Below are 56255 nucleotides of genomic sequence, written 5' to 3' on the forward strand. Positions count from 1 at the left end.
GCGGGTCGAACGGGCACCCGCCGCGCTCGACCAGGTCGGCGGGCAGGATCCGGCGCAGCGCCGTGGGGCCCGCGCCGGGGGAGTCGTCGGTCAGGCGGCGGTCGCTCATCGGCACGTCCTGTTCTCTCGGGTGCGGGCCGTTCCAGCCTACAAAGGTGCACGATGCGCATCAATGCACGTTGTGCATGTCCATTCGGTCGCCGGATCAAGGTGTGTCCGCGGGCCCACGGGGCAAAGGCACGCATCCGACAGCTCACCCGCACGGGAGGAACGTGATGACGCGACAGCCTGTACGAGCACCGGTTGTGGCACCGGTTGCGGGGACGGCGTGAGCGGTAAGGGCTCGCAGGAGGCGACCTACGCGGCGCTGGCCGCCAACCTGGGGATCGCCGTCACCAAGTTCGTGGCGTTCTTCTTCACCGGCTCGTCCTCGATGCTCGCCGAGGGCATCCACTCCTTCGCCGACTCGGGCAACCAGGGGTTGCTGCTGCTCGGCCAGTCCCGCGCCAAGCGCGGGCCCACCCCGTCCCATCCCTTCGGCTACGGGCGCGAGCGGTACTTCTACGCCTTCCTGGTCTCGGTCGTGCTGTTCTTCGGCGGCGGCCTGTTCGCCCTGTACGAGGGGTACGAGAAGATCAGCCACCCGAAGCCCCTGGAGAGCTGGCCGTGGGCGATCGGGGTGCTCGTGGGCGCGATCGTCATGGAGGGCCTGTCCCTGCGCACGGCGGTGCGCAACGCCGACCGGGCCCGCCGCGGCCGGTCGTGGCCGCGCTACATCCGCGAGGCCAAGGCCCCCGAGCTGCCCGTGGTCCTGCTGGAGGACACCGCCGCCCTGATCGGGCTGGCCTTCGCCCTCATCGGGGTCACGCTCACGCTGGTCGTCGGCGACCCGGTCTACGACGGCATCGGCTCGATCGCCATCGGCGTGCTCCTGATCATCGTGGCCGTCACCCTGGCCACCGAGACCAAGAGCATGATCATCGGCGAGTCGGCGTCGCCGGAGGTCCAGCGGGCCATCGAGGAGGCCCTGCGCGAGGACGACGCCGTCGCCTCCTTCACCCGCCTGCGCACCCTGCACCTGGGCCCGGAGGAACTGCTCGTCGCCGCCCGCGTCACCGTCGCCGAGCAGGGGGACGCCGTGGCCGAGGCGCTGGCCAAGGCCGAGCAGCGCATCCGCGAACGCGTCCCGATGTCCACGGTCGTCTACCTGCAGCCCGAGCCCTGACCCTGCTGCCACTGCCGCACCCACGAGCGGCCGTAGTCGTTGCCGTGCGGCGTGCGCAGCACGGTGTGGACGTGGAACGGCTTGGGCGTGTCGTAGTCGAGGAAGACGCCGCTGTGGTGGTCGAGCTCGGCGACGATCACCGGTGACTGCAGCCGGTAGTAGAAGACGTCGCCCGGCCGGTGGCCGCCGATCCAGCAGAACCAGGTCTCGTCGAGGTGCGCCGCGATCTCCCGCAGCCGGGCGGCGCGCGGCCCCGCCGGGAGCAGGCCGACGAACGACTCGGCGACGGCCAGCGCGTGCTCCCGGGCCGCCGCGGGCATGGCGGCGACCCGCACGCCCTCGAACGGGATCACGCGGTTGTCCTGGAACGCCCCGGCCAGGTGGCGTTCGTCCCCCGGGTGCACCCGTCCCTCGGGCATCGCCGGGTCGGTCATGCGCTCGTAGACGACGGCCTGCCGGCGCTGCTCCTCCGGCAGGGCGGCCATCAGCCGCAGGCCGCGGGCGACCCGGTCGGCGAACAGGTCGCGCAGGCCGGCGTGCGGACCGGCGTCGATCTCGTCGGGCTCGGCGCCGAGGAACACCGGCGACAGCGCCATGCGGCCCTCGACGACCAGGCAGTTGAGCGCGCAGTGGTGGCCGTAGAGCTGCCAGCCCCAGGGGGCCCGCGGGCCGGGCGTGCCGTAGAGGGCGAAGTTGTAGCTGAACTCGTTGAGTATCGTCTCCAGGCCGACCACCTCGCCCAGGAAGCCGTTGATTCGCATCACCGCGCGGACGAGCCGGCCGCCCTCGGGCGAGAGCGAGGCGCCCACCAGCGCCAGCGCCCTCTCCCTGACGGCCGGCGGTCGCAGGTCCAGCCGCAGGCCGGTGTCGAACTGCAGGAACTCCGGGTTGGCCCAGGTCTGCCACGCCACGGCGTCGGCCTCGTGCGAGAGGCGTTCGCGGTCCTCGCCGTCGAGGCAGGCCAGCAGGTCGCGGGCGGCCGACACCATCGCGGCGACCGGCGCCTCCTCGCCGGGGGCGGCCGGTGTCAGCGGGTACAGGCCGTCCCGCAGGACGCCGTCCTCGGTGACGCCGCGGAAGTCGTTCCCGTACAGCGGGGTCCAGCCCTCGATCAGGCCGCCGGTGAACGTCCCCGGTCTCCTGGCCAGCTCGCGGTAGGCGTAGGGGTCGAGGCCGCGGACGCCGGCCAGCCGCGGATGGTCGTGCGGGAACAGGTACTGGCGGAACTCGCCGGGCATGGGGGCTCTCCGGTCGGTCTCAGACGGTGGTGTTGTGCCGGGCGACGGCGGCCCGTACGGCGCTCTCGTCGCCGGCCGCGATCGCCTCGACCAGGTCGGCGTGGATCTGGTGACGCAGCTCGCGGTAGCCGGCGCCGGCCGCGTCGCCGGGACGCGGGGACGCGGCGCCCAGATGGCCGAGCGTGCCGATGTAGACGGCGCGGGCCATGGCGTTCGGGCTGATGGCGGCGATGCGCTCGTGCAGGGCCCAGTTGGCGCGCATGAAGGCGTCCCAGCCGGGCGCGGCGCGCAGCCGCCGCAGCAGGCGGCGCAGGTCGGCGACGTCCCGGCGGGTGCGGTGGCGGGCGGCGCCGACGTCGATCAGCTCCTCCAGGTGGTCGCGCAGCTCGACGGCGTCGGCGACGGTGCCCGGCTCCTCGGTGACGCCGAGCAGGGTGTGCCGCAGCCGCACCACCGGGCCGGGGTCGGCGACGAACAGCCCGCCGCCGCGGCCCGGCCGGATCTCCAGCACGCCCCGGTCGCGCAGCAGCCGGACGGCCTCGCTGACCGTGGCGTAACCGAGGCCCGTCTCCGCGCGCAGCGACTCCAGCGTGCCGACCGGCTCCCCGGGACCCAGCCCGCGCGACCTGATCCGCTCGTCGAGCGCGGCGGCCAGCCGCTCGGCCCGCGTGCCCGCGCCCGGCCCGAGCGCGGCGGCCGGTTGTCCGGGCGAGGAGGAGTAGGGCATAGTCCGGATCCAACCATAAAACCTGCGAACCTTTGGCAGGTTTTCGCCGCCGTGAGGAGATGAGCGATGAGGATCGTCGGGATCCGCCGGAACGCCGGCGGGGGCGTCGAGGCCGGCGCGTTGTCGGCCGACGGGGCCGAGGTCACCGTGCTCGCCCCGCTGGAGCGGTTCTGGGCCGGCGCGGCCGGCTTCCTGGCCCGCGAGCCGGCCGGCGAACGGCTCCCGGTCCCGTCGGTCACCCTGGTGCCGCCGGTGCTGCCGGACGCGCGGGTGATCTGCGTCGGGCTGAACTACCTCAGGCACGTCGCCGAGGGCTCCTACGCGGGGGAGGGCGTGCCGCCGCACCCGACGCTGTTCGCCCGCTGGACGCGGTCGCTGACCGTGGGCGGCGTCCCGGTGCCGGTGCCCTCGGGCGAGGACGGCCTGGACTGGGAGGGCGAGGTGGTCGCGTACGTCGGCGCGCCGCTGGTGGACGCGGACCCGGAGGAGGCACTGGCCGCGGTCGCCGGCTACTCGGTCTTCAACGACCTCACCGCGCGCAGGGCGCAGAAGCTCACCAGCCAGTGGATCCTCGGCAAGAACGCCGACCGGTCCGGCCCGCTCGGCCCGCTGGTGCCCGCCTCCGAGGTCGGTGACCTGCGCGACGGGCTGCGGGTGCGGACGCGGGTGAACGGCGAGGTCGTCCAGGACGGGCGTACCGACGAGATGGTCTACGGCGTCGGCGACACGCTCGCCCTGATCTCGCGCACGTTCACGCTGCGGCCCGGCGACCTGCTGGCCACCGGCACGCCCGCCGGGGTCGGCTACGCGCGCACCCCGCCGTGGCTGCTGCGGCCCGGCGACGTCGTCGAGGTCGAGGCCGAACGCCTGGGCAGCGTGCGCAACCCGATCGTCGGCAACGACGCGCGGGCACTGACGGGCGCCCGGGGGGTGACCGCGCCGGAGGGGTGAAGCGCGCGACACTGGGGTGGTGGAGACACGACCTGTCCGCGGCGGGGCGGGGCGGCCGGGGCACCGGTTGCGCTTCGGCCCGGCCGCCGAGGGCATCGAGCGGCTGGCGGCCTCGCTCGTCGGCGAGGCGTTCGCGCCCCACCGCCACGACACGTACGCCATCGGCGTCACGCTCGCCGGCGTGCAGACCTTCCGCTACCGCGGCGAGCTGCGGCGATGCCTGCCGGGGGAGTGGCACGTCCTGCACCCCGACGAGCTGCACGACGGGGCCGCGGGCACCGACGCGGGCTTCGGCTACCGGATCTTCTACGTCGACCCGTACCTGGTCCAGGAGGCGCTGGGCGGTCGGCCGCTGCCGTTCGTCGCCGACCCGGTCGTGCGGCCGGAGGGGATGTCGCCGGCGCTGCTCGCCTGGCTGCGGCACCTCGACGAGCCCCTGGAGGAGCTGGCCAGGCTGGAGGTCGCGCTGCTGGTCGCGGCGGCCCTGGAGCGTCACGCCGACGTCCCCGTCCGGCGGCGGCGCGACCCCCTCGCGGTCGAGGCGCTGGCACGGGTGCGCGAGCTCATCGCCGCCGACCCCGCGACCCGGCACCCGGTGGCCGAGTTCGAACGCGTCTCGGGGCTCGACCGCTGGACGATCGCCCGCCAGTTCCGCGCCGCCTTCGGCACCAGCCCGACCCGGTACCGGACGATGCGGCAGCTGGACGTGGCCCGGCGGGCGATGCGCGGCGGCCTGCCGCTGAGGGAGGCCGCGCTGCGGGCGGGCTTCGCCGACCAGAGCCACCTGACCCGCATGTTCAAGCGCGCCTACGGGCTCACCCCCGGCGAATGGACCACGGCCCTCACCTGACGCCCGGCGCGTCCACCCCTGTGCTCACCTGACGCCCATCGGTCCTGGCCTCGATCGCGCGGATCACGGCCACCATGTCGAGCGTGCCGTGCCCGAGCGCCAGGGTCTCGGCGAACAGCGCGTGGCAGACGTCGATCAGCGGCGAGGCCACGCCCGACGCCCGCGCCGCCCCGGCGATGAGCCGGTTGTTCTTCAGCACGTCGGCGATGGCCGCCTGGGCGGCGAAGTCGCCGTCCAGCAGCTTGCGGACCTTACCCCGCGACACGTCGCTGGCCATCGGGCCCGAGTCGAGCACCTGGGCGAACCTGTCCAGGTCCAGGCCGTGCCGGGCGGCGAAGTGCGCGGCCTCGGCCAGGCCGCTGACCATGGTGATCAGGAAGATGTTCACCGCCAGCTTCATCAGCAGCCCGCCGGGCACCGGGCCGCACGCGATCGTCCCGGCGCACATCGGCGCGAGCAGGGGGACCACCTCCGCGACCGCCGCGGGCTCGCCGGCCAGCATCGCCACCAGCCGCCCGGCCTCGGCCGGGCCGCGCGAGCCCGACACGGGCGCCTCGACGTAGTCGCCGCCCGCCGCCCGCACCGCCGCGCCCAGGTCCGCCGACCACGCCGGGGACGTCGTGCCCATGTGCACCACGATCCGCCCGGCCACCATGGAGGCGAACCGCGGCGTGCCGCGCCCGAGCACCGCGTCCACGGCGGCCTCGTCGGCCAGCATGAGCAGCACGACCCTGGCCCGCGCGAACACCTCGTCCGGGCTCGCCGCCACGTGCGCGCCGGCCGCCCGCAGCGGCTCGCACCCGGTCGCCGTACGGTTCCAGACCACGACCGGCGTGCCCGCCCGCACCAGGTTGAGCGCCATGGGCCGGCCCATGATCCCCAGTCCGATGAATCCTGTTCCGGCCATCCGCCCTCCCGCTCCGCGTGTCCCGCCGTCACCGTTGTAGCGGCGGGAGCCGGCTCCGGTCTTGAACGGTTGTGCGGCCCGCGCCGGCGTCAGGGCGTGGTGACGTCGAGGTCGACGCTGGAGACGCCGACCACGCCGTCGATCTCCAGCAGCTCGGTGATCAGCACCTCGACCGGCCCCGAGCCCTGGACGACGAGCCAGATCGAGATCGACTCCTGGTCCTTGCGCGGCTGGTCGCGTTCGAGGGTGAGCTCGGCGATGACGAAGCCCCTGTCGCTGCACAGCGCCAGCACCCGGCGGAGCGCGCCGTGGCGGTCGAGGTAGGTCAGGTGCAGGCGGGACTGGGCGTACTTCGAGCGGGGCAGCCGGGCGCTGAGCGGGGTGAAGCCGAACAGGACCAGGAAGTGGCCGGCGGTGACGGCGACCGCCAGCAGCCACAGTCCGGCTCCGGCGGCCATGCCGACCGCGCAGGTCAGCCAGACCACCGCGGCGGTGGTGAGCCCGCGCACCGCGTCCCGGCGGACGAAGATCAGGCCGCCGCCGATGAACCCGATGCCCGACACGATCTGCGCGGCCACCCGGGACGGGTCGAGCGTGACGTGCTCGCCCAGGACGTCGGCGAAGCCGTACTTGGACACCAGCATGATCAGGGCCGAGGCGAAGCCGACCAGCGTGTGGGTGCGCAGGCCGGCGCTCTTCTGGCGGATCTCGCGTTCGAGGCCGATGGCGGCCGACAGCAGCAGGGCCAGGCCAAGTTCTCCCAGCTGGGTCCATCCTTGCCCGGCCAGTGCCGTCGCGGCGAACGCTGTCCCCATTCGCCCAGATATCCCCCGCGTGCCGGGGTTTCACACCTCCCCAGAAAAAAGTTAGTTGTCTGACTTAGTTTCTGTGCTACGGTTCTTATCAGTCAGACGACTGACTAATTACTGAGGAGAACCACCATGTTCGTTGTCACGGGTGCCACCGGGAACGTCGGCCGCACGCTGGTCGGTCTGCTGGCCGAGGAGGGCCTGCCGGTCACCGCCGTCGCCCGCCGCGTCACGGAGGCCGACGTGCCGCCGGGCGTCCGGGCCGTCGCCGCCGACCTGGGCGACGTCGCGAGCCTGCGTCCGGCCCTGGCGGGTGCGGACGCGCTGTTCCTGCTGGTGGCGGGGGAGGACCCGGAGGGCGTGATCGCGGCGGCCCGGGAGGCGGGCGTGCGCAGGATCGTCCTGCTGTCCAGCCAGGGCGCCGGGACCCGGCCGGGGGCGTACCCGCACGCCGTCCGGTTCGAGGAGGCCGTCCGCGGGTCGGGGCTGGCCTGGACGGTCCTGCGGTCGGGCGGCATGGCCTCCAACGCCTACGCCTGGGCCGGGCCCGTACGCCTGAGCCGCACCGCCGAGGCTCCCTTCGGCGACGTCGGCCTGCCCTTCGTCGACCCCGCCGACGTCGCCGCCGTGGCGGCCGCCGTCCTGCGCGAGGACGGGCACGACGGGGCGACGTACGTGCTGACCGGCCCCGAGGCCACCACCCCGCGGGACCGGGCGGCGGCGATCGCGGCGGCGCTGGGGGAGCCGGTGCGCTTCGCCGAGCAGACCCGCGAGGCCGCCCACGCCCAGATGGCGCAGGTCATGCCGCTGCCCGTGGTGGAGGGCACGCTGGCCATCCTGGGCGAGCCCACCCCCGACGAGCGGAGCGTCAGCCCGGACGTCGAGCGCGTCCTCGGCCGCCCCGCCCGCCCGTTCGCCGCCTGGGCCGAGCGCAACGCCGCCGCCTTCCGCTGACCACCGGCGGCGAGTGCGACGCCGCCGCCTTCCGCCGACCGTCGGCGGCGAGTGCGGCAGCGTGGCGGGACGGCGGGCGCCGGTCTTGTCGGTGGCGGGCTCTACGGTGGGCCGCATGACCGACAGCGACACCCCCTGGGAGCCGCCCATCGCGGGCAGCGAGGCCGAACACCTGCTCGGGGCGCTCGACCGCCTCCGCGCGACCTTCCGCTGGAAGGCCGACGGCCTCGACGCCGAGGGGCTGCGGGCCCGCGTCGGCGCCTCCGCGCTCACCCTCGGCGGCCTGCTCAAACACCTGGCCCTGGTCGAAGACCACCTGTCCACCGTCAGGCTGACCGGCGCCCCGCTCGGCGAGCCGTGGGAGTCGGCCGACCGGGACGGCCCCGACTGGCCGTTCACCTCCGCCGTGCACGACAGCCCCGCCGACCTCTACGCCCTGTGGGACGACGCGGTCGAGCGCTCACGCGCCCGGATCGGCGCGGCGCTGGCCGACGGCGGCCCGGCGCGGCTCGTCCACCTGTCCTGGCCCGACGGCCGCCACGCCAGCCTGCGCCGCCTGCTGTGCGACCTCATCGAGGAGTACGGCCGCCACACCGGCCACGCCGACCTCCTGCGCGAGGCCGTCGACGGCCTGGTGGGCGAGGACCCGTCGGCCGGCTGGCAGCCTGAGAACCACCGGGAACGCCGAAGGAGCCAGTGACGGCGGGCGTCACCGGCTCCGGGGCCGCGCCCGTCAGGTGATCGGGCAGGTGTCGCGGTACTCCTCGATCGCGGTCCCGCGCGGGGCGGGGCACAGGAACTGGTCGTAGCGGGTGTCGTCGTCGACGAACCGCTTCAGCCAGGCCACCATCGACTTGGCCATCGTGGTGTTGGTGACCTGCGGGAAGAAGTGCGAGGCGCCGTTCAGCTCCAGGTACGCCTTCTCCACCGGCGACGGGATCGACTGGTAGAACGGCTCGGAGTGGGTCGCCACCGGCGCGACCGTGTCGGCCTCACCCCCGATGATCATCGTCGGCACCCGGAGGCCCGGCCAGCTCTTGGTGAGGTTCCACGGCGCGAGCGGCACCGCCGCCTGCAACGACGGGCGCGCGTCGGCGGCCTCCAGCGTGCCGCCGCCGCCCATGGAGTGACCGGCCACCGCGAGCCGGGACGCGTCGATCCTGCTGCGCACGGCCGTCGGGCTGCCCGAGGTCAGGTAGTCCAGCGCGGCCAGGAGCTGACGGCCGCGGCTGGCCGGCTGGTCGTAGATCGTGGTGGTCTCGATGCCGATCACCACGAACCCGTGCGAGGCGATCCGCGGCCCCAGCCAGGCGAGGCTGGACCAGGTCGCCGTGTAGCCGGGCGAGATGGCGATCGCGCCGAAGGTGCCCTGGCTGGTGTCGGTCGGGTAGTAGACCGTCCCGCCGCCGAAGCCGGAGACGCTCAGCCGCGAGACGCTGAGCTCCGCGGTCGCGAACGGGCCGCGCGCGGCTTCCAGGATCGCGGAGGTCGGGTCGGGGCCGCGCTCGTACGGGCCGGCCGCGTGGGCGGCCGGCGCCGCCGCGACGCCGCCGGCGAGCAGCGTGACGGCCAGGGCGAGCTTGGTGAACGTTCGCGCGCCGAAGTGGGGGGTGGAGAGCTGCACGTCGTCGAACTCCCTGCTCATCGGGGAATGACTGCTGTCTGTCGCCATTGTCGGGACACGCAGTCAGCCGTGCATCGGTGAAATCACCGGTCTCGTGCCACGCGCCGCCCGCGTGGAACTGCTCGGCGGCGTCGCTCAGGACATGAACCTGACCAGCTCCACCCGTGAGCGGATGCCGAGCTTGCTGAAGATGTTCCTGAGATGGTGCTCGACCGTGCGCCTGCTGAGGAAGAGCTGCTCGGCGACCTCCTTGTTGGTGGCGCCCGCGGCCACCATGCGGGCGATCTGCGCCTGCTGCGCGGTGAGCTGCGACACCGTCGCGTCCGCGGCCGGCCGGACCGGCTCGCCGGAGGCCCGCAGCTCGGCCCTGGCCTGCTCGGTCCACAGCCGGGCGCCGTGCCGTTCGAACGTCTCCAGCGCCGTGTGCAGGTGGTTCCTGGCCGCGCCGGGCCGCCGGTCGCGCCGCAGCGCGCTGCCCAGCAGCAGGTGCGTACGGGCCGCCTCGAACGCGCAGACGCCCTGGCCGTGCAGGCGCAGGGCGTCCAGGAACAGCTCCTCGGCCTCGCCGGGACGCACCGACAGCAGCGCCCGGCAGCGCGAGACCAGCGCCCGCAGGCCGGGGCTGCGCGTGCTGCCGACCCAGCGTTCGAGCACCCGCAGGGCGGCCGCGGCCCGCTCGCGGTCGCCGGTGCGGGCGGCCGCCTCGATGTAGTGCGGGGTGGACATGACCTTGATGACGACGTGGCGGTTGCGCCGCTCGGCCCGCAGCCGGCCGGCGGCGTCGGCGACGCGGCCCGCCGCCAGGTCGAGGCAGGCCAGCGCCCAGTTGCCGACCGCGCCGGCCAGGCCCAGCTCGTGGGCGTCGGCCAGCTCGATGGCGGCGTCCGCCCGGATCCGGCACGTCTCCTGGTCGCCCTCCACGGCGGCGCTGATCGCCAGCCAGGCCAGGTGCTGGGCGGCGGTGTTGTGCTGGCCGGTCTCGCGGGCCAGCCGCAGGCCCTTCGCGGCGGTGGTGGCGACGGAGGCGTACCGGCCCGTCCAGACGTCGGGGTAGATCGTGAACTCCAGGAGCTGCGGCACCGCCGACGCGGCCCCGCGCAGCCGGGCCTCCTCCACGGCCCGCGCCGACAGCCGGTGGGCCACCGCGTCCTCGCCCAGCAGCATGCCCGCCACGCACGCCCACGTGAGCACGGCCGGGTCGCGTACCGAGCCGGCCAGCTCCAGCACCCGCCGCAACGGCCCGGCCGCCTCCTGGTGCAGGCCGCTGAAGGTGTGGGCCATGCCCGCCAGGTACTCGAACATGAGCTGCGCCGGCGCCGGCTCGTCCGGACGCCGCAGCGCCGCCGCCTGCCGGGCGATCGCGATGAACGCCCGGTTGTCGCCCGCCCGGTAGCTGGCGTCCGCCGCGCGGACCAGCGCGCGCACGCCGAGCACGCGGTGGCTGTCCAGCAGCCGGCGGGCCGCGGCCAGCAGCTCCTCGCGGGCGCTGCCGGTCTCGCCGCCCAGCAGCTCCAGGCTGCCGCGCAGGAGCTGGACGTGGCCGCGCAGCTCCTCGGGCGCGCCGGGCGACCGCAGCCGGGCCAGCAGGGCACGCGCGGCCCTGGGACGTCCGGACACCCAGGCGTGCCTGGCGGCGGCGGCCAGCCGTTCGGCCTTGACCTCGGGACGAGCGGTCAGCTCGGCGGCGCGCTCCAACGCCAGGTAGGGCTCGGGGAACCCGGCACGGCGCTCCGAGGCGGGGCACGGCTCGGACCTTCCGGCGGCCCACCGCACGGCCAGCGCCGCCCGCGCCAGCTCGTCCCCGGCCTCCTCCCCGCCACCGCCCGCCCAGGCCCGATGCCACGCCCCCCGCAACCTCTCCCAGCCGCCTGCGTGGCCCCCGTCCGGGGTGAGCAGGTCGGCGAGGAGGCGGTGGGCGCGGCGGCGCTCGGCCAGGGACGCCGCGTGGTAGGCGACCGCCCGCATCGCGGGTTCCCGGAAGGCGAACGCGTCCCCGTCGGCCCGCAGGACGCCCGCCCGTTCGGCCGCTTCGAGCACGGACAACGCGCACGCCGGGTGCGCCGCCCTGGCCAGGGTCGCCACGTCCAGGGCAGGATCGGCGGCGATCAGCAGCGACAGCCAGCGCGTACGCGCGGGCAGCCGGGCCAGCACGCCCGTGTGCTCCCGCCACAACCGCCCACCAGGAGGCAGGACGGCGGGCGGCGCCGCGAGCCCGGCCCGCTGGTCGGGGGTGAGCGCGCCGATCAGCTCGCGCAGCGCCAGCGGGTTCCCGCGGGCGATCCGGTCGAGCGCGGCCGACAGGTCCTCGGCGAGCCCGCCGGGCGCCAGGTCCGCGGCCAGCTCCCGCACCGCCGGCCCGTCGAGCCCGCGCAGCTCCCGCGCGGGCACGCCCGCAAGCCGCCACGTCGCGCCGCCGTCGAACCCCTCCGGCTCCCGCTCGCCGTACGAGGTGGGGGCCGGGGGGCCGGTGGTGAAGAGCAGGGCGATCGGTTCGGCGGACAGGCGGCGGGCCACGAACGACAGCGCGTCCAGGCTCGCGGCGTCCAGCCAGTCGGCGTCGTCCACGCAGGCCAGTACGGGACGCTCGGCGGCGACCGCCGACAGCAGCCCGAGCACGGCGGCGGGCAGCACGAGCCCCGCCCCGCAGGTCCCGGACTCCAGGGCCGCGGCCAGCGCGCCGGCCTGGGCGGGCGGCAGCGCCGCGACGGCCCCGGCCACCGGTCTCAGCAGGCCGTGCAGCCCGGCGTACGGCACCCGCGACTCCGGCTCCACCCCCGACACCCGCAGCACCCGGAACCCGGAGGCCCGCGCGGCGGCCAGGTCGAGCAGCGCCGTCTTGCCCATGCCCGCCGCGCCGGTCAGCAGCAGCGCCCCTCCGGAGCCGGCCCGGGCGTCGTCGAGCAGCCGCAACAGGACGTTCTCCTCCGCGTCGCGGCCGCGTAACACGGGAACGCGCGTGACTGGGGACACGCCGTCCAGTGTCACGCGCGGGTGCCGCCGCCGAAAGAGCCCGCCACCCACGGAAACCGCCGACGCCCCCTCTCGTGCGGCCCGGCCGCACAAGATGGGGGACGGACGGGAGAAAGTGTGGCATTCCGGTGACAGCAAGCGCTTGGTGACCTACCTTGAGTCCTGACCGTCAAGGAGTGCCGATGCGCAATCAGGGGCTTGGGTCATGGCCGGCACGCAGGGCGCGGATGACGCCCGCCCGGCCCGCCGTCGGTTACCAGGGGATCGACCGCACCTACGGCGACCTGTACGACCGGGTCACCCGCCTGGCCCACGGGCTGACCGGCCTGGACGTGGGCCGCGGCGACCGGATCGCCTATCTCGGGCCCAACCACCCGTCCCTGGTGGAGACGTTCTTCGCCGCCGGACTGCTGGGCGCGGCGTTCGTCCCGCTCAACGCCCGGCTGGCCGCGCCCGAGCTGCGCTTCCTCCTGGACGACTCCGGCGCCCGCGTCGTCGTCCTCGGCGCGGGCCAGGACGGCGACGGCCTGCCCGGCCGGCACCTGGGCCAGGACGCCTTCGAGGAGCTGATCGCCGGCGCGCCCGCCGACCCCGTGGACGAGCCGGTGAGCCAGGACGACCTCTGCCTGATCATGTACACCTCGGGCACCACCGGCCGCCCCAAGGGCGCGATGCTCACCCACGGCAACCTCATCTGGAACGCCGTGAACCTGCTGGTCGACGTGCCCCTCGCGCACGACGAGGTGACGCTGGTCAGCGCGCCGCTCTACCACATCGCGGCCCTGGCGCAGACGCTCGTGCCGACTGTGCTGAAGGGCGGCAGGGCGCTGCTGGAGCCGTCGTTCGGGGTGGACAGGACGTTCGACCTGGTCGAGTCCGAGCGGGTCACGATGATGTTCGGCGTGCCGACGATGTTCGCGGCCCTCGCGCGGTCGCCGCGCTGGGCGGAGGCCGACCTGTCCAGCCTGCGGCACCTGCTGTGCGGGGGAGCGCCGGTGCCCGAGCCGCTGGTCAGGACGTACCGGGAGCGCGGGCTGCCGTTCCTGCAGGGGTACGGCATGACGGAGACCTCCCCGGGCGCGCTCTTCCTCGGGGCGGGGCACCCGGACGCCGGGCCCGGTTCGGCCGGGGTGCCGTGCTTCTTCACCGACGTGCGGCTGGTCGCCCCCGACGGCTCGCCCGCCGCCCCCGGCGAGCCCGGCGAGGTGTACGTCCAGGGCCCCAACGTCATGCCCGGCTACTGGCGGCGGCCGAAGGAGACGGCCAAGGTGTTGTCCGCCGACGGCTGGTTCAGGTCGGGCGACATCGGCGTGGCCGACCAGGACGGGTACGTCCACATCCGCGACCGGATCAGCGACATGTACATCTCCGGCGGTGAGAACGTCTACCCGGCCGAGATCGAGAACCTGCTGCTCGCCCATCCGGCGGTGGCCGAGTGCGCGGTGATCGGCGTACCGGACGAGAAGTGGGGGGAGACCGGCAAGGCGCTGGTCGTGCTGCGGCCGGGCGCGAGCGCGGAGCCCGGGGAACTGCTCGCCCACCTGGACGGCCGCCTGGCCCGCTTCAAGATCCCGAGGTATCTGGAGCTCGTCCCCGGCCTGCCGCGGAACGGCGCCGGCAAGCTGCTCAAGGCGTCCCTCAGGACGCTGCACGGGCAGCAGGCGCGGTGACCGGGCAGGCAGCGGCGGGTCAGCCGATGGCGGGCACGCGCAGGTCGGCGAAGACGCCGCGGTGGTCGGTGCCGGGCACGTCGAGGATCTCCGTACTGGCCACGTTCACCCGGCGGTCGGCCAGCACGTGGTCGATCGTGATGATCGGCGGTATCGCCCTGTTGTTGGGCCAGGTCGGGACGAGCCCCTTGCCCACCTGGTCGGCCGCGTCGACGTAACCCCTGGCCAGCAGGTCGCGGAAGGCGCGATGGTCGAGGCTGGCGTTGAAGTCGCCGGCCAGGATCCTGATCACCGACGGCGACGGGGACGGCAGCGCCTTGAGCGAGGCGTCCCACTCGGCCGCCATCCGGCCGAGCGGCGGGTCGGGGTGCACCGCCACGACCTCGACCTTGCCGCCCGAGGGCAGGGACAGCGTGGCGGCCGGCATGTTGTGGCCGATCGGGGTGAACAGCCCCCGCAGCGGCCGAAGCGGGTGCCTGGCGAACAGGCCGCTGCCGATCGCGCCGTCCGCAGCCTGGAGCACCCGGTAGGGGAGCAGCTTGCGCAGCCCCGCCTGGTCGAGCCGCCGGACCGCGTCGGGGGTCAGCTCCAGCGCGCTGAACACGTCGATCTCGTACAGGCGCACCAGGCGGACCACGGTCTCGGCGTCGGCCCATCCGAACAGGTTGAGCGACAACACCCGCAGCGGGACGCCCTCGATCACTTTGCCCGGCTCCACCCCGGACGTCCGCGGGATCAGGCACGCGACGAACACCATGCCCACGACGGCCGCGCTCAGCCCCGCCGGGCGGTTGCGCCTGAGGACCGCCAGCAGCGCGGTCAGCGCGGCCAGCCCCGCGCCGATCGGCGTCACCGTCATGAGCTGGATGAGGAAGGAGCCGGTCTCCAGGCCGCCGACCCGCAGCGCCGCCCAGGCCGCCAGCAGCGCGACCACCGTCCAGGCGAACCAGCGCCTGCGCCGCCGGGGTGAGGGACGCTTGCCGGCGGATGCGCGTTCGGCCGTCGCGCTCGCTCCCCGTTGATCCACAGCATGAACCCTAAGGCAGCGGCGGAGAACCCGAACCAGGGCCGCTCAGCCCGCCCCGACCCGGCTCCCGGCCCGGCTGCTTGGCTCACTGGCCCGGCTGCTTGGCTCAATCACCCGGTTACTCGCTCACCGGCCCGGCTCAGCGGGCTCACCTCGCCGACTCGGCTCCGGTCTTGACGGCGAGGAGCTGCCTGCGCATCGCGACGAAGTCGCCGACGTCCGTCATCGCGACGTGGGCGGCGCCGCGCACGGTCGGCTCGCCGCGCATCCGGAGCCGGTAGATCAGCCGGGTGCCGCCGCCGGTGTCGCGGAGCACGATGGAGCAGGTCGTGGTGGCGTCGGCGCCGCGGTCGGCCAGCACGAGGCTGTGCGGCGGCTCGATCCGCTCGACGACGAAGGCGCCGCCGTCCATGACGTCGCCGGGCTTGAGGTCGTGCGGGGGCTGCGCGGGCTCGCCGGCGGCGTCCGCCCGCGCGCCGGGTCCGGTGCCGGGACGGGCGCCGGGACGGGTGCCGGGCCCCGGGTAGCCGCCGAGCCGGACCACCCAGGCCCACACGACCGGCGGCGGCGCGTCCACGGTGACGGCACGGGTGGCCTGGAGCTGGGGGAGCGGCACGATCTCGTCACCCGGCAGGTCCTCGTGCACCTCTCTGTCGGTCGCGCCCCAGCGCAGGTGCCAGGGGCGCACGGCGAGCAGGTACCCGGCCGCCGCACCCGCGGCCAGCCGGAACACACGGCGTGGCAGGAACATCGCAGCACTCCTTCGTGTCACTGACGAGACCTGTCGCCGGCCTCTCGTCGATCGGCATTTCGGTGCTTACGCTGAATTATGGGCCAATATGGCTAGATCTGGTCGGCTTTCCATATTGTCAGGCCATATGTCTCCGCAATCGGCCGCCACGCCTGCGCGAATTGCGCCTTGGCCGTCTGCGCGGCCTCCGATCTGCTGAGACCTCGCCGGTAATCGCGGTCGTCCGAGACCGGGCCGGTGCAGCCGCCCGCCAGATGGCGCCGGGCCCAGGAGAGGAACGCGGTGTCGGCGTCGTAGGAGGCGTCGAGCGCGGTGACGAGCGTCTGCTTCAGCGCCGCGCCCTCGGGCAGGGCCGTCACCTCCAGCGTCCGGGCGGCGGCGAGCTGGTCGCGGCGGCCGGCGGTGATGTCCTCGATCGTGGTCACGCCGGACCGGCGGCAACCGGTCGCGTCCGCGATCGCCGCCGACAGGCTGGTACGGGCGGAACTGCTGCTGGACAGCAGCTCGTCCACCCGCCCGGCCTGCCCGGCCGCATCCGCCGTGGGGTCCGTGCTCGGTGTCGGGCCGGTGCTCGCGGCCGGGTCGTCCGTGGGGGTGGCGTCCCCGGTCGCCGGGTCTTCCGCCGTCTCGTGCGAGGTCTGGGGCTGGACGGCCGACGGCGCGCCGCCCGAGCTCCCGCCCGCCTCCGCCGGAGAGGACGGGCGGCTCCCGGCCACCCACCAGACCAGCGCCGTCGTCGCGCACGCCGCCGCCACGCTGACCAGCACCACCGGCCGCCGCCACCCCGGCGGACGCAACCGCGAGGGCGGCGGCGGATGCTCGTCCCCCGGCGGCCCCTGCGCAGGACCGGGGGCGGCGGGTGAGGGGCCGGAGGAGGTGGGGGGTGAGGGGTCGGGGAGGAGGGCGCCGCAGCGGGGGCACTGGGTGAGGGCGCCGGTGTCGCTGCCGCATCGCCCGCACCGCCGTCCGGCGCCTGAATGGTGGACCAATACACCCTCCGGTAATGCTGCGTAAAGAGAAGAATTTCGATTTATCGGGCTTTTGTCCTGAGCTTCGCTTCCGGTGAACGAGACTATTTGATAACAACGAGCCCCCCAAAGCACTCGACCCTCATAAGCTCGGCCGGGTTCACCGACGAAGGAGGGTCATGGCCGTCGACAGCTCCGGCGCCACCGGCTCCACGCGGGACACCACGGCCCACCCCGGCGTGCCTCGCATGAGCAACGTCACCCGCTACCTCAGCGCCGCCGCCTACCTCGACAGCGGGTTCCGCGACCGGGTGCTGGGCGAGCTGATGTTCGACCCCTACCGCGCGGTCCCCCCGTCCTACGGCGGCTTCGACCTCATCCCGGTGATCCACCACTGCCGGCGCTCGCGCTCGATGCTCGTCGTCCGCGACGCGCTCATCACCGTGTTCTTCCTGGCCGGGTTCGTGATCTCGCCGCTGACCACGATCGCGTGGGTGGCGACGCTCGTCCCGCTGGTGCTGCTCACGTCGGGGCGGGTCCGGCGCGGCTCGCTCGTGCTGCGCGCCATGCTCTGGTTCTGGGCCGCGAACATGGCCCTGCTCCTGCTGGCCGCGGTGTTCTCCACCGCGCTGTCCGTGCTCCTGCTGCAGAGCCTGTCCAGCTCCTCCTTCTACGACGACGGCCCCTCCTACGGCGTCGCCGACGTCCTGGGCCAGGGGCTCGGCACGCTGGCGCTGGCGATGGCCGTGCCCTTCACCACGCTCGGGGTGGCGCTGGTCTACCGGATCGCGACGTACATGACGCTGGCGGGCACGCTGCGGCCGGGCGCGCCCGAGCCGGTCACCGGCGCGACCGGCCCCCGCACCGCCCATCGCGTGGACTACGTGCGCAGCGCCCAGTGGGGCAACATCACCATGTACGCCAACGAAGACGCCTTCATGGGCGCCGGGTCCATCGCCAGGAGCTGGTCGATCGCCGTCGAGCTCGACCGGGTGCGCGGCCGCGAGGGCCCGCCGCGCCGCCAGGACGACCCGGTCGACATCGACCCCGTCGAGCTGCACGCCTTCGTCCGCGAGCGGCTGAAGGACATGCGCGACCGGGTGCTGCGTCCCAACGAGGGCATCCAGCGGCTCGACATCGGCGACCACGTCGTCACCAGGGGGATCTTCACCGTGGCCGACTGGCACGAGGGCGGCGCCCCGGCGTCCCATCCGCTGATCGGCAAGAACGGCCTGCCCAGGTCCCACGCCACGCCCGAGGAGATCGAGGCCGTCGTCCGCCATCCGCAGGGCGGCGTGCGCTACTACCAGCGCGTCACGATCAACAACGCCGGGCAGGAGATCCGCGACCGCAACGGCCGGCTCGTCGCGCCCGCCGAGGACCAGGAGGCGCTCACCTCCGCGTTCATCTACCTGGCCGTCGAGGGCCGGATGCTCTACACCCAGTTCGTGGTCACCGTGCTCCCGCCCGCCCACGGCCCCTACCACGTGGTCGACCGGCTGCCCACGATGACCGGCGGCCGCATCGCCTGGGAGGCGGTCAGGTCGCTGAAGCTGCGGCTGCTGCGCGACGTGCTGGCCGCGCCCGCCCGGCTGGCCCGTACGGGGGTGCAGGCCGTCCGGCAGAACATGCTGGCGCCCGACCCGCGCAAGCACATCGTCTACCCCTACGGCGCCCGCTTCAGCGTCCGGGAGCTGGGCGCCGGCGACGACCTGCAGACCCACATCCAGGTGCTCGACGTCTCCAAGTACGTGCGGATGATCGAGCAGCGGCTCACCGAGGCGGTCCTCGACTTCCTGGAGGACAAGAACGTGGAGACCGGCGCCTACCGGTTGCAGGCGGCGAGCGTGACCATGAACACGCTGTCGGTCAGCGGCGGCGCCACGGTCAGCGGCCCGGTCGCCTTCGGGCACCAGGCCGCGGCGACGGTCAACAACCTGGGAGGGCAGGGCGCGTGACGAACGAGGAGACCCCCACGCCGGGCTCGTACGGCGTGCACATCAGCGGCGGCGAGGTGAGCGGCCCGATCGCGGTGGGCCCGCACTCCCGCGCCACGGTCAACAACCTGGGCGGCGCGGCCCCCGGCGAGGCGGCCCGGCTGCTCGACCGGCTGGAACGCCTGCTCGCCGAGCACGAGGCGGAGGTGACCGAGCCCGCGCGGGCCCGCCGGGACGTCGCCGACGTGCGGCAGGAGATCGAGCAGGCCGACCCCGACCGCTCCCGCGTCCTCGACGCGCTCAAGCGGCTGTCGGCGCGCGCGGCCGAGGTGTCGGTGATCGTGGAGGTCGTCGGCCAGATCCGCGAGCTGTTCGGCTGACTCCGGCGGCCTCGCCCGGCAGGCGGCCCGCGGTCAGCGGAAGACCGCGACCGCGGCCTCGCCGAGCATGTCGTCGATCAGCTGCACGACCTCCCTGACGACGGGGGAGTGCTCGCCCGCGATCTCCCGCAGGCGTTCGACGAGCCGGGCCGAGGGCTGGTCGAGGTAGAGCTCGGCCTCCAGCCGCAGCGCCCCCACCAGCCCGCACAGCGCCGCGCCGCGCCCGTCGGGCTGCTTCCAGCCCTCCACGGCCGAGCGCACCCCGGCCGAGGCGCGCACCACCGAGGCGATGTCGGCGAGCTGGTACCGCGTGTACGGCAACATGCCCATGCGCCGCCTGGTCACCATGACCAGCACGCCCGCGGTGACCAGGCTCTGCCGGGTGCGGTCGTAGGCGTCCTCGGCCAGCTTCTTGATCCAGAACCTGGCCTCGCCCTCGGCCCGGTCGCGGGCCATCAGCGGGACCAGGGAGTCCACGACCGCGTCGCCGACCGGGGTGGGATCGACGACGGTGATCCGGCCCTGCCCGACCGTGACGCGCCCGCTCAGCGCCAGGTCGAGCAGCACCGCCCCGGCCAGCCCGAGCGCCATCGAGTGCTGGTGCACCAGGGGCTTGCCGGACTGGTCGTGGCCGATGAGGAACAGCTCGTGGTGGAGCGGCGGCCGCGTCACGGCGACCGGATCCCGGTCAGGCCGGCCTTTTCGTCGCCGTCCAGCACCGGGCGGCGGCCGCGGGCGTACAGGATGCCGAGGACGACGACGCCGACGGCGAGCCAGATCAGGCCCACCCGCTGGGCCAGGATGTTGGCGTTGACGATCACGAAGATCAGGATCGCCATGCCGATCAGCGGCGCCACCAGGTGCGACCAGAAGTCGGACGAGCGCTGCCGCACCCGGTAGTGGACGATCACCGACACGTGCAGCACGACGAACGCGATCAGGCCGCCCATGTTGACCAGGCTGCTCAGCAGGCCGACGCCCTCCTTGAGCTGCGAGGCCCACACGCCGATGCCGACGGACAGGGCCGAGACGAGCAGGATGGCGTTGGCCGGGACCGAGTGCTTGACCGACACCTTGGCGAGGAAGGCCGGCAGTTGCCGGTCGCGGGCCATGGCGTACAGCAGGCGGGAGACGGCGACCTGGGCGACCAGCGTGTCGGCGAAGCCCCAGGAGATGGCGGTGGCCGTCGAGGTGACGTGCCGCAGCCACTCGCCGCCCGCCGAGGCGGCGGCGTCGTAGAAGGCGGTCTCGGAGCCGGTGTTCAGCAGGCCCGCCGGGTCGGGCACCACCAGCGCGGCCACCCAGACCTGGGCGACGAACAGCAGCCCGGCCAGGATCAGCGCCAGCCGCATGGCCCTGGCCACCTGGGCCGAGCCGCCCGCGGACTCCTCGACGAGCATGCTGATGCCGTCGAAGCCGAGGAAGGACAGCACCGCGACGGAGACCGCGGCGAAGATCACCGGCCAGGAGAAGGTGTCGGGGTTGAACAGCGGTGAGAGGCTGAACCCGTGGCCCCGGCCCTGGAGCAGGGCCCAGATCCCGATCAGCACGAACAGGCCGAGCACGACCAGCTCACAGGTGATCAGCACCTTGGTGAGGGTGATCGTCATCCGGATGCCGCGCAGGTTGACCACCGTGTTGACGGCCACGAAGACGAGCAGCCACCCCCAGACCGGCACCCCCGGCACGCTGGCGTTCATGGCGATCGAGGCGACCAGGTAGAGCAGGCTCGGCACGAGCAGGTAGTCGAGCAGGATCGCCCACCCGGTCATGAAGCCGACCGACGGGGCGATGCCGCGGCCCGCGTAGTTGTAGACCGACCCCGACAGCGGGAAGGCCTTGACCATCTGCGCATAGGAGGCCGCGGTGAACAACATCGCGACCATGCCCACCAGGTACGCCAGGACGGGCATGCCGCCCGAGGCCTTGTAGACCGGGCCGAAGATCGCGAACGGCGCGATCGGCACCATGAAGATCAGGCCGTAGAACACGAGGTCGGTCAGTCCGACCCCGCGGCGTAATTCCTGCCGGTAGCCGAACTGCTCGATGCTCTCCTGAGGTTGCACGACAGCCTCTCCATGTCGTCCATGCGGGGGGTGACGGGCCTCGGTATACGCATGGGGTCACGGATACCGGTGGGGCTCGATCTGGCGATCCTTCCGTAGCCCACGGTCACGTCGCAAGAGGCTGCTCCAGGTGGTTGCGTACCTGACCGCGCCCCAGGGCCCGCGCCGGCGGAGGCGGGCGGGACGGACGCCGTCCCGCCCGCCGGCCGGCGGCGCCGCCTCAGCAGGCGCCGAGGTCCTTCCAGACGCCCCACTCGCCGGTGGTGCCGGGCTCCTGGCCCTGCGTCCACCACTTGGCCTCCCACGTGTGGGCCTTGTGCGAGACGCGCTGGCCGCCGTTGTAGACGGCCGTCGCGCTCCAGGCGGGCGCGGTGCAGGCGCCGCCGGTCGGGGTGACGGTCGGGGTCGGGCTCGGGCTGGGCGCGACGCCGCCCCGAGCCAGGTCCTGGACCAGCCCGTACGTCCTGCCGCCGAAGGTCAGCGTGTAGTTCGCCTGGCCGGGGACGGGCAGGTAGTACACGTAGTCGAGGGTCACCGACGCGCCGGGGGCGAGCGTCTGCCAGGTGGGCAGCTTCACCGACACCCGGTGGAAGTCGCCCTTGAGCCCGCCGACGTTGTTGCCGGTGTGCTCACTGCTGATCACCCGCAGGCCGAAGCCCGACTGGTCCTTGGCGTTGTTCGGGGCGGAGGTCGCGTAGTCCCACTGGAACTCCGCGCCGCCCGGGATGGTGGTCTGCGTCTTGTTGGTGATGACGAGCTTGGGGTTGATCGGGTAGTTGCTGTCGCCGGCGGGGAATCCGGTGGCCTCGATCGTGACGTCCACCTTCTCGGCGGGGACGGCCACCTTGGCCTTGGCCGCGCCGTACGGGGCGGCGGTCCTGAGCTTGTCGTAGAGCAGGCCGGTCAGGGTCTGGCCCATGGAGTACTCGCCCTTGGCCGCGTCCCAGGCGTAGTCGCCGGCCAGCTCCCAGATCATCACGCCGCCGATGCCCTGGTTCCTGACGTAGTCGGCCTTGGCGCCGAGCGACTGGTCGTCCTCGGTGGACAGGAACACCTTCTTGGTGGCGTTCCACAACCAGGGGGCGGTCAGGGTGGCGTTGTAGTTACGGGTGTAGGTGCCGGTCAGCCGGTCCTCGGGGTCGCCCGCCGGGTCCAGGCCGTAGGCGGGGCCGTAGGAGCCGGCGATGCCCTTGGCCAGGTTCATGGCGTGCCACATGGGGTTGGAGCCGGCGCCGACCTCCTTGCCGTTCTCCTCGTCGTGCCACAGGTTGTCGATGCCGCGGGCGCCGTCGCCGCAGGTGGTCAGGCCCTGCGGGCAGCTGCCGCTCGGGCCGTTGGAGGTGCCCCACAGGCCGTTCGCGCCGCCGTTGACGTTCTTCCAGCCGCGCGTGTAGTACGGCACGCCGATGTTGATCCGGCCGGCCGGCATCGCGCCGCGGAAGTAGTGGTAGGCCCAGTCGGTGTTGAGGTAGCCGAGCCCGCCGTACTGGGCGGCGGTGTAGACGCCCCACTTGGCCAGCTCGGCGTCCTTGCCGTCGTCGTACAGGGCGGCGTTGGGGCCGACGAACTCGTTCCAGGCGCCGTGCAGGTCGTAGGACATGATGTTGACGTAGTCCAGGTACTGGGTGACCTGGAAGGTCTCCATGCCGCGCAGCAGGTAGCCGGAGGCGGGGGCGGCGACGGTCAGCATGTAGTACCTGCCGTCGGCGGCGGCCGCGGCGTCCAGCTTCTGGCGCAGCGTCCTCATCAGGGCCGCGTAGCCCTTCATCAGGCTCGGCCTGCGGGCGTTGGCGATGGTCCAGTCGAGCGGGTTCCCGGCGTCCTTCATCGAGGTCGGGTACTCGTAGTCGATGTCGACGCCGTTGAACCCGTACGCGCGCACGAACGCGACGACCGAGTCGGCGAACGTGCCGATGCCGGCCTGGTTGACCGAGCCGTCGGCGTTGGTGGTCATCGAGTAGAAGCCGCCGGAGGGCACGCGGGCGCCGCTCGCGTCGAAGTAGCCGCCGGTCTCGGCCCAGCCGCCGACCGACACCAGCGTCTTGGTGCCGGGGTACTGCTTCTTGTACTTGTTCAGCAGGTTGAAGTGGCCTTTGTAGGCGTAGGCCGGGTCCATCTCGGCGCCGGCGACGCCGGGCCATTCGGTCGCGGTCGCGTCGGCGTCCACGGCGATCTTGTTGCTGCCGTCGACGTGGGCGAAGGCGTAGTTGATGTGGGTGACCTTGCCCCACGGGATGTTGCCGGCCAGGTAGGCGGGCTGGCCGTTCTTGCCGGTGCGCCAGCTGGTGAAGTAGCCGATGATGCGGCGGGGGTGGTCGGCCCCCATCTTCTCCCGGCCGTCCTCGTCGTAGGCCAGGCAGTAGGGGACGTCCACGCCGGGGGTCTGGTAGAGGCCGTCCGGGCGGCAGGCGGCGTTGTCGGCCGCGGCGGTGGCCGTACCGGCCAGGGCTCCCGCGATGAGGACCAGTGAGGTGCCGCACGCGGCCAGGGCCGCGCGTAGGCGTGTGGGCTTCAAGGCCACCTCCGATGGGGCATGACTGGGGGGTTGATCGGAAGGTAAGCCTGGTGACCAGGGCCGTCAATGCTTTCTGTTAGGAAACTTTCTTAATAGTTGCCGTCCGGTCGCGCGGGCGGTCACGACCCGGCCCGGCGCAGGATGAGCACCGCGATGTCGTCGCGCGGCGCGCCGTGCGTGAAGGTGTTCAGGTCGGCGGCCAGGGCCTCGACGGTCCTGGCCGGCGGGTCGCGGGCCCAGGAGCGCAGCCGCTGCTCCAGCGGGTAGAAGGAGCCGTCGCGGTCGCGGGCCTCGGTCACGCCGTCGGTGCACAGCAGCAGCGAGGCCCCGCGCGGGAAGGCGAAGCGCGCGCCGTGGCGCGGCTCGCCCGCCAGCCCGGCCAGGCCGAGCGGCACCTCCGGCTCGCCGAGCCAGAGCTGCCCGGCGTTCCCGCCGTGGATCAGGTACGGCGCGATGTGCCCGCAGTTGACCGCGTCCACCTCCAGCTCCGGGCCGATGTCCAGCAGCAGCGCGGTGACGAACCGCTCGGGCTCGCCGGTGTGCGCGGCGAACCTGTTGTGCCTGATCACGGCGTCCTCCAGGGCGTCGGCCACGCCCATGAGGGAGATCTCGCGGTAGGCCGCCTCCCGGAAGGCGCCCAGCACGGCCAGCGCGGCGCCGATCGCGGGCAGCCCCTTGCCCTGCACGTCGGCGATCATCACCCGGGTCCCGTACGGCGACGGCGCCACCTCGTACATGTCGCCGCCCACCATCGTGTCCTCCTCGATGGGCTGGTAGAGGCCGTCCACGACCACGTCCATCGAGCGCAGCGGCAGCGGCCTGACGAGCTGCCGCTGCAACGCCGCGGCGGCCGAGCGCAACCGGCGGACCTCCTCCTCGCGCTGGATCCGGTAGCTCGCGCCGACCACGCTCATCAGCCCGAACGCCGCGGTGAAGCCGGAGACCTCCAGGTTCGTCCGCAGATTGCCGCCCAAATAGGCGACCGAGGCCGACACCACCGCCAGCACCCACACCGACGCGATCGACGTCTGCAACACCGAGCCCAGACCCGACACGATCGCCGGCAGGAAGATCAGCACCGGCACGAGCTCCGCGCCCCCGCCGGTGAACCTGTCCAGCCCGACCACCAGCACCGTGATCCCGATCAGGCCGACCAGGAACACCGGTGTCGTGAAGAAGGGCCGCCTGTGCCCGCCACCCCAGAGAATCGTCGTTCACCCCCGGTGACCAGCTTCTCCCAAGGCGTCCGTGTTCCGTCCTGCGGCGCGCCGGGCACGGCGAAGGGCCGGCCCCGAAACCCGGGGCCGGCCCCTGAGCTGCGAACTTATCCGAGGCCGTTCTTCATGGCCGTGAGGAGTTCGGCGTTGGTGGTGTCACCGCTGAGCTCCCAGAAGAACGCGCCGCCGAGGCCCTGGTTCTTCGAGTAGCTCATCTTGCCGCCGATGGTGCTCGGCGTGTCGTAGCTCCACCACTGGTTGCCGCAGTAGGCGTAGGCCGTGCCCGCGACCGTGCCGGTGGACGGGCAGCGGGTCTTGATCACCTTGTAGTCCTCGATGCCCTGCTCGTACGTGCCGGGCGCCGGGCCGGTCGCCGTGCCGCCGGGCGCGGCCTGGGTCACGCCGGTCCAGCCGCGGCCGTAGAAGCCGATGCCGAGCAGCAGCTTGGCGGCCGGGACGCCCTTGCTCTTGAGCTTCTGGATGGCGTTGTCGGTGTAGAAGCCGGGGATCGGGATCTTGTCCCAGCTGGTGAGCGGGGAGTGCGGGGCGGTCGGGCCCTGCGCGTCCCAGCCGCCGAAGAAGTCGTACGTCATGACGTTGTACCAGTCGACGTACTGGGCGGCGCCGCCGTAGTCGGCCGCGTCGATCTTGCCGCCGTCGTTGCCGTCGGCGGTGATGGCCGCGGTGACCAGGTTGTTCGCGCCGAAGCGGGAGCGCAGCGCGGACATCACGTTCTTGAACGCCGCCGCGCCGCTGGTGTCACAGGTCAGGCCGCAGGCGTTCGGGTACTCCCAGTCGATGTCGATGCCGTCGAAGACGTCGGCCCAGCGGGGGTCCTCCACCAGCTTGTAGCAGGAGTCGGCGAAGGCCGTCGGGTTCTGGGCCGCCTGGCCGAAGCCGCCGGACCAGGTCCAGCCGCCGAAGGAGAAGAGCACCTTCAGGTTGGGGTACTTCTTCTTCAGCTTGCGCAGCTGGTTGAAGTTGCCGCGCAGCGCGCCGTTGTCCCAGGTGTCGGCGACGCCGTCGACGCTCTCGCCCGCCTGGTAGAAGCGGTCGTAGTCGGCGTAGCTGTCGCCGATCGTGCACTGCCCGTTCTGCACGTTGCCGAACGCGTAGTTGATGTGGGTCAGCTTGGCCGCCGAGCCGCTGGTGTCGATGTTCTTGACGTGGTAGCCGCGCTGGTAGATGCCCCACTGGACGAAGTAGCCCAGCACCTTGTTGCCGCCGCCACCGCCGCCGCCCGTGGTGGTCGCGGTGATCTGGTTGCTGTCGGCCGAGCGGTTGCCCGCCGCGTCACGCGCGCGCACGGTGTAGTTGTAGGAGGTGTTGGCGCTGAGGCCGGTGTCGTTGTACGTGGTGCCCGTGACGGTGGTGACCAGGGTGCCGCCGCGGTAGATCTCGTAGCCGGTCACGGCCACGTTGTCGGTGGAGGCGTTCCAGGCCAGCGAGACGCTGTTGTTGCTGACGCCGGTCGAGCGCAGGCTGCCGGGCACCGTCGGCGGGGTCTTGTCGTCGCCGCCACCGCCGCCGGTGGTCGTCGCGGTGATCTGGTTGCTGTTGGCCGAGCGGTTGCCGGCCGCGTCACGCGCCCGCACGGTGTAGCTGTAGGCGGTGTTCGCGGTGAGGCCGGTGTCGTTGTACGTGGTGCCCGTGACGGTGGTGACCAGGGTGCCGCCGCGGTAGATCTCGTAGCCGGTCACGGCCACGTTGTCGGTGGAGGCGTTCCAGGCCAGGGCCACGCTCGTGTCCGTGACGCTGGTCGAGCGCAGGTTGCCCGGCACGGAGGGCGCGGTCGTGTCGCTGCCGCCGCCACCGGAGACCTTCCACAGCGCCGCCACGTTCGGCGGCTCCCAGCCGGGCTGGGAGGTGTGCGCCTGGAGGCAGACGTAGTCGACGCCGTTGTAGGTGACGACCGTGCCCGCCGTGTAGGCGGTCCACGGGGCCCAGGCCGCCGCGTACGCCACCGTGCTGGTGGAGGCGAGCGCCGGGGCGGCCACGGCCACGGTGAGGGGCAGGGCCAATGCCGCCATTCCCGCCAGGACCTTGCTCAGAATGGTGTGTTTCATGTCGCTCCGACATCCGTTGGGGGGTGTGTGGGGAGTGGGATGGGAGACTTCTGGGGAAACTATTAGGAAAGTTTCCTTTAAGTTGTGAATCGACGGTAGCTTCTGCCTGGGGGAGCGTCAATACGTATCGGTCAGGTGTCCGTAATCGTGCCGGTCAGACCCCGGATGCGCCCGTTCACGAGGGGATAACGGTTCAGGAACGGGGGCTGACGGCGGGGTGAGCCGTGGCTCAGCATTGGAGCGTGGCAGGAATCTCCGCCTGGCGGCGGACGCCCACGCGACGCGGGCCCTACGTGGTCCGCGCGGTCGCGGAGTTACGGTCCTGGCCGTCGCTGAACGTCAGCGGCACCGGTCAGCAGGTCGCCTTCGCCGTACACGGAACCGAGATCCTGCGCCTGGCCGGCCGGGACGAGATCCACGTACGGCTCACCGCCCCCGCCATCGGCCGCCTGGAGCCCTATCTGCGGGCGTGCGACCAGGTCCATGCCTGCCGCGACCGCGCCTGGGTCGCCGTACAGGTCGACGCCGAGCCCGATCTGGAATTGTTGCTGGCGCTCACGAGCGTGGCGATAAAGGCGCACGTGGCGTGAACCGATTCGGTGCGTAGCGTCTCTCCCACGCAGCGTCGAATTCATTGCCGTGATTTGCCCGGGAATTACTCGCCGGGTAGCTTGGTTGTACACAGCCGAACGGGGAGTCGTCCCAGGTAGGGATGGCATTGCCTGGGAATTACCCAAGCGGGACCCGTGTTGTACAGAATCGATGCGGACATCACCGCATCCGGGCGTCGCACATATACCTTCAGGCCCTTTCCCGGGCCCGGGAAGACGATGCGTCAGCCCTTTGCCTGACCAAGAGACCGCTGAATCCGCCTGTGCGCGGAACCGGGGACCCATGTGTCCAATGGGGTGAATCGGCGCCGAGTGCCGTAGGGCAGCTTCCCGCCCGAACCCGTCAGCTAACCCGGCAAGCGGCACGGAAGCACAAGGAGTAACACCCTCATGGCCAAGCACCGTCTTCACCGTGCCTACAAGCTCGACCTCGCCAAGATCGCTCTCGGCACGACCGCCGTCGCCGGCGTGCTCGGCACGCACGCGGCAGTGAACGCCGACACCACCGCCACCGCCCACACCGCCACCCAGACCGCCAAGGTCGCCGGCGTGGCCGCCCAGCCGCGCGTCGCGCAGAACAGCGCCGCCGACGAGAGCGCCAAGGGCAAGGTCAACGTCACCGCCGCCCAGGTGCTGGCCACGGCCCGCGCCCAGGTCGGCACCTCCGAGGACGCCAACGGCGGCGGCACCAAGTTCCAGAAGTGGTACGCCGACTCCCAGCGCGCCGCCGAGACCGCCGCGCGTGACGGCGGCAACCGCGCCATGTACCTGAACGCCCCCTGGTGCTCGATGTTCGTCTCCTGGGTCGGCGAGCAGACCGGCGCCCGCCCGCAGGTCGGCTGGGACGCCTACACCGTGACCCACGCCAAGTGGTTCGCCGCCAACAACCGGTGGGGCACCGAGGCCAAGCCCGGCGCCGTCGTCTTCTTCTCCTGGAGCGGCAGCAAGAGCCTGAGCGACATCCAGCACGTCGGCTTCGTCGTCAAGGACAACGGCGACGGCACGATCTCCACGATCGAGGGCAACACCGGCAACGGCAAGGTCGAGCAGCGTGTCCGGCCGACCTCGCAGGTCGTCGGCTACGGCTACCCGTCCTACGCCGCCTGACCCTTCCGAGCCAAGAGCGCATTCCCTGCGGGGAGTGCGCTCTTTCGCGTTTCAGGGCCGCCGGTGCCGGTGGACCAGGGCCGCCGCGGCCTGCCCGGCCGAGCGGGCCGCGCCCGGCTCCTCGGAGATCATCGCGGTGACCGTGGCGCCGTCGATCAGGGTGAGCAGCTGCTCGGCGAGCAGGCCGGGGTCCCCGGCGCCCGCCTCCTCGGCGAGCGAGCGCAGGTAGGCGCGCAGGCGCTCCTTGTGCTCGCGCACCGCCGTACGGACGGCGGCCGAACCGGCGCCCAGCTCGGCGAAGGCGTTGGCGAACCCGCAGCCGCGGAAGTCGTCCTCGGCGAACCAGCGTTCCAGCCACGCGAAGACCGCCGGGATGCGGTCGCCGGCGTCGGCCACGTACGCGGTGAGCGAGGCCATCCAGCGTTCGTCGCGCCGCCGCAGATAGGCCACGACCAGCGCCTCCTTCGACGGGAAACACTGGTAGAGGCGTTTCAGCGAGACGCCGGAGGCGGCCCGGATCTCGTCCATGCCGACCGCCTGCACGCCGCGGCGGTAGAACAGGTCGCCCGCGGCGTCCAGCAGCCGCTGCTCGTGATCCATGACACCCCTCCAGGTGCTTGCCGCGGAGAACGATCGTTCTCTACGCTAGCGCACAACCCGGGAGAACGACCGTTCTCTCGATCGGAGAGGACAGCCCATGACCCGCCCGCCCGTCCCGCCGTTCACCGATGAGACCGCCCGGATCAAGGTCCAGGCCGCCGAGGACGCCTGGAACACCCGCGACCCCGACCGCGTCGCGCTCGCGTACACCGAGGACTCCGTGTGGCGCAACCGCGGCGAGTTCGTCACCGGCCGCGCCGAGATCGCGGAGTTCCTGCGCCGCAAGTGGGCCCGCGAGCTGGACTACGCCCTGCGCAAGGAGCTGTGGGCGGTCACCGGCGACCGCATCGCCGTCCGCTTCCAGTACGAGTCCCGCGACGCCGCCGGCCAGTGGTGGCGCAGCTACGGCAACGAGCAGTGGGAGTTCGACGCCTCCGGACTGATGCGCCGCCGGGAGGCCAGCATCAACGACGTCGCCATCGCCGAGGAGGAACGCCGCATCTTCGGCTCCCGCCCGCCGTCCGAGCACGGCGTGGACGTCCTCGGCATCCGCCACGCCGAGATCGCCGGGGTAAGGTCGGAAGGCCGATCGTAGGAGGTCTGACATGGCGGTCTTGCTGCTGGGCACCCTCGACACCAAGGGGGAGGAGTACGCCCTCGTCCGCGAGCTGATCATCCGGGCCGGCCAGGGCGTCGTCCTCATGGACACCGGCGTCATGGGCGCCCCCGCGCTGGCCGCCGACGTCCCCGCCGAGGCCGTCGCGCGGGCCGCGGGCACCGGCCTCGACCGGCTCAGGAGCGCCGGCGACCGCGGCGCCGCGCTCGCGGCCATGGCGGCCGGGGCCACCGCCCTGGCCAAGGACCTGCACGCCCGCGGCGAGCTGAGCGGCGTGCTCGCGCTCGGCGGCAGCGGCGGCTCCTCCATCGCCGCCGCCGTCATGCGGGCGCTGCCCGTCGGCCTGCCCAAGCTGCTCGTCTCGACCATGGTCAGCGGCGACGTCTCGGCCTACGTCGGGGAGACCGACGTGACGCTCATGTACAGCGTCGTCGACGTCGCGGGCGTCAACTCCGTCTCCCGCCGCATCCTGACCAACGCCGCCGCCGCGATCAGCGCGATGGCCGCCTCCTACGACGCCGGCGCCGAGCCGTCCGGGGAGGACAAACCGCTGGTCGCGGCCACGATGTTCGGCGTCACCACGCCCGCCGTCGACGCCGCGCGGGCCCGGCTGGAGTCCCTGGGCTACGAGGTGCTGGTCTTCCACGCCACCGGCTCGGGCGGCCGGGCCATGGAGGCGCTGGCGGCCGGCGGCCACTTCGCCGGGGTCCTCGACCTGACCACCACCGAGCTGGCCGACGAGCTCGTCGGCGGCGTGCTGTCGGCCGGCCCCGACCGCCTGACCGCCGCCGGGCGGGCCGGCATCCCGCAGGTCGTCAGCCTGGGCGCGGTCGACATGGTCAACTTCGGGCCGATGGAGACCGTGCCGGAACGGTTCAGGTCACGGCAGCTCCTGGTGCACAACCCGACGGTGACGCTCATGCGCACCACTCCGGCCGAGAACGCCGAGATCGGGCGGGCGATCGGCGAGCGGCTGGCCCGCGCGTCCGGGCCGGTCACGCTGTTCGTGCCGCGCGGCGGCGTCTCGGCCGTCGACGTCGAGGGCGGCCCGTTCCACGACCCGGCGGCCGACGCGGCCTGCTTCGACGCCGTGCTCGCGGCCGTCGCCGGCAGCGCCGTCGAGGTCGTGCAGAGCGACCAGGACATCAACAACGCGCAGTTCGCCGTGGCGGCCGCCGACCGGCTGCACCGGCTGATCGAGAAGGGGGCTTGATGCGTCGCGACGAGGCACTACGGAGGTTGCGCGCCGAACGGGAGGCCGGCCGGCTGATCATCGGCGGCGGCGCGGGCACCGGGCTGTCGGCCAAGTCCGCCGAGGCGGGCGGGGTCGATCTGCTCATCATCTACAACTCCGGGCGGTTCCGGATGGCCGGTCGCGGCTCGCTCGCCGGCCTGATGCCGTACGGCGACGCCAACGCGATCGTCGTGGAGATGGCGGGGGAGGTGCTGCCGGTCGTCAAGGACACGCCGGTGCTGGCCGGGGTGTGCGGGACCGACCCGTTCCGGCTGATGCCGCGCTTCCTCGACGAGCTGAAGGACATGGGCTTCACCGGCGTCCAGAACTTCCCGACGGTCGGCCTGATCGACGGTGTCTTCCGGGCGAACCTGGAGGAGACCGGCATGGGCTTCGACCTGGAGGTGGAGATGATCAGGCTGGCCGCCGAGCGCGACCTGCTCACCGCCCCCTACGTGTTCACCCCCGAGCAGGCCACGGCCATGGCGCGGGCGGGCGCCGACATCCTCGTCCCGCACATGGGCCTGACCACCAAGGGCAGCATCGGTGCCGTCACCGCGATCAGCCTCGACGAGGCGGCCGTGCGCGTCCAGGAGATGCGCGACGCCGCCGTCGCCGTCAACCCCGACGTCATCGTGCTGTGCCACGGCGGTCCCATCGCCGAGCCCGACGACGTGCGCCACATCCAGCAGCGCACGGTCGGCGTCGCCGGGTTCTTCGGCGCGTCCTCGATGGAACGCCTGCCCGCCGAGCGGGCCATCGCCGAACAGGTCCGCGCCTTCAAGCAGCTCTGACCGGGAGGAACCCGCCATGCACCGACCACCGGACGCCCTGCCCACGATGATCTTCGACTGGGGGGCCATCAAATGGCACGTGACGCCCGACGCCGTGCCGGGCGCGTCCTCCACGTTCGGCGAGGTCATCATCAACCCGAACAAGGGCCACGAACGCCACCTGCACCCCGACTCCGACGAGGTCCTCTACGTCATCGAGGGCGAGGGGCGGCAGACCGTCGGCGACGACCCGGAGTTCCCGGTCAGGGCCGGTGAGGCGATCTACATCCCGAAGGGCACGCTGCACTCCACCTTCAACACCGGCTGGCGGCCGTTGCGGATCATCGCGACGTACACGCCGGGCGGGGCCGAGCTGGCGCTGCGCGAGCTGCCCGGCTTCGTGGAGCTGGGCCCCGGCGACCACCCGAACTGGGCGGCCGCCACCTCCTGAGCGGCGCAGGCCGTGCGCGGGGTGCGAGCCCGCGCACGGCCTTCCGCGTGCTCGACCTCCATGTGAATGATCGTTCACGTCCGGTCTGTCGGTGGCCTCCGGTAGATTTCCGGGTCTGTTGATCAAGCCCATCGGAGTTGGCTGTCGGCGCGAGCATGCCGTCAGACTGGAGGTCGAGACCTTGGACGCGGACGAAACCGCGTGGGAGCAGCGCAGCGTCGTGCGGGTGGTGCCGCCGGTCCAGCCGCGCAAGCTGGCGAAGGTGCCCTTCGTCGAGCTGGCTGACGGCAGGTTGCAGGGGGTCGTGTCGAGCGGGTCCGACATCGAGCGGGTCTACGTCTCCTCGATCGCCGCCGGCACCCACGACCTGAGCTGCAGCACCAACAACAACCGCCCGTGCGGCGCGCTGCACGGCTACGCGTGCAAGCACATCCGCCTGCTGGCCGACGAGGCCGTGCTCCAGTACGGCCTCGACCGGGTGGCCCGCTACCTGCGCGTCGAGGTGCCCGAGGGCGGCCACCTGATGAGCGCCCTGAACGGCACCCCCCAGCGCACCCCGGCGGCCGTGGTGTTCAGCCGGTTCCTGCGCCACCTGGCCTACCTGGAGGTGCCCGACAGCACCGAGCCGCTGGCCGAGCTCCACTGGTTCCCGGCGACGGGGCCCGAGACGGGAAGGGTGGGCTGATGCTCGACGTACAGCTCGGGGAGCTGGCCGGCGACGGGCCGGCCGGGGTCGCGGAGGCGCTCGCGCTCGTCACGGGGTTCGACGGCGCGCTCGGGCACGGGTTCGCCAGGGTCGCCGAGGAGCCCGCCGCGGCGCTGGCCGCGCTGGCCGGCGCGCTCGCGGGCTCCCCGCTCGGCGACCGGCTGGGCGAGGCGGTGGAGAAGGTGACCGCGGGGTCGGTCGCCGACGAGCACCTGGCCGCGCTGGCCGGCGGGCGGGCCGCGCTGTTCGGCGCGGTGCACGACGCCCTGCTCGCCCGCCTCGACCAGGCTCTGGGCCGCAGCCGCGCCCCCTGGCCGCCGGCCGCCGCCACGGACGCCACAACAGGGGCGGCGTCCGTTGGCGGCGGGCCGGGCACCGGGGCGGCGTCCGGCAGCGTGCCGGAGAACCTGCTGGCCGGGTGCCGGGTCTGGTTGCGGGAGCTGGCGATCACCGGCTGGCGGGGCGTCGACGACGACCTCGTCTCCGGCGCCGACCAGGCGATCGAGGCGCTGCTCGGGGTGCCCGAGCTGCGCGGGCTCGCCGTGCTGCTCGACGGGCTGGCGGCCGAGCTGCGGGCCTCCTCCCCGGTGGCGACGATGGACCGGCTGCCGCTCAGGCGGTGGGCCGACCTGTGGACGCGCGGGCTGCTGCTCGCCCAGTCCGGGCCGTGGCACGGCGTGCCCGAGCCGGTGTCGGGGCGGCTGCTGATCCTCGGCGCCGACGTGCACGAGCACGCCACGGTCGTCCGGGTGCAGGTGCACGGCGTCCTGGAGGAGGCCGGCGGCCAGACCCGGCTGGTGCGCACGAGCGTCGCGGCGGCCAAGGTCGACACCATCGTGGGGCCGTCGGTGTGGCGGCTGTTCGGCGGGCGGCCCGTGCTCATGGGCGCGCTGGCCGACCACCGGTCCGTGGAGATCGACGGCATGCCGCTGCTGCCCGGCGGCGACCTGCTGTGGCACGACGACCGCGCCCGCACCGGCGCCGAGGCCGACCCGTTCACCACCGCTCGGGTGCGGCTCGCGGGCGCGCTGGCCCCGGCCACGCCGCCGCTCGACCGCCACCCCGTGCGCATCGCCGAGCCGGTGCTGGTCGAGGGGTACACGGTCGACGGGCACACCCTCGAACTGGGCGGCAACAAGCTCGACCTCGACCTCGACCGGCTCCCGGCGAGCTGCCCGCTCACGCCGGAGCTGGTGGCCGCGTCCTCGGCGTGCATCGGGCTGGTGCGCCGCGACGGCGGCAGGTGGCTGCTGCAGCCGCTCGCCGTCCAGGCCACGGTCAAGAAGAAGCCGGTCACCGTGCACAACGGCGACTGGGCGAACGGCCCGACCGACCTCAAGGTCGTCAAGGCCGAGGCCAAGGCCGGCGACGTGGTCGCCGTGCTGCGCGAACGGGCAGGACGGCTGCTGCGGAAATGACCGACTCGACCACGAGCGCCGACGAGACCCGGCGCCAAGTGCTGTACTGGCGGCTCATGTCACGGCTGTTCTCGGCCGACGAGCAGCCCGCGCTGGAGACGGCCAGCATGGGCATCGTCGGCGACCTGGAGCTGCCGCCCGCGCTGCTCGACCCCGGCGTCTCGGTGGACACGCTCGTCCAGCGTTTCCCCGAGCTGGGCGCCGAGCTCCAGGACCTGATGGCCGACAAGGAGCACGAGGAGGGCGGCGAGGTGCGCCGCGCAGCCCTGGTCTCCAAGCTGCTGCTCAACGTGTTCTCCACCGGCACGGGCGACGTCACGGCGGGCGACCTGGCCCGCTGGAAGCAGGACGCCGCCTGGTTCGAGAAGGGCATGGGCTGCGAGCCCGGCGGCCTGCGGACCGGGCCGGGCAACGACGAGCTGGCCGCCGTCCTCGCCATGATCGAGGGCGATCTGGTCAAGCGCATGCGGCTGCGCGAGGTGCTGGCCGACCCGGCTCTGGCCAGGCAGCTCACGCCCAGCATGTCGCTCATCGAGCAGCTGCTGCGCGACAAGTCCAACCTGTCCGGCGTCGCCCTCGCCAACGCCAAGGCGCTCATCCGCAGGTTCGTCGACGAGGTCGCCGAGGTGCTGCGCACGCAGGTGGAGAAGACCAGCGTGGGCGTCATCGACCGGTCGGTGCCGCCGAAGCGGGTCTTCCGCAACCTCGACATCGAGCGCACGATCTGGAAGAACCTCACCAACTGGAGCCCTGAAGACCAGCGGCTCTACGTCGACCGGCTCTACTACCGGCAGACGGCCCGCCGCACCACGCCGGCCCGGCTCATCGTGGTCGTCGACCAGTCGGGCTCGATGGTCGACGCGATGGTCAACTGCACCATCCTGGCCTCGATCTTCGCCGGCCTGCCCAAGGTCGACGTGCACCTCGTCGCGTACGACACCCGCGCGCTCGACCTGACGCCGTGGGTGCACGACCCGTTCGAGGTGCTGCTGCGCACGACGCTCGGCGGCGGCACCGACGGCACGGCCGCGATGGCCCTGGCCAGGCCGAAGATCGCCGATCCGCGCAACACCGTGATGGTGTGGATCTCCGACTTCTACGACAACCGCTCGCTGATCAACGACTTCGGGTCGATCCACCGCTCGGGGGTCAAGTTCATCCCCGTCGGCTCGGTCAACAGCTCCGGCCACCAGAGCGTCGACCCGTGGTACCGCCAGAAACTCAAGGACCTGGGCACCCCCGTGCTCTCCGGCCATGTCCGCAAGCTCGTCTTCGAGCTCAAGAACTTCCTCACCTAGGAGAACCCCCGACCATGAGTGACATGCTGCGCGCCCCCGCAGAGGTGAAGTACGCCGACGAGCTCGACTGGCTGGAGTCGGTCGACGACGGCCCCAAGCCGTTCTCGTGGCGGCTCAGCCCGCGCATGATCCGCATCTTCATCCTCGGCTCCGAGCGCTCCGACGGGCTCGACCGCGAGATCCCGCAGAAATGGTTCGGCGACCGCAGCTTCGTCGAGCGCAGCATCGTGACGCTGGCCTCCGACCGCGGCCTGCTGCTGATCGGCGACCCGGGTACGGGCAAGAGCTGGCTGGCCGAGCTGCTGTCCGCGGCCATCTGCCGCAACTCCACGCTGGTCGTGCAGGGCACCGCGGGCACCACCGAAGACCACATCAAATACTCATGGAACGTCTCGATGGTCATCGCCAAGGGCCAGTCGCGCGAGTCGATGATCCCCTCGCCGATCATGAACGCCATGGAGCAGGGCGTGATCGGCCGCTTCGAGGAGCTGACCCGCTCGACCAGCGACGTCCAGGACGCGCTGATCTCCATCCTGTCGGAGAAGTACGTCTCCATCCCCGAGCTCGACGACGACAACATCGTCTTCGCCCAGCCCGGCTTCTCCATCATCGCCACCGCCAACAGCCGCGACCGGGGCGTCAACGACCTGTCCTCCGCGCTCAAGCGCCGCTTCAACTTCGTCCGCATCCCGGTGGTGACGAACAAGAAGAGCGAGGCGGAGATCGTCCGGTTCCGTACCGAGGAGCTGCTGCGCCGGCACCAGATCGAGCTCGACCTGCCGCCCACGCTGCTGGACATCCTGCTGCAGAGCTTCGCCGACCTGCGGGCCGCGGCCGCCTCGGCGACCAGCGACGACGAGAAGCTGGAGTCCGCGCTGTCCACGGCCGAGCAGATCGGCGTGCTGGAGGACGCCATCCTGCACAGCCACTTCTTCGGCGACCGCACGCTGCGCCCCGAGACGCTGGCCGGCTCGCTGGTCGGCTCGCTGGCCCGGCGCAGCCCGGAAGACCTGGCCATCCTCAACAAGTACTGGCACGGTGTGGTCGAGCCGCGCAGCAAGAAGGACGGCGGCCCGTGGCAGGACTTCCTCGAGGGCGGCCGCCAGGCCATCTCCACCCTGTCATGAGCCTCTTCCAACCGCTGAAGGATCAGCTCAGCGAGGCCGCCTCGGCCTTCGCGGGCGACGGCGCGGTGTCGTCCATCCTCACCGGCATCGTCGAGGACGTCGACCGGGCGCTGCGCGAGGAGCTGGAGATCTTCCCGGTCTGCCACCACTCGCCGGCCTCGGCGCTGGCCATGGTGCGCCGCCTGCGGGAGAAGCAGCCCAAGGTCATCTACCTGGAGCTCTGCGAAGACCTGGCGCCGCTGCTGACCGAGCTGCGCAACTGCCGGCTCCCGGTGGCGCTCCAGGCGTTCGCGACCGACCTCGACGGCTTCCCCAAGGGCTCGGGGCCGCTGAGCGTGGTGGCCCCGATCACCGAGGCGTCGGCCGAGTACCAGGCCATCTCGTACGCGCTGGAGACCCCGGGCGTCGAGCTGGTGCTGGTCGACCGCTCGGCCGACCACGTCTTCCAGTGGCTGCCGCGCGAACGGGAGCAGCCGGCGAAACCGGGGGAGGAGGCCGGCCTGCACGGCGACGCCGTCGGCGTGGAGATCGGCGACCTGCGCCCCCGCTTCGCCGAGCTGGAGGAGCACCTGCTGCACCACGGCAAGGTCCGCCACTGGTCGGAGTGGTGGGACCAGTACGTCGAGCAGCCGCTCTCCGGCGCAGACTACGACACCTACCGCCAGGTCATGGTCCTCATCGGCAGCCTGTTCCGCCGGTTGCGCCCCGACGACGACCGGCTGGCCGGCGACGAGGAGCGCGAGCGCTACATGTGGACCAGGATGCGCGAGCACCTGTCCGCCTCGGGCGCCGACCCGGCCGACTGCCTCTACGTCTGCGGCGCCTTCCACGCCGCCAGCCGCGTCGAGCAGTTCGGCCTGGCCGCCACGGCCCCGTACGAGATCGGCCCCCGCACCGCGACCCGCTGGCTGTACGGGCTGATCCCCTCCAGCCACTCGGCCATCGAGGCGCAGTTCGGCCTGGCCTCGGGGTCGGTGTCGATCGCCGCCGCCACCTGGGCCAAGGCGGTGACGCGGAGCAAGCTGACCCCGTTCCAGCTCAGCGGGCAGAAGGGGGCCAGGAAACGGCCGGCCAAGCTGCCCGCGCCCGCCGCGCCGGCGCAGGTCGCCGACCGGCTGACCGGGTTCCTGTCCAGGCCGCCCACGCTCGACGCGCTCGACGAGGCCGAGCTGCTGGGCTGGAGCGTCGACATCGTCCGGCTGGCCCGGCGCAACGGCTACCTCGCCAGCACCGCCGACGCCATCGCGGTGTTCGAGACGTCGATCCTGTTGGCCGGCATGCGCAACCGGGCCAGGCCCACGCCGTACGACTTCCAGGACGCGGCGGTCACCTGCATCGAGAAGGACGTCGTGCCGGGCCGGCGCGACGTGCGGCGGCTGTGCGAGATCCTGCTCGGCGGCGACCGCATCGGCTCGGTCGGCTACGACGCGCTGCCGCCGCTGGCCCAGAACGTCTACGACCGGCTGCGGCCGCTCGGCGTCGACTTCGACAAGCGCACGATCCAGCGGGCGCTGCTCGACCTGCACTCCGACCCGGAGCTGCGGCCCTGCTCCGACCTGCTGTGGATGTTGCGCTTCCTGCTGCCCGCCGACGCGGCCCGGCCGATCATGGGCGAGCGCAAGCTCGGCGAGCGGGCCATCCAGGAGAGCTGGGACCTCGCGCTCGGCCGCAACCAGCGGGCCATCATCGAGCTCGGCTACGAGGGCGTCACCATCGAGCAGGTGGTCGAACAGCGGCTGCGGCGCGCGGTCTGGGAGCCCGACGCCACCGCCGCCGTGGCCCTGGCCGCCGTCGAGGACGCCATCCTCTACCTGGGCGGCGGGCGCGTCGCCGACGAGCTGGGCGCGCGGGCGGTGGAGCTGCTGGCCGGCGAGCGCGGCGTCGACGACGCGCCCGACGTGCTGCGCCGCATCCGCCGTCTGCTGGCCTACTACCGCACCGCCGAGCCCACGCTGCCGGCGTGGTGCGAGGCGTTCGTGACCGAGGGGTACGCCCACTACTGCACCCTGCTCCCGACCGCGTTCGTCGAGGACGACACCGGGGTGCGGCAGGTGTCGGCGATGCTCGGCTTCCTGTTCACGATGGAGGGGCTGGCGCTGGCGCTCGGGTGCGACCGGGCGCAGCTGGAGATCGCGGTGCGGCAGTCGCATCCGGAGGCGCCGGCCAAGGTGGCGCTGCTGTGGGCCGCCCAGCACCTCCTGGGGCTGCTGCCGCTGGCCGAGCTGCGGTCGCGGTGCGACGAACTGCTCGGCAACCCGCTGGTCATCCCGTCGTTCCCGCAGTACATCACCGGGTTCGTGCAGGCGATGGAGCCGGCTCCGGCGCTGTCCGGGTTCGTGGTGGAGGTGATCTCCAAGGCGTTCGGACGGCTGCCCGACCAGGTGCTGCTGCCGTGGCTGCCGAAGCTGATCACGACGCTGCGCGACCAGGCGGGCGAGCTGATGCCGGTCCTCGTCCGGGAGGCCGGGCGCACGTTCCCCGGCAGCCTGACGGCGGTCGACGCCTGGACACCGCCGTGGGCCCGGACGGCGGCGGCCGCGCCGAAGGCGGCTCCGGCGGTCGCGTCCGGGCCGGTCGCCGAGCTGCTGGCCGGGCATCCGGCGGCGTGCGACGCGGTGGCGGAGCTGCTGGGCTGCGAGGGCGGCTGGCACCAGCCCGCCTCCGCGACCGGGCCAGGGAACCGCGAGGTCGAAACCCTCCTCACCGCCCACCCCGCCACGGCCACCGCCTTGGCAACCCTCCTCACCTGACGGCTTCTCGCCCCGAGCGCCGGAACGCCGGTACTCGGGGCGGGCGTCCGTAGCCGCCGTCTTGGCGCCTCTTCTCGCCTGACGGTCCCTCGCCCTGAGTGCCGGAACGCCGGTGCTCGGGGCGGGGTCTTCCCAGCCGCTGTCTTGGCGACCGTTCTCACCTGACCGCGCCCGCCCTGAGCGCGGGACGGTCAGCGGCCGAAGCAGATGGTGTGGCCGGGGTGGACGTGGTCGGGCTTGTAGGCGGCCTGGTCGATCGTGACGCCCTCGGGGGACACGAGCAGGATGGTCTCGCCCTGGTTGCGGAGCTGTACCCGGCCGTCGAGCACGACCTGCAGCACGCCCCCGCCCGCGAGCACCCCGGTCAGCTCCATGCGCCCGCCCGCCGAGTCCGCCAGCCCCCACCCGCCGAGGTCCACGGACCGGCCGGTGACGTTGAGAAGGGTGACCGTCTCGTGCCCCCGGTCGGCCCCCACCGGGTCGGGCAGCGCGGCCACGATCAGCACGTCCCCGGTGGACGGCGGGCGCGCCACGACGGGCGCGCCGGGCGGCGCCGGGTCGGGGCTGATGACGAAGTCCTCGGGCCAGGCCGTGAGCTGGATCTGGCTGCCCGAGGCCCGGATCACGTCGTGCAGGTTGCCGTGTTCGAGCCGGTCCAGCAGGAACACCGCGTCGTCCCGGTTGACGGGGTCGGCCCGGAGCCAGGCGTCGAAGCCGTCGAGGTTCGCCGCCCCGGTCGCCAGGTAGGGCACCAGCCGGCGGAACAGCTTCGGCCACATGACGAGCCCGGTGAGCGCCTCCAGCGAGGCGACCTCGGCGGGCCCGTCGGGGTCGGCGGCCGAGCGCGGCCAGATGCCGGTGGGCGCCGCCGCCGTCCTGGCCGCACGCGACACGCCGGCCAGGTGCGTGCGCAGCGTCGCGGGCAGCGTGGCGTAGAAGGCCGGGTACGTCAGCCCGGCGGCCAGCAGCCTGGCGTTCGCGGACGTGTCCACCAGCGCCTCGTCGAGGAACACGGCCTGCCCGTCGGGCCCGGGGTGCTCGCCGGTGAACACGAAGCCGATCAGCCGGCCGTTGGCGTCGATGCCGTTGCTGAGGACGTGCCCGCGCAGCTCGTCCTGGTCGGCCGACTGGACCTTGTTGGGCAGGTCGTCGAAGAAGCGCACGTTCGTGAAGCCGAGCAGGCGCAGCAGCTCGTCGCGGGCGGCGTTCGCGCCGGTCAGCTCCTGGTGGGTGTCCTGGAAGTGGGTCTCCAGGGCGTCGATGGCCTCCAGTCGGACGGAGATGCCGCGCGCGCCGAGCTCCGGCGGCCGTCCGGACGGCCGGGCCAGCCCTTCGACCAGCGCGGGCGTGTCCGGCCTGAACTTGATCGTGTCGCCGTCGGGCTCGGGGCCCTGCCGGGGAAGGTCCGGGTAACGGATCACGAAGCTGCCGCGCAGAAGTGTGTAGCTCATCGGGTTCCCCCCAAAGACGGCCATCACCGCCCAATCGGCCACCGGGAGCGTAACTCCGCGCACTTCTCGGCGTCCACGTCCCACGCCGGGCCGAGGGGGGGCGGCCCGGCGCGGGACGTGCCGGCTCAGGCGGCGCCGAACCGGGGGATCGGCAGGTCCTCGGTGGCCAGGTGCACGATGTGCGACTCGGTGTAGACGTCGATGCTGTGCCGGCCGCCCTCCCGGCCCACGCCGCTGGCCTTGACTCCGCCGAACGGCGTGCGCAGGTCGCGCACGTTCTGGGAGTTGACCCAGACCATGCCCGCCTCGATCGACTGGGCCAGCCGGTGCGTCCGGCGCAGGTCGTTGGTCCACAGGTACGCCGCCAGGCCGTACCGGGTCGCGTTGGCCAGCTCCACCGCCTCCGTCTCGGTGGAGAAGGGCGTCACGCAGACGACCGGTCCGAAGATCTCCTCCTGGAAGATCCGCATGTGCGGGGCCACGTCGGCGAACACCGTCGCGGCCAGGAAGTTGCCCGCCGTCAGGTGCTCGGGCCGGGAGCCGCCGGCGACCAGGCGGGCGCCCTCGCGCGAGCCGAGCTCGACGTACTCCATGACCCGCTCGTAGTGCTCGGGGTGGATGAGCGCGCCCAGCTCGGTGGCGGGGTCGCCGGGCGCGCCGACGCGTACCCGCGCGGCCCGCTCGGCCAGCCTGGCCACGAACTCCTCGTACACGGTGTCCTGGACGAGGATCCGCGAGCTGGCCGTGCAGCGCTCGCCGTTCAGCGAGAACACGCCGAAGACGGCCGCGTCGAGCGCCCGCTCCAGGTCGGCGTCGGCGAAGACGAGCAGCGGCGACTTGCCGCCCAGCTCCATCGACAACGTCTTCAGCGACGACGCGGCGTTGCGCATGATGGTCTGCCCGGTGCCGCTCTCGCCGGTGAAGGAGATCACCGGCACGTCGGGGTGGGCCACCAGCGCCGCGCCCGCGTCCTCGCCGATGCCGTGGACCAGGTTGAACACGCCCTCGGGCAGCCCCGCCTCCTCCATGATCTCCGGCAGCAGGCTCGCCGACGCCGGTGACCACTCGGCCGGCTTGAGCACCACCGGGCAGCCGGCCGCCAGCGCCGGAGCCAGCTTCCAGGTCTCCAGCATGAACGGCGTGTTCCACGGCGTGATCAGCCCGGCCACGCCGACCGGCTTGCGCACGACGTAGTTGAGCTGCGCGGAGCCGACGCGGTAGACGTCCTCGCCCATGGTGGTGATCACGTCGGCGAAGAAGCGGAAGTTTTGCGCGGCGCGGCGGGCCTGGCCGCGGGCCTGGGTGATCGGCAGGCCGGTGTCCCGGCACTCCAGCGCGGCGATCTCGTCGTCCCTGGACTCGATGGCCGCCGCGACCGCGCGCAGCGTCCCGGCCCGCTGCTCGGCGGGCATCGTGCTCCACGGGCCGTCGGTGAACGCCTTCTGGGCGGCGGCGACGGCCGCGTCCACGTCGGCCGCGCCGCCCGCGGCCACCTCCAGGTACGGCTCGTTCGTGGTCGGGTCGAGCGCGGTGAAGGTCGCACCGGACTGGCTCGGGACGTGCCGGCCGCCGATGTAGTGCTCCAGTTTCATCAGGCGACTCCCTCGCTCTGTGCCAGTAGTTCGTTGATCCGGGCGATGCCGGGCTCGGTGGGGGTGATCAGGGGGGCTCGTACGTGGCCGGAGGCGATCAGGCCGCGCTGTTCCAGGACCCACTTGGCGGGGGCCGGGTTCGTCTCCACGAACAGCAGCTCGACCAGCGGGTGCAGCGAGTAGTGCAGTTCCAGCGCGGTCGCGTGGTCGCCGGCGGTGTACGCCTCGTACATGCGGGCCACGGTCTTCGGCGCGAGGTTGGCCGCCGCGCTGACGAAGCCGACGCCGCCGATGGCCAGCAGCGGCAGGCAGAGCAGTTCGATGCCGGACCACATGAGGAAGTCGCGCCCGCACAGGTTGAGCACGTGCGAGAAGTGCTCGAAGTCCTTGGTGGTCTCCTTGACGCCGACGATGTTGTCGTGGTCGCGGCGCAGCCTGGCCACGGTCGCGGGGGCGATGTCGACGGCGGTGCGCGAGGGCACGTTGTAGATCACGATCGGCAGCGCGGGGAACTCGGCGGCGACCGTGGCGTACCAGCGGTAGAGGGCTTCCTGGGTGGGACGGGCGTAGTAGGGCGTGATGACCAGGGCGGCGTCGGCGCCCAGGCGCTCGGCCTCGGCGGTCAGCCGCAGCGTCTCGTCGAGCTTGGCCGAGCCGGTGCCGGGCAGGAACGGCACCCGGTCGGCGGTCTCCTCGGCCACCACGGCCATCGCCGCGACGCGCTCCTCGACGGACTGGGCGCCGGGCTCGCCGGTGGACCCGCCGGTCGAGATGCCGTGCGAGCCCTGGTCGAGCTGCCAGCGCACCAGCGAGCGCAACGAGTCGAGGTCCAGCGACCCGTCGGCGGCGAACGGCGTCACCACGGGGGCGATGGATCCGCGGATGGTCGACGGATCCGAGCGGAACTTCATGGATTCTCCTTCTTGGGGGGTCAGCGCTGCTGCTCGTACGCCTCGCGCCAGGCGCCCTTCAGCGGGTAGAGGCCGTCGATCGAGGCTCCCTCGGAGACGCGATCGAGGATGAAACGCTCCTCGTCCTCCTGCCGGGCGGCGTCCCCGGCGACCTCGGCGACCAGCGCGGGCGGGATGACGACGACCCCTTCCGCGTCGCCCACCAGCACGTCGCCGGGGCACACCAGCACGCCGCCGCAGTCCACCGGCACCTGCGAGTCCATCGGGACGTGCCGGCGGCCGAGCACGGCGGCGTGCGCGGCGCCGTAGTAGGAGGGCAGGTCGAGCGAGGCGAAGGAGGGGCTGTCGCGCAGCCCGCCGTCGGTGACGACGCCGGCCGCGCCGCGGCGCAGGGCGCGCATGGCCAGGATGTCGCCCAGCGTGCCCGCGCCGTGCTCGCCGCGGGCGGAGATGACCAGCACCTCGCCCGGCTGGAGCTCCTCGACGGTGCGCTTCTGGGCGTTCATGCCGCCGCCGCGCTCGGCGAAGACGTCCTCGCGCAGCGGCAGGTAGCGCAGGGTGCGCGCGACGCCGACCATGCGCAGGTCGGGACGGGCGGGGCGGACGCCCTCGATGAAGTGGTGGTCGATGCCGCGCGCGCGGAGCTGGGAGGAGAGCGTCGCGGTGGAGACCGAGCGCAGCGCGGCGACGACCTCCGGGGTCAGCGGGCCCGGGTCAAGGGCGGGGGCGGGGTGGGCGGCGCCGTACGCGGCGGCCCTGGTCACCTCGGTGACCTGGGGCTGGACGCCGTACGCCGCGGGTGGCTCGTGGCCGGCGACGACCTCGTTGCGCAGCCGGGCCGTGCCCTCCAGCTCGACCTCCACCACGTCGCCGGGCCGGACGACGGTCGAGCCCGCCGGGGTGCCGGCCAGGATCAGGTCGCCGGGCTCCAGCGTCATGTACCGGGACAGGTCGGCGACGAGCAGGTCGAAGCCGAACAGCAGCTCGTCGGTGCACGCCTCCTGGGCGAGTTCGCCGTTGACGTACGTGCGCAGCCACAACCGTCCGGGATCGACGCCGGTGAGCAGTTCGGAGCCGACCGGCGTGAACCCGTCCTGGCCCTTGGCCCGCAGGTTGGAGCCGAGGTCGGCGTGCTTGAAGTCGTAGACGCCGAAGTCGTTGGCCGCCACGTACCCGGCCACGTGCTCCAGCGCGCGCCCGGGGGGGACGCGATGGGCCCGGCTGCCGATGAGGATGCCGATCTCGCCCTCGAACGCCAGCAGCTCGCATCCCTCGGGACGCACGACGGGCCGTCCGGACCAGGACAGGGACGTCGGCGGCTTGAGGAAGTAGGAGGGGACGGCAGGGACGCGACCGCGCTCGGCGGCGCGGCTGCGGTAGTTCAGATGGACCGCGACGATCTTCCCTGGTGACAGGCCGAGAGGGTGTCCCACCTCGTCTCCTTCCAAATCATATACGACATCATTTATGTTATGGCATGTGGAACAATATCGACATACCCCCTCAGATGCCTACATGATGCTCATCACGTCATCAGTGGAGAGGAGAGTGCGGATGATGGTTCAGACCGCCCAAGCAGGCCGGGAGTGGCGTGATGGGTGAGATCGTGCTGGCCGCCAAGATCACGCACGTGCCGTCGATCTGGCTGTCGATCCAGCCCGGCAGACACTTCGGCATCCGCCGGCCCGCGGAGCTCGCCCTCACCGAGGTCGGCAGGCGGGCCCGCGAGCGCGGCGCGGACACGTTCCTGGTCGCCGACACCCATTGGATGAACAGCATCGGCTTCCACCTCAACGGCAAACCGCGCCACCAGGCCACGTACGTCAGCCATGAGTTGCCGCACTTCATCCACGACCTCGCCTACGACTACGCGGGCGATCCCGAGCTGGCCGAGCTGATCCGCGAGGAGATCGTCGCGGGCGGCCAGAAGGCCCGCGTGCACACCTACCAGGACCTGGGCCTGGAGTACGCCACACTCGTGCCGATGTACTTCATGAACCAGGACTCCGGCATCCGGGTCCTGCCCATCGGCTGCAACATCTACTCGACCGTCGAGGAGAACCGGCGGATCGGCGAGGCGCTGCTGCGGGCCGTACGCCGCAGCGACAGGAAGGTGGCCTTCCTGGCCAGCGGGTCGCTCTCGCACGCCTTCCCGCCCAACGAGATCGCCGAGTCGCTGCTCGACGACGTGAGCAGCGAGCTGAACCGCAAGGTCGACCAGGCGGTGCTGGAGATGTGGGACGAAGGCCGCATCCCGGAGTTCCTCGACATGTTGCCGGACTACAACGAGCGGTGCACCGGCGAGGGGGCGATGGCCGACACCGCCATGCTGTTCGGGCTGCTGGGCTGGCGCGAGTACACCGGGCGCGGCGAGCAGCTGTGCCCCTACTTCGGCAGCAGCGGCACCGGCCAGGTGGTCGTCGACTTCCCCGTACCCGCCCACCACACGAGATGAAGGAGCCGGCGCACATGACGGCCGTACAGACGTTCACGCCCGACCGGCCCGCCGGGGCGCCGCCCGTGCTGCTGCTGCACGGGTTCGCCTCCAGCGGGCGGCAGGACTGGGTGGAGACCGGGATCGCGGCGGAGCTGGCCGCGGCCGGGCGCGTGGTCGTCGTGCCCGACCTGCCCGGTCACGGCGGGAGCCCGGTCCCGGACGGGCCGGCGGGCGCGCCCGGGATCGCGGCGGCGCTGCTCGCCCTGATCGGCGACGGGCCGCTCGACGTGGTGGGGTACTCGCTTGGCGCCCGGCTCGCCTGGGAACTGCCGGAGCTGGCCCCCGACCGGGTGCGCGCGGTCGTGCTGGGCGGGCTCAGCCCGTTCGAGCCGTTCGCCGCCCTGGACGTGGCGGCGCTGCGCTCGGCCGTCGCGGGCGGCGAGCCGGGCGACCCGATGACCGGCATGGTCGCGGCGATGATCGCGGGCGCCTCCGGCGGCGACCCCGAACGGGCCGCCGGGCTGGTCCGGCTGGTCGAGGGCCTGCGCGGCACGCCGTTCGAGCCCAAGGGCTGGGCCGGGCGCACGCCGCCGGTGTTCGTGGCGGGCGCGCAGGACATGATGACCTCCGGCATCGAGAACGTCGTCGCGCTGGTCCCCGGCGCCCGGCTGATCACCGTCCCCGGCGACCACCGCGGCGCGCTGGCCGGGCCCGAGTTCCGTGCCGTCCTCGGCGAGGCGCTCCGGGCGGCGTCCGGCACCGGGCTCGACCCGGCGTCCGGCACGTGACCAGCACCGGAGGAGTCGCGTCGAAGGCGGAGCTCAGCTACGAGATCCTGCGTTCGCGCATCCTGGACGGCACCTACGGCCCCGGCTACCAGCTCGTCATGGACCGCCTCGCGCGGGAGATCGGCGTCAGCACGATCCCCCTGCGCGAGGCGCTGCGCCGCCTGCAGTCCGACGGGCTGGTGGAGGTCGTGCGCAACGTCGGCGCCCGCGTCGCGGTCTTCGACGCGGCGCAGGTGCGGCACACGCTGGAGGTGCTGGCCCGGCTGGAGGGGTACGCGACCGCCGTCGCGGCCCCGCGCATGGGCCCGGCGGACGTGGCGCGCTCCCGCGAGATCAACGCCCGGCTGTTCCAGGCGCTCGACTCCTTCGACCCCACCGCGTTCACCGCGCTCAACCGCGCCTTCCACTTCTCGGTCTACGAGCACTGCGACGACGACCACCTGAACTTCCTGCTGGAGGCCGAATGGACCAGGCTGGACCACATGCGGCGCTCGGTGTTCGGCTACCTGCCGGGCCGGGCCCGCCGTTCGGTCGAGGAGCACGAGCACCTGCTCGACCTCATCGCCGGGGGAGCCGACCCCGCCGAGATCGAACGGCTGGCCTGCGCGCACAAGACGAACACCGCCGGCGCCCTCTATGACGTCCGGGTCACCCACGGCTAACGATCGGGTCATACCCTCCCGGCATTTTGTCCTACACTGGTAGACGAAACGCCGTACGGAGGGGTGCCCGCATGCCCAAGATCATCGACCACGACCAGCGTCGCAGCGACATCATCGACGTCACGTGGGACCTGATCACGAAGGGGGGCATCGAGGCGGCCACCATGCGTGAGATCGCGAACGCGGCGGGCTTCGCCAACGGCGCGCTCAAGCACTACTTCCCCGGCAAGGAAGACATCATCGAGGCGACGTACGAGCGCGCCCTGGCCATCGTGACCAGCTACGTCAAGCTCGACGGCCGCCGCGGGCTGGGCGCGCTGCGCGAGATGTGCGAGGCCGCGATGCCGATCGACGAGGAGCGCATCACCGCCGGCCGGGTGCTGCTGATCTTCTGGCAGACCTCGCTGACCAACCCCAAGCTGTACGACAAGTACCTGGAGCACCTGCGGGCCTGGCGCGGCATGCTGCACCGGCTGATCGAGGAGGGCCGCGCCGACGGCGACATCCACACCTCGATCCCCGACGAGCAGCTCGTGGACGAGCTCGTGCTGCTCAACGCCGGGGCCAACGTGATGAGCCTGGTCGGCCCGCAGTTCTCCACGGTCGAGCTGCAGAAGCGGCATCTGGAGTCGTTCTTCGACCGCATCTCCCGGCCCTGACCCGCGCGTTCCGGCCCTGACCCGCGCGTTCCGGCCCGCGCCGCCACCCGGGCGGCGCGGGCCGCGTCGTGCTCAGACCGCTTCGGCCACGATGACGCGCGGGCTGCCCGGCAGGGCCAGCTTGTCCACCGGCTTCCAGGCGGCCTCGTCGAGCCAGGCGCGCACCTGTGACTCCTCGTAGACGACGGTCCCGTCGATCACCAGGTACTCCCCGGCGTGCAGCGCGTCGATGGCCCGCTGCTCGGCGTCGTCGTCGAGGAAGAAGTCGAGCAGCAGCAGCCGCGCCCCCGGCGCCGCCGCCGCGCGGGCGTTGCGCAGGATGGCCCGGTTCTGCTCGACGCCGAAGCGGTGGATGACGTGGTTGACCATGACCAGGTCGTACGGGCCGGCGGGCGTGGCCGTGTCGGTCGGGGCGCCGGTCACCTCGGCGCGATCGGCGAACCCGGCCTCGGCCACCTGCTGGGCGACGGCGTCGGCGAAGGTCGGGTCGTACACGAAGGAGGCCCGCAGCCCCGGGTTGGCGCGCAGGGCCTCGAAGGCGAAGGCGCTGGACAGGCCGCCCAGGTCCAGCAGGCTGCGGAAGCCGGCGAAGTCGAACGCGCCGCCCAGCATCCTGGCGTGCAGGCTGTTGTACGTCATCACCCCGGCCATGAACGTGCCCCACCGGTCGCCGGAGGTGTCCAGGACGCCCGGCTCGGTGGTGTCCACGGTCGTGTCGAACTGCAGCCAGTGGCCGTAGCTGATCTGGTTGAGGAACGTGAGGAACGGCCCGAGGTCGAGCTCGGACGACTTCTGCCCGGCCAGGTAGCCGGCCGCGTCGGCGCCGAGCGCGTACCGGCCGTCGGTCCTGGTCAGCAGGCCGAGCCCGGCCATGCTGTCGGCCAGGATGCGGGCCATGCGGGGGGTGACGCCGGTGGCCGCCGCGATTTCCCCGGCGCTGCGCTCGCCGTCCGCGAGCGCCTCGAACAGCCCGATGCGGCTGGCCGCGAAGAGCTGCTTGGCGCCCATGTAACCGGTGGCGATGGCGACGATCGGATCCGGCGTGGGGGAAGGCGTGGACATGGTCAAGGCCCTGCCCTTTCTGTATTGTCTACGAATGTAGACGTTCACCATAGACCCTCTGTCTACGAACGTGGAATAACCGTTGACAGTAGGGGGACCCTCTGTCAACCTTTGTAGAACTATCTGGCTCGAACATGGCTTTTCGGCAGCTCAGTGTGGGTTTGCGTGCCCCACTTCGAGCACGGGACCGGTGCCTGGAATGGAGCTCTCGCGCATGTCGCTGCTCAACCTGACGGATCTGACCATCGGCGTCACCCGGGAGGACGCCGAGCCCCAGGAACTCGTCCACCGGCTCACCCTCGACGTCGCCTCCGGGCAGACGCTCTGCGTGGTGGGGGAGTCGGGCAGCGGCAAGACCGTGACGGCGCTGTCGATCATCCGCCTGCTGGAGTTCGTGGCCCCGGCCTACACCGAGGGCGTGATCGAGGTCGGCGGCGTGGACGTCACGCGGCTGAGCGCCGAGGGCATGCGCGCCTACCGGGGCGCCCGGATCGGGATGATCTTCCAGGAGGCCCTGGACTCGCTCAACCCCGCCCAGCGCGTCGGCGTGCAGCTCATCGAGGGCTACCGGCCCGAGGGCGCGCTGCCCCGGCAGGCGCTGCGCCGGGGGAGCCGGCTGCGCCGCGAGGCCGAGGCCAAGGCCAGGAGCCTGCTCACCGAGGTCGGGCTGGCCGACACCGACCGGATCATGGCGCTGTATCCGCACCAGATGTCCGGCGGCATGCAGCAGCGCGTGATGATCGCCATGGCGCTGATGTCCGACCCCGACGTCCTCATCGCCGACGAGCCGACCACCGCCCTCGACGTGACCACGCAGGCCGAGATCCTGGCGCTGTTCCGTCGCGTGCAGCGTGAGCATCGGACCGCCTGCGTGTTCATCACCCATGACATGGGCGTCGCCGCCGAGATCGCCGACCGGATCGCCGTCATGTACCGGGGCAGGCTGGTGGAGGTCGGCGACAAGACGGACATCCTCCGCAAGCCTACGCATCCGTATACCAAGGCGCTGCTGGAATGCGTGCCGCAGCTCGGCGTCAGCCGCCGTACGGGATTCCCGACGATCTCGGAGACCAGGCTGCGGGCCGCCACCGAGACTGCCGCCGGGGACTCAGGCGGGACCGTGACCGAGACGCCGGCGCTCGGCGACGAGCCGGCGCCGGTGACCGGCACCCCGCCCCTGGTCGTCGAGAACGTCACCAAGGTCTACCGGACCGGCCGCCGGGCGAGCGTGCGCGCGGTCGGCGGCGTCTCGCTGGAGATCGCGCCCGGCGAGTTCTTCGGCCTGGTCGGCGAGTCCGGCTCGGGCAAGACGACGCTCGGCCGCATGGTCAGCGCCCTGGAACGGCCCACCTCGGGCAGCATCTCCTTCGGCGAGCACCGCATCACCGAAGCCGGGCTGCGCGGCGACGAGCGCGCCTTCCGCCGCGCCACCCAGCTGATCTTCCAGGACCCGCAGAGCTCGCTCGACCCCCGGCACACCGTGGCCCGCATCATCGCCGAGCCGCTGCGCGAGCTGACCCCGCTGCGCGGCGCGGACCTCGACCGGCGGGTGGCCGAGCTGATCGACGAGGTCGGCCTGCCCGCCGACTGCGCCCGCAAGCTGCCCTCGCAACTGTCCGGCGGCATGCGCCAGCGCGTGTCCATCGCGCGCGCGGTCGCCGCCGAGCCGAAGCTCATCGTCGCCGACGAGCCCACCTCCGCCCTCGACGTCTCCGTCCAGGGCCAGGTCATGAACCTCCTCCTGCAGCTGCGCCGCTCGCACGGCATCAGCTTCCTGTTCATCACGCACAACCTCAGCCTGGTGCTGTCGGTGGCCGACCGCGTCGGCGTGATGTACAAGGGCGACCTCGTCGAGGTCGGCGCCCCGGAAACCATCGCCTCCTCCTCCACCCACGAGTACACGCGCCGGCTCCTCGCCGCGAACCCCGACTTGTCGGCATACGTGGGATAGCCCCGGGCCGACCTTCTCCTTCTGTCCCCCCTTTTAGAGCAAGAGCGAGAACCCACCATGAACGTGCTCAAGAGCCTGAGGGCCGGGCTCGTCTCCGCCGCCGCGGCGAGCGCCCTGCTGCTCTCCGGCTGCGCGGGCGGCGCGACGTCGTCCTCCTCGTCCTCCTCCGCCGACGCCGGCACCCCCGTCCGCGGCGGCGACCTCGTGGTCGCGGTGCCGACCGACCCGCAGTCGCTGGACATGGTCGCCAACCCCGGCCAGGTCACCGCCCACATCGGCAACATGCTGTACGAGAAGCTCTTCGAGGTCGACAAGACCTTCGCGGCCAGGCCGATGCTGGTCGACACCTACAAGCGCAGCGACGACCGGCTCACCTACACCTTCGAGCTGCGCGCCGGTGTCACGTTCCAGGACGGCGCCCCGCTCACCGCCGCCGACGTGGTCGCCAGCCTGGAGCGCTGGCTGAAGAGCCACGTCACCGGCCAGCAGGTCGCCGCCGACGTCAAGAGCCTCAAGGCCACCGGCGACCGCACGGTCACGCTGGAGCTGAAGAAGCCGCGGTACCCGCTGATCGACGAGCTGGCCAGCCCCGGCGCGGAGATCTACGAGGCCAGGAACCTCAAGGACGTGCCGGCCACCGGCTTCGCCAAGGAGGGCGCGGTCGGCACCGGGCCGTACAAGCTGAAGAGCTGGGACATCGGGCAGCAGGTCGTGCTGGAGCGTTACGACGGCTACAAGTCGCGCGCCGAGGAGGACTGGGGCGGCCAGGCCGGCGCCAAGCACGCCTACCTCGACACGGTCACCTACAAGGTCGTCGCCGACCAGGACGCCGTGGTCAACGGCCTGCAGACCGGCCAGTGGGCGCACGCCATGCCGGGCGACGACCAGTACACCCCGCTGAAGAACAACCCCGCGGTGGTCGTGTCGAACCTGGCCGGGGCCAACCAGAACGTGCTGATCCCCAACTTCAACAAGGGCTCCAAGTTCTCCGACGTGCGCGCCCGGCAGGCGCTCAACCTGCTGATGGACAAGCCCGCGCTGAACGCCGCCACCGGCGGCGGCCCCGACCTCACCGTCGAGGTGGGCGCGCTGGTCTCGCAGGACAACAAGGGCCTGTACTCCACCGCCGGCGACGACGTCTACAAGCAGCACGACCCGAACCGGGCCAAGGAGCTGTTCGCGCAGGCCGGCGTCAACGCCGGTGACACCGTGCGGATCCTGACCTCCAGCAGCTACCCGCAGTTCAGCCAGTGGGCGGTGCTGCTGCAGGACCAGCTCTCCAAGATCGGCATCAAGACGAAGATCGACACCTACGATTTCCCGACGATGCTCGGCACGATCACCAAGGACCCCGGCGGCTGGGACGTCACCACCCTGTTCTTCAACGCCGCCCTCACCTCGCCCTCGCAGATGCCCGCGCTGACCCTCGGGGCGTTCAACGGCTCCGGCTCGCCCGAGCTGGCCAAGCTGATCGAGGACTACAACGCCGCGACCTCCCCCGAGACCGCCAGGACGCTGATGGACCAGCTCCAGGCGTTCGTGTGGCAGCAGTTCCCGGTCATCACGATCAGCCAGTCGAAGCTGTACGCCGCCTACTCGCCCAAGCTCAAGGGGTACGACACGTTCTACCGCGTGTTCTGGAACTCCTGGCTGCAGAAGTGAGGGGGGAACATGGCGGGACTCCTGCTCCGGCGGCTGCGTGACCTGGTCGTCATCCTGCTGATCGTGGGCACGATGATGTTCTTCGTCATCCGCCTGATCCCGGGCGACCCGGCCATCGCCATCCTCGGCCCGACGGCCAGGCCGCAGGACGTCGAGGCGCTGCGGCAGAGCATGGGCCTGACGGGCTCGCTGTGGGAGCAGTACCTGAGCTGGCTCGGCAACGTGGCGGGCGGCGACTTCGGCTCGTCGATCACCTACCACGCGCCGGTGGTGGGGGTGGTGGCCGAGCACTTCGTCCCGACGCTGACCCTGGCGATGATCAGCACCGTCCTCAGCTTCGTCGTCGCGGTGCTGGTCACCTCGTGGAACGCGGTCTCGCCGCGCAACCCCGTGGCCCGCGCGCTCAACCTGCTCTCCTCGCTCGGTATGGCGATCCCCGACTTCTGGATCGCGCTGATCCTGGTGCTGGTGTTCGCCGTGTCGCTGCGCTGGTTCCCCTCCAGCGGGTACGCCGACCTCTTCGCCGATCCGGTCGCCGGGGTGCCGATGCTGGTGCTGCCGGTGGTGTGCCTGGTCATCGGGCAGTCGGCGCTGTTCACGCTGACCCTGCGGGAGAGCGTGCTCGGCGAGCTGCCGCAGACGTACCTGCGCACCGCGCGGGTCAAGGGCCTGTCGGAGCGGCAGGTCATGCTCAGGCACGTGCTGCCGAACGCGCTCATGCCGCTGGTCACCCAGCTCGGCAGCAACTTCGCGATGATGGTCGGCGGCATCGTGATCATCGAGTCGATCTTCGTCATCCCCGGGCTGGGGTCGTTGCTCATGGGCGCGGTCTCGACCCGGGACTTCCCGCTCGTCCAGGGCGTGACGCTGTTCGTCGCGCTGATGTTCGTGGTCGTCAACCTGGTCGTCGACCTGTCCTACGCCCTCCTCGACCCCAAGGTGCGTGTTTCGTGACTTCCGAGGCCGTCGCCGGGCGCGTCGGGACGGCCGGGCGGCCCTCCGCGGCCTCCCGCGCCTGGCGCCGCAACCGGGTGCTGATCACCGCTGCCGCGCTGCTCGTCCTCGTCGTGCTGGCCGTCGTGCTGCTGCCGGTGTTCCTGCCGGACGCGAACGCGACCGACCCGGTGCACCGGCTGCTGCCGCCCTCGGGCGACCACCTGCTCGGCACCGACTCCTACGGCCGGGACGTGCTGAGCCGCCTGGTCTCCGGCGGCCGGGCCTCGCTCGGCCTCTCGGCGCTCATCACGCTCTGCGCGGCGTTCACCGGCATGGTGATCGGCCTGGTCAGCGGCTTCTACCGGACCGTGGACGCGATCGTCATGCGGATCATGGACGCCTGGATGTCGTTCCCGGCGATCATCCTGGCCATGGCGCTGGCCATCGGGCTCGGCGCCAGCATCTGGACCGAGCTGATCGCGCTGACGGTCATCTTCACGCCGTTCACGGCCCGGGTGATCCGCAGCCGGGTGCTCGGCGTGGCGGCGCGGCAGTACATCGGGGCGGCGCGGGTGTCCGGCATGCGGCCGGCGAAGATCCTGTTCGTGCACGTGCTGCCCAACGTGCTGCCGCTGGCGCTGGTGCAGGTCGTGATCCTGTCGGCCTCGGCGATGCTGGTGGACGGCGCGATGAGCTTCCTCGGGCTGGGCATCGCGCCGCCCACGCCGACGTGGGGCAACATGATCGCCGAAGGGCGGTCGTACCTGACACAGGCGCCGTGGCTGATCGTGCTGCCGGGTGCGGCGATCATGCTCTGCGTGCTGCTGCTGAACCTCATCGGGTCGAGCATGCGCAACGTGGTGGACGCCCGCGCCCGGTCGATGAGCGAACTGCAGAAGCTGCGCACCCGCCGTCCGGCACGGTGACGGTGGGACCGCGCGGGGACCCCGGCGATCGCAGCCGGGCGTCCCCACGCCCGGGTCAGGGGGTCCAGACGCCGTCGGCGCGCACGTCGCGGTCCAGCCACAGGTCGGCCAGGGCCGCGCGCACCTGCGGGCCGTGCTCGCGCCACAGCCGCAACGCGCCCAGGTTGTCCGCCAGCTGGGCCGTCCTGCTCACCCCGAACAGCACGTTGGCCACCGCCGGGTGCTCCAGGCAGAACACGATCGCCACCTGGGCGGGGGTCGCGCCGAACTCGCCCGCGACCCGCGCGACGGCGTCCGCGGCCTGCCTGACGGCCTCCCGGATGCCGCCCGGGTCCGCGCCGATCTTCCGTTCGGGGAACTTCCTGCCCACCAGGATGCCGCCCTCGAAGACGTCGCTGGCCTGCAGCGCCAGCGCCCCGGAGGCGAAGTGCCGGCCGTAGAAGCCGCCCTCGGCCATCGAACGCCGGGCGATGCTGTACTTGAGCTGGGCGAAGCTCGGCGGCGTCAGCCCTTCCTCGGCGGCGAAGCTCAGCGCGAGGTCGACGTCCTCGGCGATCCAGTTGTTGACGCCCCAGCTCGTGAAGCGGCCGGCCGCGATCTGCTCGGCGACGTCGGTCACGATCCGCCGGATGTCGGGCCGCTGCAGGTAGTCGCCGACCACGACGGTCTCGGCGCTCTCGACGCCGACGCGGTCGAAGCTGACGTCGAGCTGCTCGCGGAAGCCCGTGCGCGGGTACTCCCACAGCCACAGCTTGCCGCAGAGCTGCCAGTCGTCCCGGCTCGTGCCCGCCTCGCGCACCGCCCGGCCGAAGATGAGGTCCGTACGGGCCTGTTCGGCGTGCGGGCCCATGTTGTAGTGGGCGACGTCGAAGAGGGTCACCCCGGCGTCGAGTGCCGCCCTGATCAGGGCCACCGCGTCGCCGAACTCCATGCGGTCCCAGGTGTTCCAGGAGCCCAGCCCGAACAGGGACGTCGTCGGGCCGCCCGGTCCGAGGCGCCGTGCCGGAACCCGCTGTGTGTCGCTCACGTCGATCCACTCCCTGCCGGATGAAGCCTTTTTTGTCTACGCTTGTATAATAATAAACCCAGGACGCCCGCGCAGCCCCGTCTGCGAAGGCCCGCACCGAACAGGAACCCCCACATGAGCGAACCTGTCGTCCCCAGGACCGTCCTCGTCACCGGCGGCGCGAGCGGCATCGGCCGCGGCGTCGCGGAAGCCTTCGCCGCGGCGGGCGATCGGGTCGTCATCGCCGACCTCGACGAGGCGCGGGCCAGGGCGGTCGCCGCCGAGCTCGGCGCCCACCACGTCCAGGTGGACGTCGGGGACGCCGCCTCCGTCGAGTCCGCCGTCGCGGCCGTCGCCGCCGAGCACGGCGACATCGGCGTGCTGGTGAACAACGCCGGGCACACCGCGGGCGGCGGCCCGCTCATCGGCCTCGACGTGGACGTCTTCGACGCCTGCGCCCGGGTCAACTTCCGCGGCACGTTCCTGATGACCCGGGCCGTCGGGGCGCACATGGTGGCGCGGGGCGTACGCGGCTGCATGGTCAACATCTCCTCCATCGGCGCCCGCCAGCCCACGCCCGGCCTCGGCCACTACGAGGCAACCAAGGCCGCCATCGACGCCCTGACCCGCTCGGCCGGCATCGAGTTGGCCCCCCACGGCATCCGCGTG

The 56255-nt window shown here is 72.5% G+C and carries 50 protein-coding genes and 1 riboswitch (2 of these 51 running past the window's edge); of the genes, 28 read left to right on the top strand and 22 right to left on the bottom strand.

The genetic code is table 11. The features are described from left to right. Positions 1–109 carry the 5' portion of a cytochrome P450 gene (locus ABT158_RS11025; RefSeq protein ID WP_352352585.1) on the bottom strand. The gene continues 1181 nt to the left of window position 1, outside the view, so only the first 109 of its 1290 coding nucleotides appear in the window; it begins with the start codon at positions 107–109; its stop codon lies off the left edge, out of view. A gap of 219 nt (positions 110–328) precedes the next feature. Here ABT158_RS11025 and ABT158_RS11030 point away from each other — a divergent pair, with 219 nt between their 5' ends. After that, the gene (locus ABT158_RS11030; protein ID WP_352352586.1) at positions 329–1225 is read left to right on the top strand and encodes a cation diffusion facilitator family transporter; all 897 of its coding nucleotides are present in this window, start codon (positions 329–331) and stop codon (positions 1223–1225) included. Here ABT158_RS11030 and ABT158_RS11035 read toward each other — a convergent pair. Continuing rightward, positions 1204–2463 carry a DUF3500 domain-containing protein gene (locus ABT158_RS11035; RefSeq protein ID WP_352352587.1) on the bottom strand — a complete coding sequence of 420 codons (1260 nt, stop codon included), beginning with the start codon at positions 2461–2463 and terminating at the stop codon, positions 1204–1206. The genes ABT158_RS11030 and ABT158_RS11035 overlap by 22 nt on opposite strands. A 19-nt stretch (positions 2464–2482) precedes the next feature. Continuing rightward, entirely contained in the window at positions 2483–3190 is a 708-nt protein-coding gene (locus ABT158_RS11040) for a FadR/GntR family transcriptional regulator (protein ID WP_352352588.1), read from the bottom strand. A gap of 66 nt (positions 3191–3256) precedes the next feature. On the opposite strand from ABT158_RS11040, the gene ABT158_RS11045 reads away from it, so the two are divergent. Both ABT158_RS11045 and ABT158_RS11050 read left to right on the top strand, forming a co-directional pair. Then, positions 3257–4141 carry a fumarylacetoacetate hydrolase family protein gene (locus ABT158_RS11045; RefSeq protein ID WP_352352589.1) on the top strand — a complete coding sequence of 295 codons (885 nt, stop codon included), beginning with the start codon at positions 3257–3259 and terminating at the stop codon, positions 4139–4141. Between the two features lie 19 nt (positions 4142–4160). Further along, positions 4161–4991 carry an AraC family transcriptional regulator gene (locus tag ABT158_RS11050; RefSeq protein ID WP_352352590.1) on the top strand — a complete coding sequence of 277 codons (831 nt, stop codon included), beginning with the start codon at positions 4161–4163 and terminating at the stop codon, positions 4989–4991. On the opposite strand, the gene ABT158_RS11055 is transcribed toward ABT158_RS11050, so the two are convergent. Then, entirely contained in the window at positions 4984–5898 is a 915-nt protein-coding gene (locus ABT158_RS11055; protein WP_352352591.1) for an NAD(P)-dependent oxidoreductase, read from the bottom strand. The two genes, ABT158_RS11050 and ABT158_RS11055, sit on opposite strands and share 8 nt — an antisense overlap. A gap of 89 nt (positions 5899–5987) precedes the next feature. Further along, a complete protein-coding gene (locus ABT158_RS11060; RefSeq protein WP_352352592.1) occupies positions 5988–6713 on the bottom strand; it encodes an MgtC/SapB family protein in 726 nt (241 codons plus the stop codon). Positions 6714–6839: 126 nt separating this feature from the next. Between ABT158_RS11060 and ABT158_RS11065 the strand changes: the two genes are divergently transcribed. Both ABT158_RS11065 and ABT158_RS11070 read left to right on the top strand, forming a co-directional pair. After that, complete coding sequence (locus ABT158_RS11065; protein ID WP_352352593.1) at positions 6840–7661, top strand: SDR family oxidoreductase; 822 nt, start codon at positions 6840–6842, stop codon at positions 7659–7661. A 115-nt stretch (positions 7662–7776) separates the two neighbouring features. After that, complete coding sequence (locus tag ABT158_RS11070; RefSeq protein ID WP_352352594.1) at positions 7777–8361, top strand: mycothiol transferase; 585 nt, start codon at positions 7777–7779, stop codon at positions 8359–8361. A 33-nt stretch (positions 8362–8394) separates the two neighbouring features. On the opposite strand, the gene ABT158_RS11075 is transcribed toward ABT158_RS11070, so the two are convergent. Next, positions 8395–9306: an alpha/beta hydrolase family protein gene (locus ABT158_RS11075; protein WP_352352595.1), complete on the bottom strand. Its 912-nt coding sequence runs from the start codon at positions 9304–9306 to the stop codon at positions 8395–8397. 114 nt (positions 9307–9420) lie between these two features. Continuing rightward, positions 9421–12255, bottom strand: coding sequence for a helix-turn-helix transcriptional regulator (locus tag ABT158_RS11080; protein ID WP_352352596.1), 2835 nt, complete (start codon positions 12253–12255; stop codon positions 9421–9423). Between the two features lie 227 nt (positions 12256–12482). On the opposite strand from ABT158_RS11080, the gene ABT158_RS11085 reads away from it, so the two are divergent. Beyond that, positions 12483–13925 (top strand): acyl-CoA synthetase, encoded by a 1443-nt coding sequence (locus tag ABT158_RS11085; protein ID WP_352352597.1) that lies wholly within the window; start codon positions 12483–12485, stop codon positions 13923–13925. Between the two features lie 19 nt (positions 13926–13944). On the opposite strand, the gene ABT158_RS11090 is transcribed toward ABT158_RS11085, so the two are convergent. The 3 genes from ABT158_RS11090 to ABT158_RS11100 all read right to left on the bottom strand — a co-directional run bounded on the left by ABT158_RS11090 (position 13945) and on the right by ABT158_RS11100 (position 16692). Beyond that, a complete protein-coding gene (locus tag ABT158_RS11090; protein ID WP_352352598.1) occupies positions 13945–14952 on the bottom strand; it encodes an endonuclease/exonuclease/phosphatase family protein in 1008 nt (335 codons plus the stop codon). 148 nt (positions 14953–15100) lie between these two features. Further along, a complete protein-coding gene (locus ABT158_RS11095) occupies positions 15101–15703 on the bottom strand; it encodes an SRPBCC family protein (protein ID WP_352352599.1) in 603 nt (200 codons plus the stop codon). 92 nt (positions 15704–15795) lie between these two features. Next, positions 15796–16692, bottom strand: coding sequence for a hypothetical protein (locus ABT158_RS11100; protein WP_352352600.1), 897 nt, complete (start codon positions 16690–16692; stop codon positions 15796–15798). 158 nt (positions 16693–16850) lie between these two features. Here ABT158_RS11100 and ABT158_RS11105 point away from each other — a divergent pair, with 158 nt between their 5' ends. Together ABT158_RS11105 and ABT158_RS11110 are read left to right on the top strand one after the other, a co-directional pair. Further along, a complete protein-coding gene (locus tag ABT158_RS11105) occupies positions 16851–18629 on the top strand; it encodes an AbeC-like domain-containing protein (RefSeq protein WP_352352601.1) in 1779 nt (592 codons plus the stop codon). Continuing rightward, a complete protein-coding gene (locus tag ABT158_RS11110) occupies positions 18626–18988 on the top strand; it encodes a hypothetical protein (protein WP_352352602.1) in 363 nt (120 codons plus the stop codon). Before ABT158_RS11105 ends, ABT158_RS11110 begins: the two co-directional genes overlap by 4 nt. A 33-nt stretch (positions 18989–19021) precedes the next feature. Here ABT158_RS11110 and ABT158_RS11115 read toward each other — a convergent pair whose 3' ends face one another. The 5 genes from ABT158_RS11115 to ABT158_RS11135 all read right to left on the bottom strand — a co-directional run bounded on the left by ABT158_RS11115 (position 19022) and on the right by ABT158_RS11135 (position 26852). Then, entirely contained in the window at positions 19022–19660 is a 639-nt protein-coding gene (locus ABT158_RS11115) for a GOLPH3/VPS74 family protein (RefSeq protein WP_352352603.1), read from the bottom strand. Continuing rightward, positions 19657–21054 (bottom strand): APC family permease, encoded by a 1398-nt coding sequence (locus tag ABT158_RS11120; protein ID WP_352352604.1) that lies wholly within the window; start codon positions 21052–21054, stop codon positions 19657–19659. Before ABT158_RS11120 ends, ABT158_RS11115 begins: the two co-directional genes overlap by 4 nt. A gap of 220 nt (positions 21055–21274) precedes the next feature. Then, complete coding sequence (locus ABT158_RS11125) at positions 21275–23569, bottom strand: chitinase C-terminal domain-containing protein (RefSeq protein ID WP_352352605.1); 2295 nt, start codon at positions 23567–23569, stop codon at positions 21275–21277. A gap of 119 nt (positions 23570–23688) precedes the next feature. Then, positions 23689–24732 carry a PP2C family protein-serine/threonine phosphatase gene (locus tag ABT158_RS11130; RefSeq protein WP_352352606.1) on the bottom strand — a complete coding sequence of 348 codons (1044 nt, stop codon included), beginning with the start codon at positions 24730–24732 and terminating at the stop codon, positions 23689–23691. Positions 24733–24893: 161 nt separating this feature from the next. Beyond that, the gene (locus tag ABT158_RS11135) at positions 24894–26852 is read right to left on the bottom strand and encodes a glycosyl hydrolase family 18 protein (protein WP_352352607.1); all 1959 of its coding nucleotides are present in this window, start codon (positions 26850–26852) and stop codon (positions 24894–24896) included. Positions 26853–27094: 242 nt separating this feature from the next. Here ABT158_RS11135 and ABT158_RS11140 point away from each other — a divergent pair, with 242 nt between their 5' ends. Then, positions 27095–27442 (top strand): luciferase domain-containing protein, encoded by a 348-nt coding sequence (locus ABT158_RS11140; RefSeq protein WP_352352608.1) that lies wholly within the window; start codon positions 27095–27097, stop codon positions 27440–27442. Positions 27443–27702: 260 nt separating this feature from the next. Next, a riboswitch (cyclic di-AMP (ydaO/yuaA leader) is annotated at positions 27703–27839 on the top strand. 14 nt (positions 27840–27853) lie between these two features. Next, a complete protein-coding gene (locus tag ABT158_RS11145) occupies positions 27854–28570 on the top strand; it encodes a CHAP domain-containing protein (RefSeq protein WP_352352609.1) in 717 nt (238 codons plus the stop codon). Between the two features lie 51 nt (positions 28571–28621). Here ABT158_RS11145 and ABT158_RS11150 read toward each other — a convergent pair whose 3' ends face one another. Further along, entirely contained in the window at positions 28622–29170 is a 549-nt protein-coding gene (locus ABT158_RS11150; RefSeq protein WP_352352610.1) for a TetR/AcrR family transcriptional regulator, read from the bottom strand. 97 nt (positions 29171–29267) lie between these two features. Here ABT158_RS11150 and ABT158_RS11155 point away from each other — a divergent pair, with 97 nt between their 5' ends. The 9 genes from ABT158_RS11155 to ABT158_RS11195 all read left to right on the top strand — a co-directional run bounded on the left by ABT158_RS11155 (position 29268) and on the right by ABT158_RS11195 (position 39543). Beyond that, positions 29268–29765, top strand: coding sequence for a nuclear transport factor 2 family protein (locus ABT158_RS11155; RefSeq protein WP_352352611.1), 498 nt, complete (start codon positions 29268–29270; stop codon positions 29763–29765). Between the two features lie 10 nt (positions 29766–29775). Beyond that, positions 29776–30999: a Tm-1-like ATP-binding domain-containing protein gene (locus tag ABT158_RS11160; protein ID WP_352352612.1), complete on the top strand. Its 1224-nt coding sequence runs from the start codon at positions 29776–29778 to the stop codon at positions 30997–30999. Beyond that, on the top strand, positions 30999–31814 hold the full coding sequence (locus ABT158_RS11165) for a phosphoenolpyruvate hydrolase family protein (protein ID WP_352352613.1): 816 nt from the start codon (positions 30999–31001) through the stop codon (positions 31812–31814). The genes ABT158_RS11160 and ABT158_RS11165 overlap by 1 nt, the downstream gene beginning before the upstream one ends. A gap of 16 nt (positions 31815–31830) precedes the next feature. Beyond that, positions 31831–32244 (top strand): cupin domain-containing protein, encoded by a 414-nt coding sequence (locus tag ABT158_RS11170; protein ID WP_352352614.1) that lies wholly within the window; start codon positions 31831–31833, stop codon positions 32242–32244. A 181-nt stretch (positions 32245–32425) separates the two neighbouring features. Further along, positions 32426–32929 (top strand): hypothetical protein, encoded by a 504-nt coding sequence (locus tag ABT158_RS11175; protein WP_352352615.1) that lies wholly within the window; start codon positions 32426–32428, stop codon positions 32927–32929. Further along, on the top strand, positions 32929–34368 hold the full coding sequence (locus ABT158_RS11180) for a hypothetical protein (protein WP_352352616.1): 1440 nt from the start codon (positions 32929–32931) through the stop codon (positions 34366–34368). Before ABT158_RS11175 ends, ABT158_RS11180 begins: the two co-directional genes overlap by 1 nt. Beyond that, positions 34365–35666 carry a VWA domain-containing protein gene (locus ABT158_RS11185; protein ID WP_352352617.1) on the top strand — a complete coding sequence of 434 codons (1302 nt, stop codon included), beginning with the start codon at positions 34365–34367 and terminating at the stop codon, positions 35664–35666. Before ABT158_RS11180 ends, ABT158_RS11185 begins: the two co-directional genes overlap by 4 nt. 14 nt (positions 35667–35680) lie before the next feature. Beyond that, positions 35681–36793 (top strand): ATP-binding protein, encoded by a 1113-nt coding sequence (locus tag ABT158_RS11190; protein WP_352352618.1) that lies wholly within the window; start codon positions 35681–35683, stop codon positions 36791–36793. Then, positions 36790–39543 (top strand): DUF5682 family protein, encoded by a 2754-nt coding sequence (locus ABT158_RS11195; RefSeq protein ID WP_352352619.1) that lies wholly within the window; start codon positions 36790–36792, stop codon positions 39541–39543. Before ABT158_RS11190 ends, ABT158_RS11195 begins: the two co-directional genes overlap by 4 nt. A 191-nt stretch (positions 39544–39734) precedes the next feature. Here ABT158_RS11195 and ABT158_RS11200 read toward each other — a convergent pair whose 3' ends face one another. The 4 genes from ABT158_RS11200 to ABT158_RS11215 form a co-directional block, all read right to left on the bottom strand. Beyond that, on the bottom strand, positions 39735–40994 hold the full coding sequence (locus ABT158_RS11200) for a lamin tail domain-containing protein (protein ID WP_352352620.1): 1260 nt from the start codon (positions 40992–40994) through the stop codon (positions 39735–39737). Between the two features lie 125 nt (positions 40995–41119). Continuing rightward, a complete protein-coding gene (hpaE, locus tag ABT158_RS11205; protein WP_352352621.1) occupies positions 41120–42586 on the bottom strand; it encodes a 5-carboxymethyl-2-hydroxymuconate semialdehyde dehydrogenase in 1467 nt (488 codons plus the stop codon). Continuing rightward, positions 42586–43497, bottom strand: coding sequence for a 4-hydroxy-tetrahydrodipicolinate synthase (gene dapA, locus ABT158_RS11210; RefSeq protein ID WP_352352622.1), 912 nt, complete (start codon positions 43495–43497; stop codon positions 42586–42588). Before dapA ends, hpaE begins: the two co-directional genes overlap by 1 nt. Positions 43498–43517: 20 nt before the next feature. After that, positions 43518–44930 (bottom strand): fumarylacetoacetate hydrolase family protein, encoded by a 1413-nt coding sequence (locus ABT158_RS11215; protein WP_352352623.1) that lies wholly within the window; start codon positions 44928–44930, stop codon positions 43518–43520. Between the two features lie 161 nt (positions 44931–45091). Between ABT158_RS11215 and hpaD the strand changes: the two genes are divergently transcribed. The 4 genes from hpaD (at position 45092) to ABT158_RS11235 (ending at position 48043) form a co-directional block, all read left to right on the top strand. Continuing rightward, positions 45092–45952, top strand: coding sequence for a 3,4-dihydroxyphenylacetate 2,3-dioxygenase (gene hpaD, locus ABT158_RS11220; protein WP_352352624.1), 861 nt, complete (start codon positions 45092–45094; stop codon positions 45950–45952). A 14-nt stretch (positions 45953–45966) separates the two neighbouring features. Further along, on the top strand, positions 45967–46722 hold the full coding sequence (locus ABT158_RS11225) for an alpha/beta fold hydrolase (protein ID WP_352352625.1): 756 nt from the start codon (positions 45967–45969) through the stop codon (positions 46720–46722). Then, on the top strand, positions 46719–47384 hold the full coding sequence (locus ABT158_RS11230) for a GntR family transcriptional regulator (protein ID WP_352352626.1): 666 nt from the start codon (positions 46719–46721) through the stop codon (positions 47382–47384). The genes ABT158_RS11225 and ABT158_RS11230 overlap by 4 nt, the downstream gene beginning before the upstream one ends. 71 nt (positions 47385–47455) lie before the next feature. Beyond that, positions 47456–48043 carry a TetR/AcrR family transcriptional regulator gene (locus tag ABT158_RS11235; RefSeq protein ID WP_352352627.1) on the top strand — a complete coding sequence of 196 codons (588 nt, stop codon included), beginning with the start codon at positions 47456–47458 and terminating at the stop codon, positions 48041–48043. Between the two features lie 72 nt (positions 48044–48115). Here the strand turns inward: ABT158_RS11235 and ABT158_RS11240 are convergent, their stop codons facing one another. After that, complete coding sequence (locus tag ABT158_RS11240) at positions 48116–49105, bottom strand: methyltransferase (RefSeq protein ID WP_352352628.1); 990 nt, start codon at positions 49103–49105, stop codon at positions 48116–48118. A 214-nt stretch (positions 49106–49319) separates the two neighbouring features. On the opposite strand from ABT158_RS11240, the gene ABT158_RS11245 reads away from it, so the two are divergent. The 4 genes from ABT158_RS11245 to ABT158_RS11260 are packed head-to-tail and all read left to right on the top strand — an operon-like array spanning position 49320 to position 54580. Further along, the gene (locus tag ABT158_RS11245) at positions 49320–51056 is read left to right on the top strand and encodes a dipeptide ABC transporter ATP-binding protein (RefSeq protein ID WP_352352629.1); all 1737 of its coding nucleotides are present in this window, start codon (positions 49320–49322) and stop codon (positions 51054–51056) included. Between the two features lie 57 nt (positions 51057–51113). Beyond that, positions 51114–52718, top strand: coding sequence for an ABC transporter substrate-binding protein (locus ABT158_RS11250; RefSeq protein WP_352352630.1), 1605 nt, complete (start codon positions 51114–51116; stop codon positions 52716–52718). A 9-nt stretch (positions 52719–52727) separates the two neighbouring features. Beyond that, a complete protein-coding gene (locus ABT158_RS11255; protein ID WP_352352631.1) occupies positions 52728–53672 on the top strand; it encodes an ABC transporter permease in 945 nt (314 codons plus the stop codon). Beyond that, a complete protein-coding gene (locus ABT158_RS11260) occupies positions 53669–54580 on the top strand; it encodes an ABC transporter permease (RefSeq protein ID WP_352352632.1) in 912 nt (303 codons plus the stop codon). The genes ABT158_RS11255 and ABT158_RS11260 overlap by 4 nt, the downstream gene beginning before the upstream one ends. 55 nt (positions 54581–54635) lie before the next feature. Here the strand turns inward: ABT158_RS11260 and ABT158_RS11265 are convergent, their stop codons facing one another. Further along, positions 54636–55607 carry an aldo/keto reductase gene (locus ABT158_RS11265; protein ID WP_352352633.1) on the bottom strand — a complete coding sequence of 324 codons (972 nt, stop codon included), beginning with the start codon at positions 55605–55607 and terminating at the stop codon, positions 54636–54638. Positions 55608–55721: 114 nt separating this feature from the next. Here ABT158_RS11265 and ABT158_RS11270 point away from each other — a divergent pair, with 114 nt between their 5' ends. Next, positions 55722–56255 carry the 5' portion of an SDR family NAD(P)-dependent oxidoreductase gene (locus ABT158_RS11270; RefSeq protein ID WP_352352634.1) on the top strand. It continues 213 nt past the right edge of the window, so the window shows 534 of its 747 coding nt (coding positions 1–534); it begins with the start codon at positions 55722–55724; its stop codon lies off the right edge, out of view.

The organism is Nonomuraea sp. NPDC001636 (genome assembly GCF_040298265.1).
Lineage (GTDB): Bacteria > Actinomycetota > Actinomycetes > Streptosporangiales > Streptosporangiaceae > Nonomuraea.

Excerpts from the sequence above, each read along its gene's own strand:
- ABT158_RS11155 (WP_352352611.1), top strand. The coding sequence starts at position 29,268 with ATGACCCGCCCGCCCGTCCCGCCGTTCACCGATGAGACCGCCCGGATC.
- ABT158_RS11255 (WP_352352631.1), top strand. The coding sequence starts at position 52,728 with ATGGCGGGACTCCTGCTCCGGCGGCTGCGTGACCTGGTCGTCATCCTG.
- ABT158_RS11185 (WP_352352617.1), top strand. The coding sequence starts at position 34,365 with ATGACCGACTCGACCACGAGCGCCGACGAGACCCGGCGCCAAGTGCTG.
- ABT158_RS11165 (WP_352352613.1), top strand. The coding sequence starts at position 30,999 with ATGCGTCGCGACGAGGCACTACGGAGGTTGCGCGCCGAACGGGAGGCC.
- ABT158_RS11070 (WP_352352594.1), top strand. The coding sequence starts at position 7,777 with ATGACCGACAGCGACACCCCCTGGGAGCCGCCCATCGCGGGCAGCGAG.
- ABT158_RS11040 (WP_352352588.1), bottom strand. The coding sequence starts at position 3,190 with ATGCCCTACTCCTCCTCGCCCGGACAACCGGCCGCCGCGCTCGGGCCG.
- ABT158_RS11065 (WP_352352593.1), top strand. The coding sequence starts at position 6,840 with ATGTTCGTTGTCACGGGTGCCACCGGGAACGTCGGCCGCACGCTGGTC.
- ABT158_RS11055 (WP_352352591.1), bottom strand. The coding sequence starts at position 5,898 with ATGGCCGGAACAGGATTCATCGGACTGGGGATCATGGGCCGGCCCATG.
- ABT158_RS11190 (WP_352352618.1), top strand. The coding sequence starts at position 35,681 with ATGAGTGACATGCTGCGCGCCCCCGCAGAGGTGAAGTACGCCGACGAG.
- ABT158_RS11200 (WP_352352620.1), bottom strand. The coding sequence starts at position 40,994 with ATGAGCTACACACTTCTGCGCGGCAGCTTCGTGATCCGTTACCCGGAC.
- ABT158_RS11250 (WP_352352630.1), top strand. The coding sequence starts at position 51,114 with ATGAACGTGCTCAAGAGCCTGAGGGCCGGGCTCGTCTCCGCCGCCGCG.
- ABT158_RS11060 (WP_352352592.1), bottom strand. The coding sequence starts at position 6,713 with ATGGGGACAGCGTTCGCCGCGACGGCACTGGCCGGGCAAGGATGGACC.
- ABT158_RS11085 (WP_352352597.1), top strand. The coding sequence starts at position 12,483 with ATGACGCCCGCCCGGCCCGCCGTCGGTTACCAGGGGATCGACCGCACC.
- ABT158_RS11170 (WP_352352614.1), top strand. The coding sequence starts at position 31,831 with ATGCACCGACCACCGGACGCCCTGCCCACGATGATCTTCGACTGGGGG.
- ABT158_RS11245 (WP_352352629.1), top strand. The coding sequence starts at position 49,320 with ATGTCGCTGCTCAACCTGACGGATCTGACCATCGGCGTCACCCGGGAG.
- ABT158_RS11235 (WP_352352627.1), top strand. The coding sequence starts at position 47,456 with ATGCCCAAGATCATCGACCACGACCAGCGTCGCAGCGACATCATCGAC.
- ABT158_RS11105 (WP_352352601.1), top strand. The coding sequence starts at position 16,851 with ATGGCCGTCGACAGCTCCGGCGCCACCGGCTCCACGCGGGACACCACG.
- ABT158_RS11180 (WP_352352616.1), top strand. The coding sequence starts at position 32,929 with ATGCTCGACGTACAGCTCGGGGAGCTGGCCGGCGACGGGCCGGCCGGG.
- ABT158_RS11240 (WP_352352628.1), bottom strand. The coding sequence starts at position 49,105 with ATGTCCACGCCTTCCCCCACGCCGGATCCGATCGTCGCCATCGCCACC.
- ABT158_RS11195 (WP_352352619.1), top strand. The coding sequence starts at position 36,790 with ATGAGCCTCTTCCAACCGCTGAAGGATCAGCTCAGCGAGGCCGCCTCG.
- ABT158_RS11045 (WP_352352589.1), top strand. The coding sequence starts at position 3,257 with ATGAGGATCGTCGGGATCCGCCGGAACGCCGGCGGGGGCGTCGAGGCC.
- hpaE (WP_352352621.1), bottom strand. The coding sequence starts at position 42,586 with ATGAAACTGGAGCACTACATCGGCGGCCGGCACGTCCCGAGCCAGTCC.
- ABT158_RS11160 (WP_352352612.1), top strand. The coding sequence starts at position 29,776 with ATGGCGGTCTTGCTGCTGGGCACCCTCGACACCAAGGGGGAGGAGTAC.
- ABT158_RS11145 (WP_352352609.1), top strand. The coding sequence starts at position 27,854 with ATGGCCAAGCACCGTCTTCACCGTGCCTACAAGCTCGACCTCGCCAAG.
- ABT158_RS11135 (WP_352352607.1), bottom strand. The coding sequence starts at position 26,852 with ATGAAACACACCATTCTGAGCAAGGTCCTGGCGGGAATGGCGGCATTG.
- ABT158_RS11075 (WP_352352595.1), bottom strand. The coding sequence starts at position 9,306 with ATGAGCAGGGAGTTCGACGACGTGCAGCTCTCCACCCCCCACTTCGGC.
- ABT158_RS11095 (WP_352352599.1), bottom strand. The coding sequence starts at position 15,703 with ATGTTCCTGCCACGCCGTGTGTTCCGGCTGGCCGCGGGTGCGGCGGCC.
- ABT158_RS11035 (WP_352352587.1), bottom strand. The coding sequence starts at position 2,463 with ATGCCCGGCGAGTTCCGCCAGTACCTGTTCCCGCACGACCATCCGCGG.
- dapA (WP_352352622.1), bottom strand. The coding sequence starts at position 43,497 with ATGAAGTTCCGCTCGGATCCGTCGACCATCCGCGGATCCATCGCCCCC.
- hpaD (WP_352352624.1), top strand. The coding sequence starts at position 45,092 with ATGGGTGAGATCGTGCTGGCCGCCAAGATCACGCACGTGCCGTCGATC.
- ABT158_RS11150 (WP_352352610.1), bottom strand. The coding sequence starts at position 29,170 with ATGGATCACGAGCAGCGGCTGCTGGACGCCGCGGGCGACCTGTTCTAC.
- ABT158_RS11225 (WP_352352625.1), top strand. The coding sequence starts at position 45,967 with ATGACGGCCGTACAGACGTTCACGCCCGACCGGCCCGCCGGGGCGCCG.